Source organism: Limnohabitans sp. B9-3 (assembly GCF_002778325.1).
GTDB lineage: Bacteria > Pseudomonadota > Gammaproteobacteria > Burkholderiales > Burkholderiaceae_C > Limnohabitans > Limnohabitans kasalickyi.
This window is the reverse complement of sequence record NZ_NESI01000005.1, coordinates 57,672-114,775: the sequence shown is the minus strand read 5'-3', so window position 1 is coordinate 114,775 and position 57,104 is coordinate 57,672. Positions and strand designations below refer to the sequence as shown.

The window sequence follows — 57,104 nt, the reverse complement described above, 5'->3', positions numbered from 1 at the left end:
CCTGTCCGACAGCGTGGCTTGCTTCGAAGCCACCCACGGCACCGCGCCCAAATACGCTGGCAAAGACTACGTCAACCCAGGCTCCATGATCTTGTCAGCAGAGATGATGCTGCGCCATATGGGCTGGACCGAGGCGGCTGATCTGATCATCTCGTCGATGGAAGCCGCCATTGCCAGCCACCGTGTGACCTACGATTTTGCCCGCTTGATGGACGGCGCCACGCAAGTCAGTTGCTCGGGTTTTGGGCAGGTGGTGATCGATAGTATGTAACTGGCAACTCTGGTTTTTGTTTTTAAGCAAAGGGCTAACCAAAGCTAAACCTTTGCTTGGCTGGCCCGATAGAATCAAAAAATGGCCACTCAAAAACCCAACCCCAATGTCCAGATTCCCGACCGTGACGATGGCAACTCGGTCGTTTTAGAACGAAAAACGCTGCGCACCAAGCCGCCGCAGATGTTTCAGGTGCTCATGCTCAACGACGACTTCACGCCTATGGAGTTTGTCGTGATGGTGCTGCAAGAGTTTTTCAGCAAAGACCGTGAGGCCGCCACGCAAATCATGCTGAAAATTCATTTAGACGGCAAAGGCGTGTGCGGCGTGTACAGCAAAGATGTGGCTGCCACCAAGGTCGACCAAGTCATGGATGCCGCCCGCAAGGCTGGCCATCCGTTGCAGTCTGTGGCTGAGCCCATTGAGTAGGTTTTAGCCAAACAATATGTATCTTTTCTGCCAAACAAACAAACCCATTGAATAAACGGGTTTCGTTTCCATATACAGTTGAATCTCAGTTGCAAGCAAGAAGGAAAAACACATGATCGCCCAGGAACTAGAAGTCAGCTTGCACATGGCCTTTGTCGAGGCTCGTCAGCAACGTCACGAATTCATCACCGTTGAGCATCTGCTGCTCGCCTTGCTCGACAACCCCAGCGCTGCTGAAGTGTTGCGCGCTTGTTCGGCCAACATCGACGACTTACGCAAGTCTTTGTCCAACTTCATCGCTGACAACACGCCTCAGGTGTCTGGCACCGAAGAAGTAGACACACAGCCCACCTTGGGTTTTCAGCGCGTGATCCAGCGCGCCATCATGCATGTGCAGTCCACAGGCAATGGCAAAAAAGAAGTGACTGGCGCCAACGTGCTGGTCGCGATCTTTGGCGAAAAAGACTCGCACGCGGTGTACTACCTCCACCAACAAGGCGTGACCCGTTTGGACGTGGTGAACTTCATTGCCCACGGCATCAAAAAGAGCGACCCACCTGAAGCCGTGAAAGGCGCGGAACCTAGCCCTGCCGAGCAGGAAGAAGGCGGCTCATCTGAAAAGAACGAAAAAGCCTCACCCTTGGAGCAGTTCACCCAGAACCTGAACCAAATGGCCAAAGACGGCAAGATTGACCCGCTGATTGGTCGTGAGTACGAGGTAGAACGCACGATTCAAATTTTGTGTCGTCGCCGCAAAAACAACCCGCTGTTGGTGGGCGAAGCCGGTGTGGGTAAAACCGCGATTGCTGAGGGTTTGGCATGGCGCATCACGCAGAAAGACGTCCCCGAGATCTTGGCTGAAGCCGTGGTCTATTCGCTGGACATGGGTGCTTTGTTGGCCGGTACCAAGTACCGCGGCGACTTTGAGCAGCGCTTGAAGGGCGTGATCAAGAACCTGCAAAGCAAACCCAACGCGATTTTGTTCATCGACGAAATTCACACGCTGATTGGTGCGGGTGCAGCTTCGGGCGGTACGTTGGATGCGTCCAATTTGTTGAAGCCCGCGTTGTCGAGCGGTCAGCTCAAGTGCATTGGCGCCACGACTTTCACGGAATACCGTGGCATTTTCGAAAAAGACGCCGCCTTGAGCCGTCGTTTCCAAAAAGTGGATGTGGTCGAACCGACAGTTCAAGAGACGGTGGACATCCTCAAAGGTCTGAAATCGCGCTTTGAAGAGCACCACAACGTCAAGTACGCCGTGGCTGCGTTGCAAGCGGCTGCTGAGTTGAGCGCCAAGTACATCAACGACCGCCATTTGCCCGATAAGGCGATTGACGTGATTGACGAAGCCGGTGCGGCACAACGCATCATGGTGCCGTCCAAGCGCAAGAAAACCATTGGCAAGGCCGAGATTGAAGAGATCGTGGCCAAGATTGCGCGCATCCCCCCCGCCAACGTGTCCAACGACGACCGCAGCAAGCTGCAAACGCTGGAACGTGATTTGAAGAGCGTGGTGTTCGGTCAAGACAAAGCTCTCGAAGTGTTGGCGTCTTCGGTGAAGATGGCACGTTCGGGCTTGGGCAAGGGCGACAAGCCAATTGGTGCGTTCTTGTTCAGCGGCCCTACCGGCGTGGGCAAGACCGAAGCGGCCAAGCAGTTGGCCTACATCATGGGCATTGACCTGGTTCGATTTGACATGTCCGAGTACATGGAGCGCCATGCTGTGAGCCGCCTGATTGGCGCGCCTCCCGGCTATGTGGGCTTCGACCAAGGTGGCTTGCTGACCGAGGCCGTGACTAAGAAGCCGCATTGCGTGCTGTTGCTCGACGAAATCGAAAAAGCCCACCCCGACATCTTCAACGTGCTGTTGCAGGTGATGGACCACGGCACGCTGACCGACAACAACGGCCGCAAAGCTGACTTCCGCAACGTCATTCTCATCATGACGACGAATGCTGGCGCTGAGACCATGAACAAGGCCACCATTGGCTTTACCAACCCGCGCGCGGCGGGCGATGAAATGGGCGACATCAAGCGCTTGTTCACGCCAGAGTTCCGCAACCGTTTGGATGCCATCGTGGGCTTCAAGGCGTTGGACGAAAACATCATCATGCGTGTGGTCGACAAGTTCTTGCTGCAACTCGAAGGCCAGTTGGCTGAAAAGAAAGTCGACGTCACCTTCAGCGACGCATTGCGCAAGCATTTGGCCAAGAAAGGCTTCGACCCGCTCATGGGTGCGCGCCCCATGCAACGCCTCATTCAAGACACGATCCGTCGTGCCTTGGCCGACGAGTTGCTGTTCGGCCGCCTCATTGACGGTGGTCGCCTGAGCGTGGATATTGACGACAAAGACGAAGTGCAGCTCGACATCACGCCTCTGCCTAAGAAGGAAAAGGCTGCGAAGGGCGAGCAAGCGGCTTCTGAAGAGTCGGCTGCAAGTTAAGGCGGGCTGCGGGTTCCAACCCGCTCCGATCACGCCTGATAAGTCAAAACGCCGTCTGTGTTTACACAGGCGGCGTTTTTTATTGCACCTATCTTGAGCCTGGTTGAAGTGGCTTAACGCTTACGTCCACCCAAAATACTGCCCATTACCCCCCGCACAATTTCTCGGCCCACAGCTGAGCCGATGTTGCGTACGGCAGACTTCACCATCATTTGTGCCAAACCTTGGTGTTGGCCACCGCGTGGACCGGTGGAGCCAAAGAGGGCGTCGCCTAAGCCAGACAGTACTTGGTCTGTCATCGAGGGAGCGGCGGGTAGGCCGGCAGGGGTGTTCGCGACAGACGCACCTTGGCCTTGTGCATCTGAAGTTGCTGAACCACTTGTCGTGCTGTTTGTGCTGTTGGCTGGCCCAGCACCTTTGAGGCGCTCGTAGGCTGATTCGCGGTCGATCACTTGCTCGTACACCCCCGCCACCAGCGAGTTGGCCAGCAAGGCTTGGCGTTGTTCCGACGTGATGGGGCCGAGTTGGCTGCCGGGCAGCAGCACATAGACCTGTTCGGTCTCAGATGGGCGGCCTTTGGCGTCGAGCAAGCTGACCAAGGCTTCGCCTACGCCCAGCTCGGTGATGGCTTTTTCAATGTCGAGGCCTGCTTTGCCGCGCATGGTTTGCGCGGTGGCTTTGACGGCTTTTTGGTCACGCGGTGTAAAGGCACGTAGGGCGTGCTGCACGCGGTTGCCCAACTGGCCCAGCACGGTGTCGGGCACGTCCAGCGGGTTTTGCGTCACAAAATACACACCCACGCCTTTGGAGCGAATCAGGCGCACCAGCAGTTCGATGCGCTCAATCAGCACCTTGGGCGCTTCGTTGAACAACAAATGCGCCTCATCAAAGAAGAACACCATTTTGGGTTTTTCAGGGTCGCCAATCTCTGGCAGTTGCTCGAACAACTCCGACAGCATCCATAGCAAAAAGGTGCCGTACAGGCGCGGCGCGTTCATCAACTTGTCGGCAGACAAGAGGTTGATCACACCCATGCCTTTGGCGTCGGTTTGCATGAAGTCTTGGATGTTGAGCATGGGCTCGCCAAAAAAGGCGTCGCCACCCTGTGTTTCAATTTCAAGCAAGCCGCGTTGAATGGCGCCAATGCTGGCGGCGCTGACGTTGCCGTATTGGGTGGTGAAGTCGCGCGCATGTTCGCCCACATGTTGCAGCATGGCGCGCAGGTCTTTGAGGTCGAGCAGCAGCAAGCCTTGGTCGTCGGCGATTTTGAACACGAGGTTGAGCACACCAGCTTGTGTGTCGTTCAGGTTGAGCATGCGGCCCAAGAGCAGCGGCCCCATGTCGGTGATGGTGGCGCGCACGGGATGTCCGGTTTTGCCGAACACGTCCCACAGCGTGGTGGGGCAGGCGAGCGGTGTAGGCATGGGCACACCGCGCTCTTGCAGCGAGGCTGCTAATTTCGGAGGAATCGCCCCCGACTGGCTGATGCCAGCTAAGTCACCTTTCACGTCGGCCATGAACACCGGCACGCCCATTTTGGAGAAGCCTTCGGCCAGCGTTTGCAGGGTGACGGTTTTGCCTGTTCCGGTGGCACCGGTGATGAGACCGTGGCGGTTGGCGAGTGCTGGAAGCATGTGGCATTCCGTAGTCTTGTGCAGCGCAATCAGCATCGGTTCGGCCATCGAAAGTTCTCCATCACTTGAAAAGTAAAATAATGTCTTAAGGTTAATTCAACTCATGAGGATTTCTGATGGCCGGCCATAGCAAATGGGCAAATATTCAACACCGCAAGGGTCGACAAGACGACAAACGCGGGCGCATCTGGACGCGTCTGATCCGCGAAATCATGGTGGCTGCCCGTCTAGGCGGTGCCGAGTTGGACATCAACCCCCGCCTGCGTTTGGCGGTTGAAAAAGCCAAAGCGGCCAACATGCCCGCTGACAACATCAAGCGCAACATCGACAAGGCTACGGGCAACCTCGAAGGCGTGAGCTACGAAGAGATTCGTTACGAGGGCTACGGCATTGGTGGCGCGGCGATCATCGTCGACACCATGACCGACAACCGCGTGCGTACCGTGGCCGATGTGCGTTTTGCGTTCAGCAAGCACGGCGGCAACATGGGCACCGAAGGGTCGGTGGCTTTTCAGTTCAAGCATTGCGGCCAGATGATTTTTGCGCCGGGCAGCAACGAAGACCAAATCATGGAAATCGCGCTTGAAGCGGGTGCGGACGATGTGATCACCGATGACGATGGCGCCATTGAAGTGCTGACGCCGCCCACCAGCTTTGAAGCTGTCAAAAACGCTTTGGAAGCTGCGGGCCTCAAGCCTGAGGTGGCCGAGGTGACTTACCGTGCAGACAACACCATCGAGATCGAAGGTGATGACGCTGTGAAAATGCAAAAACTCCTGGACGCGCTGGAAGACCTTGACGATGTGCAAGAGGTCTATCACAACGCTGCACTATGAACGTCTTAGTCATTGGCGGCGGTGGCCGCGAGCACGCGTTGGCTTGGAAGATTGCCCAATCCAACAAGGTGCAAAAAGTGTTTGTGGCCCCCGGCAACGGCGGCACGGCACGCGACAAGCGCTTGCAAAATGTACCCATCACCGATGTCAAAGCCTTGCGCGAGTTTGCGCAAGCCGAGGGCGTTGAGTTGACCGTTGTTGGTCCCGAAACGCCTTTGGCTGCTGGCGTGGTCGACGAGTTTCGCGCCCACGGCATGCGCATATTTGGCCCGACCAAGGCCGCAGCGCAGCTGGAAAGCTCAAAGGCGTTCAGCAAAGCGTTCATGAAGCGTCACAACATCCCAACAGCTGAATACGACACCTTCACTGACGCGCAAGCCGCGCACGATTACGTCAACGCCAAGGGTGCACCGATTGTGGTGAAGGCCGATGGTTTGGCGGCCGGCAAGGGCGTGGTGGTAGCGATGACCGCCGCCGAGGCCCACGAAGCGATTGACTTCATGCTGCTCGACAACAAGCTGGGTGTGAGCCACAACGAAGGTGGCGCAAGGGTCGTCATCGAAGAGTTTTTGCAAGGTGAAGAAGCCAGTTTCATCGTCATGTGCGATGGCAAAACCGTGTTGCCTTTGGCCACCAGCCAAGACCACAAGCGCTTGCTTGACGCAGACCTTGGCCCCAATACCGGCGGCATGGGCGCGTATTCGCCAGCCCCCGTGGTCACACCCGAAGTACACGCCCGCGCCATGCGCGAAATCATTTTGCCTACCATCAAGGGCATGGAAAAAGACGGCATTCCGTTCACTGGCTTCTTGTACGCAGGCTTGATGATTGACCCACAAGGTCAAGTTAAAACGCTGGAGTTCAACTGCCGCATGGGCGACCCCGAAACGCAACCCATCATGATGCGCTTGAAGACCGATTTGGTCGATGTGTTGATGGCCGCCACAGCCAACAACACCGAAGATCGTTTTGACGACTTTGCGCTGGATTGGGACCGTCGCACCGCCGTCGGCGTGGTGATGGCGGCCTTCGGCTATCCCATGAACCCGCGCAAAGGCGATGTCATTGGTGGTTTGCCCCAAGACACCGACGACGCTGTGGTGTTCCACGCAGGCACCCAGATGGTGGATGGTTTGATCACCACCACCGGTGGACGCGTGTTGTGCGTGACCGCTTTGGGCGGCACCATCAAGCTAGCGCAGCAATTGGCGTATGACGCTGCCAAAGGCATTCATTTTGACGGTGTGCAGTACCGCACCGACATTGGCTACCGCGCCATTGCGCGTTGAGTGTTCGCGGATATGTCAGTTGATACCCGCGCAAAGTCGCCTGTTGACGCATCCATTGAGTTCAAAGGCAGCCGTTTAGCGCGCGCTTTTCTGAGGCTGATTGGCTGGCGTTATGTGTTCAACGGCTTACCGGCCGCGCAAGGTGTGCTCGTGGGTTACCCGCACACCAGCAACTGGGATTTCGTGGTGATGATGCCGGTCAAGTGGGCCATTGGCTTGCAGGTGCAGTTTTTCGCCAAAGACAGTTTGTTTCGCATCCCTGTCTTTGGACGGTGGCTGCGTTGGATTGGTGGCACACCCATCGACCGCTCGTCGCCCAAAGGGGTGGTGGGTGAGATGGTGAATGTGCTCAAACAATACAAACAAGACGGCCGCTATTTGTGGCTGGCACTGTCGCCTGAGGGCACACGCAAACTCACCCCAGGCTGGCGCAGTGGCTTTTACCAATTGGCGCTTGGTGCCGATGTACCTGTGTGTATGCTGCGCATTGATTACGCCAAAAAAGAGGCGCATTTTGACCAGTTCATGCACCTCACGGGAGATGTGCAGGCGGACTACGCGCACTTGGCCAAAGCCTATGCCGGCGTAGGCGGTTTTCATCCGTCGCAGGTCGCGCCCATACAGCCATTGCCCCCTCGATCTAACCCTTAACCACGCGCATCGTATGAGCACTTCTGACTCTTCCTCCCACACCCGTGTCGTTACAGCCGCCCGCGATTACTTGATGGGTTTGCAAAGCCGCATCACAAGCGCAATTGCGGCCAAAGACGGCGGTACTTTCTTGGTTGATCCGTGGGAAAAAGGCCCAGGCGAGCAGTTGCAAGGCAACGGGATCACCCAAATTTTAGAAAATGGCCCTGTGTTCGAGCGCGCAGGTTGCGGCTTCTCGCATGTGTCTGGCCCTAAGTTGCCACCCTCGGCCACGCAGCACCGCCCCGAGCTGGCCGGTGCGCCGTTTGAGGCCATGGGCATGTCGTTGGTGTTTCATCCGCGCAACCCATATGTGCCCACGGTTCACATGAACGTGCGCATGATTGCAGCGACCCCTGCCAATGGTAAGACCGTGGCTTGGTTTGGTGGTGGCATGGACCTGACGCCGTATTACGGCTTTGCTGAAGACGCGGTCCATTTCCACCAAACCTGTCGCGACGCGCTGGCGCCGTTTGGCGAGGGACTTTACCCACGCTTTAAAACTTGGTGTGACGACTATTTTTGCAACAAGCACCGCAACGAGCAGCGCGGCGTTGGCGGCATCTTCTTTGACGATTTTTCCGAGCTTGGCTTTGAACGCAGCTTTGACATGCTGCGCAGCGTCGGCGACGCTTTGATCCATGCCTACATGCCCATTGTGGAGCGTCGCGAGCACACGCCTTATGGTGAGCGCGAGCGCGCGCACCAGCTGTATCGCCGGGGCCGCTATGTGGAGTTCAACTTGGTGTGGGACCGCGGCACCCACTTTGGCTTGCAGTCGGGCGGGCGCACCGAGTCTATTTTGTTGTCCATGCCACCGTTGGTGAGCTGGTCGTACCAACACCAGCCCGAGCCCGGCTCGCCAGAACACGCCTTGCTGCATGAATTTTTAGTGCCACGCGACTGGTTGGGTTCGCATGCCTGACACCGACATCGTTCGGTTGGGGGTATTTGGCGGGGCGTTTGACCCGCCGCATTTGGCACATTTGGCGCTGGCGCGACGTGCGGTGGCGCAGTTTGCGCTGGATCGTTTGTTGATCATTCCCACGGGGCAAGCGTGGCATAAAACCCGCTCACTCACGGCCGCACCGCACCGATTGGCCATGACGCGTTTGGCCTTTGCCGAACTGCCTCAAGCCTGGGTGGACGCCCGTGAAATCGAACGCGATGGCCCAACCTTCACGGTGGACACTCTGAACGACTTGCAGCTTGAATACCCCAACGCCAAGTTGTTTTTGTTCATCGGTGCCGACCAAGCGCGTGCCTTCCAAACTTGGCACCGTTGGCAAGAAATTTTGCAGCTGGCCACCTTGGTGGTGGCCCAACGGCCGTTAGATGACGTGGGCGAAAATCGCAAGACCGACGCACAGTGGCACAATGCGGTATCCCCCGACGTACAAATCTTGGACATGCCGAGCTTGCCCATCAGCGCCACCGAAATTCGGTCGCACCTGGCTCACGGCTCGCAAACCCAAGTTGCACCTCTGCATGAGTGGTTGTCTGCCCCTGTGCAGCACTACGTAGATCAACACAGACTTTACCGATTAGACCGATGACCGAAACCGCTGGCAAAAAAGATGTTCAAAAACTGCAACGCATCGTTGTGGATGCTTTGGAGGATGTGAAGGCCCAAGACTTGGGGGTGTACGACACCGAGCAACTGTCCTCACTGTTTGAGCGCGTGATCATCGCCTCGGGTACCTCGAACCGTCAAACCAAAGCCTTGGCCGCCAGCGTGCGCGACAAGGTGCGCGATGCAGGCTTTTCTAAGCCACGCATCGAAGGCGAAGACAACGGCGAATGGATCATTGTGGATTGCGGCGCTGTGGTGGTTCACATCATGCAGCCGACCATCCGTGGCTACTACAACCTCGAAGAAATTTGGGGCAGCAAGCCTGTGCGTTTGAAGTTTGGCGCGCCCAAACCTGCCGCACCAGAACCCAAAGAGCCAGCGCCTAAGAAGGCTGCGGCCAAAAAAGCAGGTGCTAAATCAGCGGGTAAAACTGCTGACAAAGCCTTTGACAAAGCAGCTCCTAAAGCTGCTCGCGGTGCTGCTGCCAAAGCTGCTTCCGCCAAGTCGGCCGCTAAACCTGCAGCCAAGAGCGCTGCGCCCAAAGCTGCAGCCGCTAAAACAACGGCAACTCGCAAGCCGGCCGCCAAGACAGCCGACAAACCCGCAGCCAAGCTGCCCGTGAAAACGGTGGGTTTGAAGGGCGCTAAATCGGCCTCCAAAACTGCTGCACGTACCGCCTCGACCTCCGCAGGTAAGCCAGCAGGCAAGCCTGCTGGTAACCGTGTGGCTGCGAAGAAGACACCTGCCCGCAAAGCATGAAGCTGTGGGTGGTCGCCGTCGGCCAACGTGTGCCCGACTGGGCGCAAACCGCTTGGGACGATTACGCCAAGCGGTTTCCTTCGGAGATCAAAGTCGAGCTCAAGGCCGTTAAAACCGAGCCGCGCAGCTCTAAAACGCTAGAAACCATCTACGCCGCCGAGCGCGAGCGCATTGAGGCCGCTATTCCGCGTGGCTGCCGCATCGTGGCCTTAGACGAGCGTGGCACCAACCTCACCACCGTGGCCTTGGCTGCCAAGCTCAAACATTGGCAAATCGAAGCCGAAGATGTGGCCTTGGTGATTGGCGGACCCGATGGCTTAGACCCCGCGTTCAAACAAGCCGCACATGAGCGCATTCGCATTTCCGATTTGACCTTGCCACATGCCATGGTGCGCGTGTTGTTGGTGGAGCAGCTTTACCGCGCATGGTCGATCAACGCGAACCACCCGTATCACCGCGAGTGAACAGCGCCTGTTTGCCGAGATCACAGCGCTTTAGAAATCTGCTTCTTCCACAAACCTCGCCAAAAAAACTCACCATGCCTGCATCTCAATTCGTTTATTTGGCTTCTCAAAGCCCACGCCGCCGCCAGTTGCTGGAGCAATTGGGGGTGCGTTACGAGTTGCTGTTGGCCGACGACTCCGAAGACGCTGAAGCGCTTGAGGTGGTGTTGCCCGGGGAAGCCCCGCGTGCCTATGTGCAGCGCGTGACCCTGCTCAAACTCGACGCTGCGCTGAGCCGCATGGCGCGTCGTGGCTTGCCGCTTGCACCCGTGCTGTGCAGTGACACCACGGTGGCTTTGGGTAAAACCATTTTGGGCAAACCGGATGACGCCAAGCATGCCGCCCAAATTTTGGGTGCATTGAGCGGACAGACCCACCGCGTGCTGACATCGGTGGCGATGGGGTGTGCAACAAAAACGGCTTCTAAAACCGGTAAACCGCCAAAGATCGCGCAAGCTTTAAGCGTATCCAACGTGCGCTTTGCCACGCTCACACGCGCCCAAATCCAAGCTTATGTGGCCAGCGGCGAGCCCATGGGCAAAGCCGGCGCCTATGCGGTGCAGGGCAGGGCGGCGGCCTACATCGAGCACATCAGTGGCAGTTACTCTGGCATCATGGGTTTGCCGATGTTCGAGACTGCGCAGCTGTTGCGTGAGTTTGGTTTCAAGGCTTAACCGCGGTTCAACGCTCAGTCCATGTCCATGCAACAAGATATTTTGATCAACTGGTCGCCCCAAGAAACCCGCGTGGCGGTGGTCGAAACGGGCGCTGTGCAAGAGTTGCATGTAGAGCGCACCTTAGAGCGCGGTTTGGTGGGCAACGTCTATTTAGGCAAAGTGGCGCGTGTGCTGCCAGGCATGCAATCGGCCTTCATCGACATTGGCTTAGAGCGCGCCGCGTTCTTGCATGTGGCGGATTTAATGAGCAGCGTGTCTGCCCGTCATGCCGACACCGAAAAAGGTGAGCCAGCGCCTGTGGTGCCCATTGAGAAACAGGTGTTTGAAGGCCAGTCCATCTTGGTGCAAGTCATCAAAGACCCGATTGGCACCAAAGGCGCGCGTTTGTCGTCACAAATCAGCATCGCGGGGCGCTTGCTGGTGTTTTTGCCGCAAGACCAACACATTGGCGTATCTCAAAAAATTCCGCTCGAACAGCGCGAAGCCCTGCGTCGTCGCCTGCAAGCCCTGGCCGATGCGGGTGCTCCGAACGGACAAACCGGTGGCTTCATTTTGCGCACCAATGGTGAAGAGGCCGATGATGCGGCCTTGGGTGAAGACATTGCTTATCTGCGAAAGACGTGGGCACGCATCAAAGACGCTTCGACCCGTATGCCGCCAAAGTCGCTGCTGCACCAAGATCTGAGTTTGTTGCAGCGCGTGCTGCGCGACTTGGTGGGTGAAGCCACACAAACCATTCGCATTGACTCGGCCGAGCAATTTGCCAAGCTGCAAGCCTTTGGCGTGGAGTTCACGCCCTCATCGGTGCAAAAGCTGCAACTCTACAAAGGTGAGCGGCCGATTTTTGACCTCTTCAACATCGACGAAGAAGTGGCCAAAGCCTTGGGCCGACGCGTGGACCTCAAATCCGGCGGCTACCTCATCGTGGACCAAACCGAGGCGCTGACCACGGTGGATGTGAACACCGGTGGCTTTGTCGGTGCGCGCAATTTTGACGAAACCATTTTCAAAACCAACCTGGAAGCTGCAGGCGCGATTGCGCGTCAACTGCGCTTGCGCAATTTGGGTGGCATCGTCATTGCCGACTTCATCGACATGACCCGTGAAGACCACCGCGAGGCCGTGTTGGCCGAGTTCCGCAAACAACTCGCGCGTGACCGCGTCAAAACCATGGTCAGCGGGTTTTCAGCCTTGGGTTTGGTGGAGATGACGCGCAAGCGCACCCGCGAATCACTGGCCCACATGCTGTGTGAAGCCTGCCCCGTGTGCGAGGGCAAAGGCAGCGTCAAGACGGCCCGCACGGTGACTTACGACATCTTGCGCGAAATCTTGCGCGAAGCTCGTCAGTTCAACCCCCGCGAGTTCCGCGTAATTGCCTCGCCGGGCGTGATCGACGTGCTGTTGGATGAAGAAAGTCAGCACTTGGCTGGCTTGAGCGACTTCATCGGCAAACCCATTTCTCTGCAGCCGGAGGCGGCGATGGCGCAGGAGCAATACGATATTGTGCTGCTGTAAAGCGTTTACTGCGCTTGTGTTCATGCGCAGTTTGTTCTCACGCGACCAGTTTGAAGTGTTTGCGGCTGAAATCTAATCCGAACGCTTTTTCAAGCTTCATCAACCAGCGATGACGTTTTTCGCGCTTACTAAGCTGGTAAGCGGGGTCAATCGTGAAGCTTGTTTCTGCTGAGCTCTCTAGCCAAGGTTTGACCAGCTCTGGATGCGTTCCCGTGAATGGCTGCAAGACTTGCGCATCAAATTGACTGTAACGAACGACGGGTGCGCCGTGCGACCAAAACTTGCTGACTTGGTCGAGTTTCTTTTGCATCGCCTCGTTGCTACGCACCCAACCGTAGTGGTAGATATGCGCATTGGCCAAAGCAGCCTGAGGATTGCGCGGTTTTTTATGGTCACCCGTGATCAACCAATATTGGCCATCAGGTGCATAGGAGCGAATGGTGTTGCGAATCAAGCGGCATTCACGGCGATACCAAGCAGGGCTGTTGGCCACAAACTCGGGCGTTCCATAAAAGTGGAAGTAATCAAAGACCAATGCCTCGACTGCGGGGTTGCCATGGTGCTGCTCAACGCTGGTGCGAATCTTGGCTAACTCCGCTTCATGCACCAACTCGTCGCCTTCTAAATAAAACGCCCAATCGCCTGTGCACGCGTATTGGGCGATCATTTTTTGCTGGGCGTAAACAAAGCCACGGTCTGCCATGCGTTCGTTCCAGATGGTTTCGATGATGCGAATTTTGGGTGAGTCGATGGCTATCACACGCGCTAACGTGTCGTCGTTGCTGTGGCCAACGACCACCACAAACTCATCGACCAAAGGCAGCAAAGACCGAATGGACGCCTCAAATGGAAAACCGAGTTCTACGCCGTTGCGTATGAAGGTGAAACCGCTGATGGACGCTAGGCTCATACTGGCTCGCTATCTGAAATAAAAGGCGTGGAAGAGGAGGTGATCACATCGTTTGCCGTGTGGAGTGCTGCATAAGAACCCTGCCGGTTCATGAGCGCCTCATGCGTTCCCATCTCCACCACTTCCCCCGCTTGCATCACCACGATCACATCGGCATGCTCAATGGTGGACAAACGATGCGCAATGACCAGCGAGGTGCGGCCTTGCATCAAGGTCTTGAGTGCGTTTTTGACGGCTTGCTCTGAGGCCGTGTCCAGCGCTGAGGTGGCTTCGTCCAAGATCAACACAGGAGCGTCCTTGTAAAGGGCGCGGGCAATGGCCAAACGTTGACGCTGGCCGCCCGAGAGCTGCGTGGCGTTGTGGCCAACCAAGGTTTTTTCTTGCGAGGGAAGGGCGCGCACAAAGTCGGCCAAATTGGCGGCTTCTAGGGCGCGCCATAGGCGGTCTGTGTCCAACACTTCGCCAAGGGCAATGTTGTGCGCCACGGTGTCGTTGAACATCACCACATCTTGGCTGACATAGGCCACTTGGCTGCGCAGGCTGGCCAGCGACCAGTCTTGCAACTTCACGCCGTCCAAACTGACTTGGCCACGGGTGGGTTCTAAAAAGCGGGGCAGCAAGTTAGCCAAACTGGTTTTGCCTGAGCCGGAGGGGCCGACCAAAGCCACCGTTTGGCCAGGATAAATGGTCAAGCTGACGTTGTTCAGGGCCGGTTGCGTGGCACTGGGGTACTGCAAAGTGACGTTGTCAAACCTGATTTCGCCGCGCACTTGCGTGCTGGTATGCGTGCCTTGGCTTTCGTCTGCCACTTGTGTCAGCAGGTTGAGGCCACGTTCGAGTGAGGTGATGCCACGCGTCAAGCTGGCCACCACCTCGGACAAATGCTTGATGGGCGAAATGAGCATCAGCATGGCGGTGATGAACGCGGCAAAACTGCCCACCGTCACCGCGGGTTGACTGGGGCTATGCGTGCCTTGCCAAATGGCCATGGTGATCACAGCTGACAGCGCCAAGGCAGCCAGCATTTGGATCAACGGCGTCATGACCGAATTGGCCACGACCGACTTGAGCGCCAACTGGCGTAGCTTGTGGTTGACGTCAGAAAACTTGGCGGTTTGACTGGTTTGTGCGTTGTGCAACCGCACCATGCGGTAAGCCAGCACGTTTTCTTCCACCACATAAGCCAAAGCGTCGGTGGCGTCTTGGCCGGCACGCATGACGCGGTCTAGGCGACGCGTTAGCGTTTTAACCACCCAAGCGATAGGTGGAAAAATGGCGAACACAATCAGGGTCAGATGCCAATTGATATAAAGCAAGTAACCCAGCAGCGCCACCAAGGTGACCGAGTCTTTGGCCAAAGCCAGCATGGTGGAAACCAATTGCGATGCGCCAGCATTGACCTCATAGACGATGGAGTTCGTGAGCCCACTGGCGTGTTTGTTTTGAAACAAATGAGGGTCGGCACGCAACAGCTTTTCAAACAAGCGCTGACGAATGGTTTCGAGCGAGGCGTTGGTGATACGGGCCAAGCAATAACTGGCCACAAAACCCGCAAAACCGCGCACGCCAAAGAGCAGCAGCAAGACCACAGGGATTTTCCAGAGGTCTAAATCGCCTTGCTGGAAGCCTTTGTCCAACAAGGGTTTCATCAAGGCCGGAATGGCAGGCTCTGTCGCTGAACCAATCAAAATGCCCAATATGGCCAAAACCAAGGTGCCTGGGTGTCCCGAAAACCAAGGTGCAACACGTCGCAGTCTGATCCACAAAGAGTCGGTTGCAACGGTGTTTTCGGGATGAATCATGGAAGATTTGTCGTTCAGCGAGTTATGTCACATTATCGCCACTCGCTCACGCACTAAAATCAGGCGTTCACTCACTGACTGCTGAAAACCACATGACCTTGAAATGCTTGCGAACCGCTCTTAGCTTTTTGACGGCCTGCGTGTTGGCCGTGCCCGCATGGGCGCAGTTCCGCGTCGAAGTTTCTGGCGTGGGTATGACCCAAGTGCCCATTGCCTTTGCGCCTTTGCGTGGCGAAGACGCCTCACCCCAGAAGATGGCCGCCATCGTGCAAGCCGACTTGGAGCGTAGCGGTCAATTTCGTGGGTTAACGGCCGACCGTTCGTCCGACGAAACCGAACGTCCAGACCTCAGCGGTTTGCGTCAAAAAGGCGCAGATGCTTTGCTGACGGGCAGCGTGAGCCGCATGAACGACGGCCGTTTTGATGTGCGCATTCGCTTGTGGGACGCGGTGCGTAACCAAGACTTGGGCGCGATGAGCTACACCGTGCCCCCTGCCGATTTGCGTTTGGCCGCCCACCGCATTGCTGATTTTGTGTACGAAAAACTCACAGGTGACCGTGGCGTTTTTTCGACGCGGATTGCCTATGTGACCAAAGCCGCTGGCCGTTATAACTTGTGGGTTGCGGATGCCGATGGCGAAAACGCGCAATCGGCCTTGACCAGCCCCGAACCCATCATTTCGCCCAGCTGGTCGCCGCAAGGTGGGCAGCTGGCCTATGTGTCTTTTGAGTCACGCAAGCCTGTGGTGTATGTGCACGATGTGTCCAGCGGCAAGCGCCATGTGGCGGCAAATTTCCGCGGCTCAAACAGCTCGCCCAGTTGGTCGCCGGATGGTCGTAGCCTTGCGGTGACTTTGACCCGCGATGGAGGTTCACAACTTTTCGTGATCGACGCCAAAGGCGGTGAACCTCGCCGCTTGACGCAGTCCACGGGCATCGACACCGAGCCAGTTTTCTCTCCTGATGGCACCGCCATTTACTTTGTCAGCGACCGTGGCGGTTCACCTCAGATTTACCGCATGCCAGCGCAAGGTGGCCCAGCCAATCGCGTGACGTTCAATGGCTCTTACAACATTTCGCCAGCTGTCAGTCCTGACGGGCGTTGGCTGGCTTACGTGTCACGCATTGGTAGCGCCTATAAATTGCAAATCATGGACATTGCCAGCGGCAACGTGAGCGCCATCAGCGACACCTCCGCGGACGAGCGCCCCAGCTTCGCACCGAACAGCCGTTTGATTGCCTTTGCCACGCAACAAGAAGGGCGTGAAGCCTTGATGACCACCACTCTCGACGGCCGCATCAAAGCGCGTTTGTCGGGCAAGGGGGGCGATTTGCGTGAACCGCATTGGGGCCCTTTTATCAAAGCCCAGCCTTAATTTCTTCTTTTTTTGACCACTGACCTCTATGAAAAAATTCCTTTTGCTTCTTTCTTTGATCGCTGTTTTGTCAGGCTGTGCATCGGGCGTCAAGCTCGATGAGGTGCCTGTGGACGAGCGTTCTGGCTCACCTGCTAATTTGCCAGGCAGCGGTGCAGCAGGTGCTGCCCTCGACGCCCGGGGTCTGAATGGCTTGAACGCGAATGGCATGCGCCCAGGTCCTGCGGGCGTCGATAACGTGATCTTGTTTGATTACGACAGCTTCACCGTGCGTGCCGATTACCAAGCAACTTTGGCTGCCCACGCGCGTTACTTGCGCGGTGACAGCACCCTGCGCGCCAACATCGAGGGCCATACCGACGACCGTGGTGGCCGCGAGTACAACTTGGGCTTGGGCCAGAAGCGTTCCGAGGCCGTGCGCCGTGCGTTGAGCGTCTTGGGCGTGCCAGATAACCAAATGGAAGCGGTGAGTTACGGCAAAGAAAAGCCAGCCGCTCAGGGGGGCGATGAAGCTGCTTTTGCTAAAAACCGTCGTGCTGAGATCACTTACCGATGAAAACCCCTGTTGCTTTGACTTTGCGCGTTGCAGCCTTGGCCATGGGCCTTTGGCTCACGCCTATTGCCCATGCCGCCTTGTTTTCTGACGACGAAGCTCGCCGTGCCATCATTGATTTGCGTGAGCGGGTGGAGCGTCAAGGTGAAGAAATCAAACTTTTCCAACGCAGTTTGCTTGACCAGCAAGTCCAATTTGAGGCACTTCGCAAAGAGGCGGCCCAGTTGCGCGGTGAAAAAGAAGAACTGAAACAAGAGTTCAAACAAGAGCTGAAACAAGAAATCATCAAGCAACAAAATTTAGCTAAAGATTTGGCGCAAGGTGTGGACGAGCGTTTGCGTAAGTTCGAACCCGTCAAAGCCAAAGTGGATGGCGTCGAGTTTTTGGCCGAGCCCGCAGAGGTGCGTGCGTATGACGAGGCCGTGGCTGAGTTTCGCAAAGGCGACTTCACCTCCGCCAGCGCGAGTTTGGGTGATTTCATTCGCCGTTACCCCAAAAGCGGTTTTGCCAATACCTCGCTGTTTTGGCTAGGCAATGCGCAATATGCCAACCGTGAGTACAAAGAAGCCATTCGTAACTTCTCGGTCCTGTTGGTTGGCTCGCCCAACCATCTGCGCGCGCCTGAAGCCATGCTGTCGGTCGCGAACTGCCAATTGGAGTTGAAAGACATCAAGGCTGCTCGCAAAACTTTCGAAGACGTCATCAAGATGTACCCCCAATCCGAGGCCGCCAACGCTGCCCGTGAACGCTTGAGCAAACTCAAATGACCGACATTCAGTCACTCACCCAACAGGTCCTCGGGGCCTTTTTTTTGATGTCATTCGTGCTCGGCGTGATCAGCCAACGTACCCACTTTTGCACCATGGGTGCCGTTTCTGATGTCGTGAACCTAGGGGACTGGACCCGTGCGCGCCAATGGATGGCCGCCGTGGGCGTGGCCATGATTGGCTTTGCAGCGCTGTCCGGATCTGGCCAAATCGACGTCAGCAAAACTTTGTATGCCGGTTCACGCTTTATTTGGTTGTCGACCCTTGTGGGCGGCTTCATGTTTGGTTATGGCATGGTCATTTCATCGGGTTGCGGCAACAAAACTTTGGTGCGTATTGGCGGCGGCAACCTCAAATCGGTGGTGGTGTTTGTGGTGATGGGGGTGAGTGGATTTGCCACGCTCAAGGGCATTACCGCTGTTTTGCGTGTGAATACGGTTGATGCCGTGGCTTTGGATATGCCGACTGGCGCCCATTTAGGGACGCTGCTTAGCGCTGTGGTGGGTTTGAATCCTGACGCTGCGGCCGTTTATGCCGGGTTCGTGTTGGGCGCCGTGTTTTTGGCGTTGGCTTTGCGTCACAAAGACTTTTGGAGATTGGACAACCTACTCGCTAGTTTTGGTGTGGGGACTGTGGTTGTGGTACTTTGGTGGATCAGTGGGCATTTCGGGTTTGTCGCGGAACACCCCGAAACTCTAGAGGCTGTTTATGTTGCGACCAATTCAGGACGCATTGAAGCGCTCACGTTCGTGGCGCCTGTTGCACACACCCTGGATTGGCTGATGTTTTTCAGCGACAAATCTAAAGTTTTGACTGCTGGCGTTGTGTCTGTGGTGGGCATCATTTTGGGTGCAGCGGCTTCGGCGTTGTTGAGCAAGACCTTTCGATGGGAAAGCTTTGCGAATCAACGAGATCTGGCCAACCATTTGATGGGCAGCGTGCTCATGGGCGTAGGCGGTGTCACCGCGATGGGTTGTACCTTTGGCCAAGGGTTGAGCGGTATTTCTACCCTCAGTCTCAACGCTTTTGTGGCAGTGGCCGCTATTTTGGTCGGTGCTGTGGTGGCCTTGCGTCAGCAAGCGGCACGCATGGAAGCCAGTTACTGTGCTTGATGCGGCTTTGCAGCAGCGTCGTTTTGGTGGCCTTGAAAGACTCTACGGTGTTGATGGTGCGCATCGCATTCGCGCCGCGCATGTGGTGGTGGTTGGTATTGGGGGTGTAGGCTCTTGGACCGTTGAAGCCCTGGCCAGAAGTGGTGTGGGACGCTTGACCTTGATTGACCTCGACCATGTGTCTGAATCCAACATCAACCGACAAATTCACGCGCTCGACACCACGGTAGGACTGGCCAAAGTTGAGGCCATGCGCGAGCGTATCACTCACATCAACCCCGATTGCGTGGTGACTTGCATTGACGACTTCGTAGAACCTGCCAATTGGCCGGGCCTGTTGGGACAAGCACTCGACACGGTAGACGCGGTGATTGATGCGTGCGACCAAGTCAAAGCTAAAACGGCGATGGCCGCCTGGGCTTTGCGTACCAAACCCCTGTTCATCAGCGTGGGTGCCGCCGGTGGCAAACGTTTGGCACACAAAGTGGACATTGACGACTTGTCACTCACCACGCACGACCCTTTGTTGGCCCAACTGCGTTACCGTTTGCGCAAAGAACACGGTGCGGCCCGCGAAGGAAAAAAAATTGGGGTGGCTTGCGTGTTCAGTCGGGAGGCCGTGGCCCCACCCGACGCCAGCTGCGCCGTTGAGGGCGATGGGAGCTTGAACTGCCAAGGTTACGGCTCTGTGGTCAGCGTGACAGCCACGTTTGGCCAATGCGCAGCGGGTTGGATAATTGATGAAATTTCTTCGCGGCCATTGGCAAAGCAGTCAAAATAGCAGTATACTTTGAGGCTTCGCAGGGTACACAGTTAACACTGTTTACTAAGCGTGATGGGACCATAGCTCAGTTGGTAGAGCAGCGGACTTTTAATCCGTTTGTCGTGGGTTCGACCCCCGCTGGTCCCACCAAAATAAAACTGAAAACACCTCATACGTCTGTATGGGGTGTTTTTTTTCGTCCGTGCTGTACAAACAAAACACTCAGTCAGCACTTTAAGTTCCACGCTGTTCATCGTCGTTGCTAAATGTCAGCCCAGCAACGAACACCCAAAAACACACGACAGCCCCACACGACAAAACAAACGTCACACGCACTTGCTTCGCTTGCCACAGCAAACGCACAGCACATCCATTTGCGTGATGGTGAAGTGGTGCTGTACAGACGAAGCCGCAGCCTCTTGTATCAATGCCGCTACAAACTTGCTGATGGCACTTGGTATCGCCAAAGCACACGTAAAGCCAGCATAGAACACGCCGTTGCCGTTGCTTGTGACTTGTACGACGAAGCACGGTACAGACAACGGTTAGGTTTAGCACACCAAACACACACGTTCGCACAGATTGCGGCGGTGACGCTGGCAGAACTGAGAGTGAAGATTGACGCAAGCACTGGAAGAACTGCTTACAGCGACTACGTGGGATGTATTGAGAAGTATTTTTTGCCCTACTTCAAAGACAAGCGGCTGGAAGAACTCTCGCACACAGACATCGTTGAGTTTGAGTTGTGGCGGGACAGGCAGATGCGTCGCAAACCCAAAGCAAGTACGTTGATGAACTTCGCCAGTGCTTGGAACAAGTTGTTGTCTGTTGCTGTGTCGCGTGGCTACATCAGCGAGCGTGTGCCTGTGCCAAAACTAACCACAAAGGGCGAGAAGGGCACAACACGCCCAGCGTTCAGCGAAGAAGAAATCACGCAGTTGTTGGCGTTTATGGAAACGTGGCAACACAAGGGCTTGCGAGATGTTGAAAAGGAAATACGCCCCTTGTTGCGTGACTACATTGAGATGCTGTTGCTAACGGGAATGCGACACGGCACAGAAGCAATGGGTATTTGTTGGCGGCACATTGAGTGGCACACGGACAAGGGCGTTAGGTACTTGCGGATTTGGGTTGATGGCAAGACTGGCGGGCGTTGGTTGATAGCAAAACACAGGGCAGTTGATGTGCTGAAACGGCTACACGCACGACAAACGGATATTGGGCACATAAGTTTTGACGACTTGTTTGCTGAACGTGTGCCGCACTTGCTGTTCCGTTTTACTGACGGTTATCAGCCGCCTAGTATGAACGGCACGTTTAGACGGCTGATGCGTGACACAGGCTTGTTGAAGAACACGGAAGGGCAGACAAGGACGCTGTACTCTTTACGTCATACCTACGCCACGTTTGAACTGCTACGCAACAGCACGGACATCCACACCTTGTCAAAACAGATGGGCAACTCTGCCGCAATGATAGAAAAGCACTACAGCAAACTAACGGCGACGATGGCGGCAGATAAGTTGGCGTAGGGTGCTTGCTTATTGTTTTGAGTTGGGTATGATTGAAAAAAAATGACTATTAAAGGATGGCTTTATGTTTTCTGGTTTTTTTGAAAAAAAAGATATGGAGCGGGTGGTGTGGCACATTTTGAGTTCGTACAAGAATTTGTTTTGCGATCCTGCGTACAACACAGATGAAAGAGAACCAGAAAACGTTTTGATGGAATCTGCTATTTTTGGTGCTTTGCTTTACGCAAATGAAAAGAAATTAAATGAAAGCGATTTCTACACCTTTTATATACAAGGTGTTGCTGAACATATTGAGGAAACTGGAAGCATAAGTTTAGAAGCAATGTGTTTTATTGCGGCCTCACTAAGGGGTGATTTCTCTAAAAATATACGAAACATAGGTACATTTTTTGGGGAAAGCGTAAGAATGTTGAATTTAGGTGTTGGGGCTTTTGAAAAGTATCCAATGTCAAATTCAGTAGGTTTGAAGTTGATTGGTAAAACTACATTACTTAGATTTTTATCGGCTAAAAATAAACGCTAACAAAGGAGAAACTGAAATGAGTACAAGCCAACGATTGAGTGAAATTGAAGCACAAGAAAAAGCACTTGCTGATGAAAAGAAGAAGTTGCTTGAAGCGTCAAAAGATGCTGACTTGGAAATGGTAAAGAAGTTGTGTAAGCAACACGGTTTCACTGCGACGCAACTGCGTGGATGCTTGAAAGTTAAAGGAAAACCTAAAGCAACTGGTGACAAAGCGGCGGCAAAAAAGACAGCCGCTAAAAAAGCACCAGCAAAGAAGTGACTGATGAATGGATAAAGAATCAATCAATATTGAAGAAGAAAAATCTTTCAAAAGTAAGTTGAAAGATGAATTCAACGCTGATAAAAAATTCTTTGTAAGAGTGCTGTTTATTTCAGTTCTACTTGTAATGGGGTATTACTTGTTCTCTCCATATCAAAATTGTTTGAGATTTGAAGATAACGAGTGGTGGTGTATTTCCAATACAAGATGGTAAAACCTAAATACAAAGGACAGCGTGACGTAAAAAATCACGCTGTTTTCATTTATGCCAAAACTTGATGGAACACACTTGCCAGAACGGCTGGCACAAAGACTTGCTGACTTGAAGGCAGATAAAGAAGTTGCCGCACGAGATGTAAAGGCTTTGCTGAGTGATGAACAGATTGCGGCAATGGATGCGGCTTGGACTGAACAACAAGCGTTGAGAAAAGTAAAACGAGCACGTACAAAAGAAGAAGAGCGAGAACTTGGTTGGAAGACGAAGCGTGAGATTTATATTGAGGCTTATGAAAAGGCTTTAAGTGAAGCAAATGAAGATATTGGTGATGCACTTGATGAGCGACTTGAAAGAGCAGAAGTAAGAGCGGCACGGATTTACTTGGATGCATACTTTGCCGCAAGAGATGAGGGAAAAGAAGCGTATCAAGCACACTTAGCCGCAAACAATGAATTGAAACGAGCACACTTGGCAAAAGTGGATGTGGCACAAACTGATGCGATGACAAGAAGGCGTGATGAACTGGATGCTATGGAAGATGTAATACGAGCGGAGATTCGAAAAAAAATGACACCTGAAGAGTTAGAGCAACTTGAGATGCTTGAAGAGCACGAGCGAGAACTGGCTAAAGGCAGGGGTAAAGCAGGGGGTAGGGCTGGGAAGCCTTAAAAATAGGGGCTTGGCAGGGGTTGGTCGGCTTGGTCTTGTTGGTCTGATGGTCAGGTAGGACACGGTTTATTAAAAAGCACGGTTTTTGCCAATGCTGTTTGGTTGCGTGAAAAACCGTGCTTTTTGTTAAACCTACACCTTTAAGTTAGACAAGTTCAACAGCCTTGCGTTTCACGTCATCGTTTGTGGTGATATAGCGTTGGGTGGTTGTGATGGATTTATGTCCTGCCAAACTTGCGAGAACGAATACGCTGACACCTTGTGATGCTAGTGATGTCAAAAACGTCTTGCGGCAAGAGTGACTGCTGGCACCTTTTACACCTGCGTTTTTAAACAACCAATAAAAGTGCTGGGCAAGTGTGTTTGGGCTGAACGAGCAACGAACGCCACGATGTGTCGAGAACAAAGGTAAGTGTTCGTCTCGTAATATTTTGGTTGCGATGAACTTGGTCAGTTCTTGCTGAATGCGTGTGTTCAAAAAGATAGTGCGAGCATTTCCGTGTTTGACGCGGTGACTTGCCAAATAAATCTCACTACGTACCTTGCCATCTGCGTCAAGTACGTCACCAAGTGTCAAACCTGAAATCTCGCCAACACGCAGACCTGCCATTACACCAATCATCAGCATCAGTCGATTGCGTTCTGCGTTTGGGTGTTGTGCGATGTGTGACAAAACTTTCTCAAGTTCTGCTGGGGTAAGTGATTTTGCTGTTGCCATAATGTTCTCCAAATAAGTTGTGTGCTTTAAGTATGTTTTCTTTGTTGGTGTTTGGACAAGTGAAACCCGATAAGTTGGCGGGTTGATGCTGATTTGTTCAAAATCAACAACTTAAAACGCAGACCAAGTAGTTTGCGTATTCTGTTATCTCGTAGTATTTAAGGTGATGCGTGGCATAACGGACACAAAACGGAAAGAACGCTTAAAACGCCCTACACGCTATCTTTTTGTTGCTCGTGTTCGTAGCGGACAACGACATTAAAACGATTGCTTAAAACAGCGTTTTGATGCGTTGCTGTGCGTTTAGCCGTGAAATCCCATTTGTACATACAGAATTTTTGGGCTGTAGTTTTTGCGTGATACAGAAAATAATGATGCTGGTGATTTAATCTAACACCAGTACTAAACGTTTAAGAGCGTACTGCGTACGCTTGTGCTGTCACAAAACACTTTCGCTGTCGCTCTGTGTTTTGTTCAGCACATTTTTTAACAAGTTGATGTTTGAAGTTCGATGATTGTTTGGAGCATACGACGGCTATGCGACTTGAAAAAGTCACATCAGTCCGTCGCATAGTGTTGATAGCGATTGCCCATCGACACGACTATGGATAAGTTTTATGAGAGACGATCGTATTGAAACTCTCAACACACTTCAGCATTGACTTGATTGGTGTGAAACTTTGCGGCATTCACTTATACGTCGCACGCCTCCATAGTGTTGTGCGACAAGTCCAGTCTCATTAGCCGTCATATTACAAACTGGGTTTTTACACTTTGATGTAGCAGTTGTTTATCTGCTGTCGTTGCCTAAGTTGTTTAGATGTTGGTTGCCGTAATGTTTGGTTTGTTTAGTTTTCGGTGCTGTTTGAATAGTTTGCGATTGATGTTGGTGTTGATGTTCATAACGCAATGACAGAAAGCATCCGTAATGCGTTGGCGTTCTCGTTTGTTGCCGCAAGCCTGTTCAAACGCTGTAAGCGAATGGAGTTGGCTGTTGGACAACAGAGCACGATGTTGCGTGAGTAATGTGTGTGCCATTGTTTGTGCCCTAACAACGTTGAGTTTGGCTGTGTTGAAAGTTTTGTCGTTCAAACCAATGTCACGTAGCCAATCCGCTGTCAGTGCGTCGTCTTTGTAGTTCTTGTATGCGTTCATACATCTATTTAGCAACGACATAAGAACAGGCGACTAAAAGTGGCTTTTTGTTTGGTTGCCAAAGTGTTTGCCAAATAGAGGTTGTCCAAACCAGAAGACCGAAAATAAAGTTAGTTCATTGCTACTAACGAAAGGGAAACGCAATGACAACGATGAGCACTTTGAAACTGACAGCCGCACAGAAACCAACCCAAATGTCGCCAGTACAGCAACGACGCAACAAGTTGGCAAAACGGCTGTGGGAACAGATGGAACTGGCGAAGGCACAGCAAGCAGGGACGCAATACACAGCAACCAAGTTCCGCACTATTGCAGACAACGAAACGGGCTTACGCAAGCAAGTAGAAACGAACAAGCGTGTAAAGGCTTGGTGGTTTGTTGCTGATAACGGCAAGTTGTCGCTGTCAGTGCGTTATGGAACGAAGGTGTTGGAACTGGCGAAGGGCAAACACGCTGTTGAGGTGGGGGCTGAAAAGGACTTGGTGGGGGTGTTGGAGGTGATTAAAGCGGCTGTGTTGGCAGGTGAGTTGGACACAGCGATTGAGAACGCCGCTAACAAACTGCGTGATGGGTTTGGTGGGTAAAAGTAGGGGGTAAGGGTAGGGTTTATTAAAAAGCACGGTTTTTGCCACGCAAGTTGGTGGGGGTGAAAAACCGTGCTTATGGATAAACAGGGGGTTGGGTGATGCGTTGGCAGGGGGTACTAAATATTTGTATGAACAAATACTTGGCTACCGTGCGTGTTGGTGGGCAGTTGGTTAAAACGATTGTGTTTGCTGACAGCACCATTCACGCAAAACTACTTCTTCAATACAAGTACGGGATGAATAGCGTTGCTACATCACCAGTACAAACTAACGAGGGAGATGATGACAACACGTTGCTTGACAGCACCATTAAACCCAAGCCGCCGTTATCGCCTGAACAGGCAAGAATACAAGGGCTGAAGAACAATGTTGAACGTGATAGACAACAACTACAGGCAGAACGTGACAGGCAACGCAGACAGCGTGACGCTGAACGCTTACGTAAGCAACAACAGCAACGCTTCTAAGGTGCGTTGTGTTGGGGGTGACAGCGTGTTGCTACGCACACCACGTTTTGTAAATGCCGCAAATCACGCTGAAAACGCACGGTTTGTGGTGAAAAACATAGTGTTTGCGAAAATGATGGTGGAGGGGATGAGAGGCATAGTTAAAATACCTTCACGCAAAGTTTTTTGTTTTAGCACGGTGGGTACAATGCTAAAACTCGCACACCACTTTTTATCCACGCTGAAAAACGTTGATAATGTACAGAATAGTGGTACAGAGTTCAACACTTTTAATCCGTTTGTCGTGGGTTCGACCCCCGCTGGTCCCACCAAGTATTCAAGGGTTAGCAAAGTAATTTGCTAACCCTTTTTGCTTTTTATTTTCAAAATTTTTCAGCCCGTTTATCGCGTCAAATGGGCATCAGATTATTTATATCTGAGTTCGCACATGACAGAACTTTTATTTGTCTTTTATTTCTTGGTGCTGCTGGCCACGCTGCTGCTCAAGGGTCCTGTGGTCAAGGGGCCATGGCTGTTTTTGATGCGAGCGTTTTTTCCGAATTGGAAGTTCTTTCATGCAGTTGGATATGTGCCGCATTTGTATGCGCGATCCGCTGCGCAGCAAGGCCCGGGAGAGTTGCTTTGGGCGGAGTGGGTGCTGATTTATCCACGTTGCCATCGCCGTTTGCACCATCTCTTTCACAACGCTGATACCAATTTAGGACTGGGGCAACAAAATTTGGTTGATCACTTTTGGGCCGATTTGTATGACTTGCCTGAAGGTGCTGATCCTCGTGAGTTGGTGACTTACGCCATGATTGCCCGGCTCGCCGAACAAGTGTTACGCGCGCGCGATGCCAACTTTACCCACAGCCAGTTTGAGCTGCGCATGGTGCTAGATAGGCCAACTGGGAAATCAGATACACAGGTGATGATGACCTCGCCGGTGGTGCCATGCTGATCCGTCCTTCCCTTGACGCACTGATCAACGCACCAACGCTGATGGCCATTCGCGGCACTGAAATTTTGTTCGCTTGCAGCTTGCTCATTCAGACCCTAGAGTATTTGCGCATGGGGAAGGTGACTGCAGACGATGGCCTTTGGTCTTGGCAGTTACAACGGGCCGACATTCCGAGCGCCACAGTGCGTGCTTTTTTGGATGTGCTGTTCAAAGCCCGCATGCATCAACTGCACTTGATCCTGCGTTTGCTGGCCGCTCTGTGGCTGGCGGTGCAAGGCGCATCAATAAGCCTCATTGGTTTTTTGTTTGTAGGCAACCTGCTTATTCTCATTCGTTGGCGCGGCGCGTTTAACGGCGGCAGTGATTTCATGACGCTGGTGGTGCTCACAGGTTTGCTCATTGCGCAAGTGGTCAGCATCTTTGCAAACCCACAGCTGGGCTGGCAAGCTGGCTTTTGGTACATCGCCATTCAATCCATCACGTCTTACTTCATGTCGGGTGCGGTGAAGCTGCTGCGGCCTGAGTGGCGCAACGGCTCGGCCCTGACCATCTTCTTGAATGGTGCGATTTACGGCCCGTTGTCGCCCACACACCCGCTGCGTAACAAGTGGCTCGCCATGTTGAGCTCGTGGTGCTTCATTGGGTGGGAAATTATGTTTCCCCTCAGTTTGCTAGACCCACGATTGGCCGCCGTGTTTTGCGCCGTGGCGGCGTTCTTTCACTTCTTGGTGTTTTGGTTCTTTGGCTTGAACCGATTCTTCTGGGCATGGCTATGTTCGTTCCCAGCCATCATTTGGTGCAGCGCGGAGTTCAGTGCACGCGTGTTGAGTCTGTAACCTCCGCTTCAAGCGCAGCTTATGAGATGCGCTTGAAGGTTAGGCCATCGCGCTTTCAATCGCATCCATGGCTTCGGTCAGTTCTAGCCACCGCAGTTCTAGCGCCGCCAACTCATCTTCGACTGCTTTGAGACGTTTGCCTGCTTCTGCAATATCCGCAGGGGGAAGCGGTGTGGCGAGTTTGTCGTGGAGCGCCGTCTTCTCAGACTCGAGGGTGGCCATGTTTTTTTCCACGCCATCCATCTCTTTTTTCAACGGACGTTTTTTCTCGTTGATGTCTTTTCGAACCTGACCGTTGTCTTTGGCCACCACCACAGGAGCGACCACCGCAGGCTTCGATGCAGCCGCATTTGCCGCCGCCACAGCTTCGGCACGCAGACGTTTGCCTTCGTCCAGCAGGTAGCGTTGGTAGTCGTCCAAGTCGCCGTCAAAGGGTTCGACACCACCGCGTGACACCATCCAGAACTCGTCACACACGGCACGCAACAAAGCACGGTCGTGGCTGACCAGCATCACGGTGCCTTCAAATTCATTGAGCGCCATGCTCAGCGCTTCGCGGGTGGCCAAGTCCAAGTGGTTGGTAGGCTCGTCCATCAGCAAGAGGTTGGGGCGTTGCCACACCAACATGCACAGCACCAAGCGGGCTTTTTCGCCACCGCTCATGCTGCCCACAGCTTGCTTGACCATGTCGCCGCCAAAGTTGAACTGGCCCAAGAAACTGCGCAAGTCTTGCTCGCGTGTGGCTTGGCCGGCCAGCTTTCCGTCGTTGGTGAGTTTTTTCGCCAATCCAATCATGTGGTCGAGCGGGTTGTCGGCGGGGTGCAGCACGTCGAGTTCTTGCTGCGCAAAGTAGCCGATGTTCAGGCCTTTGCCTTCGGTCATATCGCCGCCGATGGCTTGCAAATCGCGTGCGATGGTTTTCACCAGCGTGGATTTACCTTGGCCGTTGGCACCCAAGATGCCAATGCGTTGCCCAGCCAGCACCGAGCGGCTGACGTTTTGCACGATGACCGTGGGTGGCGTTCCCGCAGGCGCGTCGGCGGGGGCAGGGTAGCCCACGCTCACACCTTGCATGCTCAGCATGGGGTTGGGCAAGTTGGCAGGTTCTTTGAACTCGAAGCTGAAGTCGGCCTCGGCCAACAACGGCGCAATCTTTTCCATGCGGTCCAAAGCCTTGACACGGCTTTGCGCTTGCTTGGCTTTGCTGGCCTTGGCCTTGAAGCGTGCAATGAACTTTTGCAAATGCGCAATCTTGTCTTGCTGCTTAGCAAACGCGTTTTGTTGCAGCTCCATTTGCTCGGCGCGCATGTCCTCAAATTTGCTGTAGTTGCCGCCGTAGCGCACCAGCTTGCCGGCATCGATGTGCAGGGTGACGTTGGTCACCGCATCCAAGAATTCGCGGTCATGGCTGATGACGACCATCGTGCCCTCATAGCGCTTGAGCCAAGCTTCCAACCACACCAACGCGTCCAAGTCCAAGTGGTTGGTCGGTTCGTCAAGTAGTAGCAAATCAGACGGGCACATCAGCGCACGCGCCAATTGCAAACGCATGCGCCAACCGCCAGAGAAGCTGTTCACAGGGTTGTCGAGCTCGGTGGTTTTAAAGCCCAATCCCAAGATGAGCGCTTGTGCGCGTGACTGCGCATCATGCTCGCCTGCGTCGTACAGCGCCATGTAGGCGTTGCCCAAGCGTTCGCCGTCTTCGGTCGTTTCTGCGGCAGCCACTTCGGCGCGCGCGTCGTTCAAGACGGTGTCGCCTTCAATCACGAACTCGGTGGCACTTTGCTCGGTCTCGGGCATGTCTTGAGACACCTGGCCCATGCGCCATTGCGTGGGAATGTAGAACTCGCCCGTGTCTTCTTGCAAGTTGCCGTTGAGCAACGCAAACAGCGACGATTTACCTGCGCCGTTGCGGCCCACCAAGCCTACTTTTTCACCGGGGTTCAGGGTGACGGTGGCGCCTTCGAGCAACACCTTGGCACTGCGGCGCAAGGTGACATTTTTAATCGTGATCATTTTTTATTTGCGCCTTCGACAATCGCCTGGCGTGTGAGGAGTAAGACCTGGTCGTCACCAGCACTGGTCGATAGCCACACGACATCTAGATGAGGAAAGGCTGCTTCAAAGTAATCGCGTTCGTGGCCAATTTCTAAAACCAAAACCGCGTGTTCGCTCATGTGTGCTGGGGCGTCGCGCAGCATTTGGCGAATAAAGTCCATGCCGTCTGTGCCGCCAGCCAACGCGAGCGCGGGCTCAGCTTTGAATTCGGCGGGCAGCTCGGTCATGCTGTGTGCGTTCACGTAGGGTGGGTTGCACAAGATCAGGTCAAACGCACCATCGGCTTGTGCCAAACCATCCGATTCGGCCAGCGTCATGCGGGCTTCAAGGCCGTGGCGTTCGATGTTGATTTGCGCCACAGCCAAAGCGTCATTGGACAAGTCCAAGCCTTGCACCGTGATGTCTGGGAAAGCGAGTGCCGCCAAGATGCCCAGGCTGCCGTTGCCTGTGCACAGGTCAAGCACGCGGTTAGTGTTGGGGTCAAGCCAAGGGTCGATGCTGCCTTCGGCCAAGACTTCGGCAATGAGCGAGCGCGGCACGATGGCGCGCTCGTCGATGTAGAACGACACACCTTGCAACCATGCCTCTTGTGTGAGGTAAGCCGCAGGCTTGCGGCTGGCGATGCGGTGCGCAATGAAGGCTTGCACGCTGGCCACTTGGGTGGCGGGCAGCTCGATGTTGTGCACTTCGTCCGACACATCGGTGTCGAGTGGCAAACCCAGCTTCCACAGCACCAGCCAAGCGGCTTCGTCGGCGGCGTTGGTGGTGCCGTGACCGAAGCTCAAATTGCCTGCAGTGTGGGCAGCATCAAGCTGCTGCGCGCTCTGAGCAATGAGCGCGCTGAGTGTCAAAGATAGGTTCATTGGGGGGACGTGTTGGCCTGTGAGGCCAAGCCGTGCAGCTGTTCCAGCACACGGCGATAGATATTTTTCAGGGGATCCAAATCAGCCACAGCCACAAACTCGTTGATTTTGTGGATGGTGGCATTGGGTGGGCCCAGCTCAATGACTTGTGGGCAAACTTGCGCAATAAAACGACCGTCGCTGGTGCCCCCGGTGGTGGACAGCTCTGTGTCAATGCCAGTTTCGTCATGGATAGCGCGTTGCACGGCACCGACCAAGTCACCGGGTGTGGTGAGAAAGGGCAATCCGCCGATGGTCCATTTGAGATCGAACTCTAAATTGTGTTTGTTCAGCACAGCCGTGAGGCGCTGTTGCAATTGCTCAGGCGTTGATTCGGTGCAGAAGCGGAAGTTAAAGTCCACCACGCATTCACCTGGAATCACGTTGCTCGCACCCGTGCCAGCGTGGATGTTGCTCACTTGCCAGCTGGTGGGTTGGAAAAAGTCGTTGCCTTTGTCCCACTCAATCGCCACTAACTCTGCCAATGCAGGGCTTAGCAAATGGATGGGATTTTTAGCGAGTTGCGGGTAGGCGATGTGGCCTTGCACGCCTTTGACGGTGAGCTTGCCACTCATCGTGCCGCGTCTGCCGTTTTTGATCATGTCGCCGGTGCGCTCTACCGAGGTGGGTTCGCCAACGATGCACCAGTCGAGTTTTTCGCCGCGTGCTGTGAGGGCTTCGCAAACCTTCACCGTGCCATCTAGGGCTGGGCCTTCTTCGTCGCTGGTGAGCAAGAAGGCGATGTTGATGGCTGGGTCTTTGCCCGTTTGAGCAAACTCTTCACACGCCACCACCATCGCCGCCAACGACGCTTTCATGTCGCTTGCACCACGGCCAAACAATTTGCCGTCGCGGTGAGTAGGGGTGAAGGGGTCGCTGGTCCACTTGTCCACGGGTCCAGTGGGCACCACATCGGTGTGGCCTGCAAACACCAGTGTTTTGGCGTTGGCGTGCGTGCTGCGTTTGATCGCCCACAGGTTGCTCACGCGAAAGGTGTCTGGCCCGCTGTCGATGCGCTCACACTCAAAACCGAGCGGCGAAAGCCGCGCGGCAATGACGTCCAAACAGCCCGCGTCCTCGGGGGTGACCGAAGGGCGCGAGATGAGTTGCTCGGTGAGCTGGAGGGTGCGAGACATCGAAAAGACTTCTAATTTTGGCTTTGAAACGAATTAATCGCGCAACAAGTCGTTGATGCTGGTCTTCGATCGGGTTTGTGCATCTACACGCTTGACGATGATGGCAGCGTACATGCTGTAAGGCGCGCCGTTGGCCGCCACTTTAGGAATGTTGCCGCTGACCACCACCGAGCCACTCGGCACGCGACCGTAGCTGATTTCGCCTGTGGCACGGTCGAACAAAGGCGTGCTCTGGCCGATGTACACGCCCATGCCCAACACCGAGTTTTCTTCGACGATGACGCCTTCGACCACTTCAGAACGTGCGCCGATGAAGCAGTTGTCTTCAATGATGGTGGGGTTGGCTTGCAAAGGCTCCAACACACCGCCCAAGCCCACGCCCCCAGACAAGTGCACGTTCTTGCCCACTTGTGCGCATGAACCCACGGTAGCCCATGTGTCGACCATGGTGCCTGAGTCGACATAAGCGCCGATGTTCACGTACGAGGGCATCAAAATCGCACCGGGTGCGATATAGCTGCCGCGACGGGCCACAGCAGGAGGCACCACGCGCACGCCGCTTTCTTTCATTTCTTCTTCGCTCAAATGGGCAAATTTGGTTTCCACTTTGTCGTAGAAGCCCAAGTCACCAGCTTTGATGATTTGGTTGTCTTTCAAACGGAATGACAACAACACGGCCTTCTTCAGCCATTGGTGCACGGTCCATTGGCCCACGGATTCACGGGTTGCCACGCGTACCCGACCGGCATTGAGTTCGGCGATCACATGGTCGACGGCATCGCGCACTTCGGCGGAGGCATTGGCGGGATTGATGTTGGCGCGGTTGTCCCAAGCGTTGTCAATGACGTGTTGGAGTTGGTGCTGAGTCATGGTTGTCTTCTCTACGTTGTAATTAAGGGTTGAGTTGTTTGACGAACGCCACAATGCGTTGCGCCGCTTCTAAGCATTCGGCGGTTTCGGCTACCAAGGCCATGCGAATACGACCTGCCCCCGGGTTGAACCCTTGGGCTTCACCTAAACCGTGACCTTCACGCGCTAGGTAGCTGCCTGGCAAAACCGTCACATTGTATTGAGCCAGCAAGTCGCGTGCGAATGCGACGTCGTCCCCACCTGGGACTGCAGCCCACAGGTAAAAACCGGCGTCGGGCAAGCGTACATCCATCACCTCGGCCAACAGGGGGGTCACAGCCGCAAACTTTTGGCGGTATTGCTCACGATTGGCCACCACATGCGCCTCATCGTTCCAAGCCGCGATGCTGGCTTCTTGCACCATGCCGCTCATGGCGCTGCCATGGTAGGTGCGGTAGAGCAAGAACTGTTTGAGGATGTTGGCGTCACCCGCTACAAAACCGCTGCGCATGCCCGGCACGTTGCTGCGCTTGGACAAGCTGGTGAAGGCCACCAAGTTTTTGAAGTCGGTGCGGCCCAATTTGGCGGCGGCTTCTAGGCCACCCAACGGCGCTTCTTCGCGGAAATAAATCTCGCTGTAGCACTCGTCGCTGGCAATGACGAAGCCGTATTGGTCGCTCAAGGCAAAGAGTTTTTCCCAGTCGCTGAGCGGCATCACGGCACCCGTCGGGTTGCCCGGTGAGCACACAAACAGCAATTGGGTCTTGGCCCACACGTAGTCAGGTACTTGGGCCCAATCGACGTTGAAGTTCAATGCGGGGTCGCTGGGGGCGTAATAGGGTTTGGCTCCGGCCAAAATCGCGGCACCCTCATAAATTTGATAAAAGGGGTTGGGGCAGACCACCACCGCTTCAAGGGGGCTTCCATGCGCGTCGGTCTTGGAGGGGTCAATCACGGTTTGAGCGAAAGCAAATAAGGCCTCACGTGAACCGTTAACGGGCAGCACTTGGGTGGCGGCATCCAGCTTTAACCCGTAGCGGCGCTGCACCCATGCTGCGCAAGAGGCGCGCAGGGCAGGCAAGCCGGCTGTGGCTGGGTAGGCGGCCAACTGACCTGTGGCCTTGGACAAAGCCTCCAGCACCAAGGCTGGCGTGGCGTGGCGCGGCTCGCCAATACCCAGACTGATTGGCGCAAAGGCTGGGTTCGGAGTGACAGGGGCAAAAAGTTGTTTCAGCCGCTCGAAAGGATAGGGCTGTAGACTCAAAAGCAAGGGGTTCATGACTGCTATTATCCCCGCGCTTGATGCAAGTCCCACCGCCTATTCCTTGACCCCCTATTTTTGCCATGCTCCTCAATTTAAACAGTGCCAAAGAGTTTGCGTTTGACCCAGACCAGCTCCGAGAGTTGATGGTGACGTTTGAACAAAGTTTGGGTCAAGAAATGGCCATCATTGAGGCTGCGCTTACAGCGCAAGACGCGTTGAAGGTTGAGCACGCCTTGCATGCTTTGAAAGGGTTCATGCCCTTGTTTACGACCGAGACTTTGGCGCAAGCCATGACCGACCTGTACCAAACCAGCCGCCAAGAGCCGCTGGCAGTGACCCGTGCCGCTTACATGAACCTCGTTCCTGACTTGTTGAGCTTGTTGACCGAGGTTCGCGCTTGGCTCGCCGCTTTATGATGGACCCTCTCCAACAAGAGGTTTTTCGGTGCGTCTGAATTCAATCAAGTTATCGGGTTTCAAGTCCTTCGCGGAACCCACTAATTTTCTGCTGCCCGGCCAATTGGTCGGCGTAGTGGGGCCCAATGGCTGCGGCAAATCCAACATCATGGATGCCGTGCGCTGGGTGCTGGGCGAGAGCAAAGCCAGCGAGCTGCGTGGCGAGTCCATGCAAGACGTGATTTTCAACGGCACCAACACCCGTAAACCGGCCAGCCGCTCCAGCGTCGAGTTGGTGTTTGACAACGCGGATCACCGCGCCGGCGGTCAGTGGAGCCAGTTCCCCGAGATTGCGGTCAAGCGTGTGCTGACCCGAGATGGTGGCTCCAGCTACTTCATCAACAACCAACCCGTGCGTCGCCGCGACGTGCAAGATGTGTTCTTGGGCACGGGTTTGGGCCCACGCGCTTACGCCATCATTGGCCAGGGCACCATCAGCCGCATCATCGAATCGCGCCCTGAAGAGCTGCGTTTGTTCTTGGAAGAGGCGGCTGGCGTTTCTAAATACAAAGAGCGCCGTCGCGAAACCGAAAACCGCCTGAGTGACACTCGCGAGAACTTGACCCGCGTCGAAGACATCTTGCGCGAGTTGAACGCCAACCTTGAAAAGCTGGAAAAGCAGGCCGAAGTGGCCCAGCGTTACCACGCCCTGCAAGGCGATGTCACGCTCAAACAGCACCAGCTGTGGTTCTTGCGCCGTGCCGAGGCCGAGGTCGACCAATCGGGTTTGAAAACCCAAGCCGACAAAGCCGTGAACGACTTGGAGTCGCGCATTGCCGACTTGCGCCACATCGAAGCCGATCTTGAAACCGTTCGCCAAGCCCACTACGCGGCAGGCGATCAGGTGAACCAAGCCCAAGGCGCGCTGTACGAGGCAAGCGCCGAAGTGGGGCGCTTGGAGGCCGAAATTCGTTTTGTGGTGGAAGGCCGCCAAAGGGCCGAAGCCCGTTTGGTGCAAATCAAAGAACAAACCGCGCATTGGGCGTCACAGTCCGAAACAGCGCTGGAAGAAATCGAAAACTTGGCCTCGGCTGCCATGGATGGCGAAGAACGCGCCGTCATGCTCGCCGCCCAGGTGGAAGAGCAAGCCATGCAGCTGCCCGACTTGGAAGATGCCGTGCGCAACGCCCAACAACGCAGCAACGAACAACGTGCTTCCGTGTCGCAGGTGCAGCAGCAAATTCAGGTCTTGGCCGCTGACCAGCGCAACATTGAAGAGCAAAGCCGCACCCTCAACGCCCGCCACGAGCGCTTGAGCGCCGACCGCAACGCCTTGGCATCGCCCGATGAAGTGCGCTTGACCCACCTGCAAGAGCAGTTGCAAGACGCGCAAGCCACCGCCGAAATCACGGCCGCGCAGCTCGAAGAGTTGCAAGCCAACGTGCCGCAACTCGACGAAGCCCGTCGCACCGCGCAGCAAAACGTCAACACCGAGCAAGCCAAGCAAGCCGACATTTCTGCTCGCTTGGAAGCCCTCAAAGCCCTGCAAGAAAAGGTCCAAACCGACGACAAGCTCAAGCCTTGGTTGACCAAGCACGGCTTGGACGGGTTGCAAGCTTTGTGGAGCCGCATCCACATCGACGCCGGTTGGGAAAACGCGCTTGAAGCCGCCTTGCGGGAGCGCATGGCTTCGCTCGAAGTCAGCCGTTTGGACATCGTGCGCGCTTTTCAAACCGACGCGCCACCCGCCAAACTGGCGTTTTACACACCACCGATCGCCTCAGCGCCAAGCACCTCCAGCGCCATGCCGCGCTTGTCTGACTTGCTGCGTTTGAATGATGCGGGCCTGCAAGGCTTGCTCACCGAATGGCTGAGTGGCTGCTTCACCGCGCCCAACTTGGACGAGGCCTTGGCCAAACGCGCCAGTTTGCAGCCTGGGCAAGTGATGTATGTGCCCAGTGGCCACGCCATCAGCGCCCACAGCGTCACGTTTTACGCCCAAGACAGCGCCCAATCGGGCTTGCTGGCCCGTGCCCAAGAAATCGAAAACCTCGACAAAAGCACCAAAGCGCAAGCTTTCATCAGCGATGAAGCGCGCCACAACTTGGTGCGTGCTGAGGCTGCGTATAGCGAGTCGTCGCAGCGTTTGGTCAGCATCCGTGCCGAAGCCACGGCTGCCCAAGCGCGCGCCCATGAGTTGCAAGTCGAAACCTTGCGCCTCACACAATTGGCCGAACAAACCCGCGCTCGTAGTGCTCAGCTGAGTGGCGATTTGGCAGAAGTTGAGGCCCAATTGGCTGACTTGCAAGAGCGCCGCGTGAACGCGGAAGGTCGCTTTGAAGAACTCGACATGCAATTGGCCGACAGCCAAGAGCGCCACGCCCAGCTCGACGACGCCGTCATCAACGCCGAGCGTCGCTTGAACGACAGCCGCGAACAACAACGCAGCTTGGAGCGTCAAGCCCAAGAAGCGCAGTTCTCGCAACGCAGCTTGGCCAACCGTGAGGCCGAACTCAAACGCATCATCGACACCGCCACCCAGCAAGCCGCCTCGGTGGCTGCCGAAGAAACGCGCGTGCAAGAAGACCTCACCCGTTTGACCGACGCCGCTGCGCAAGCCGGCCTGCAAAACGCCTTGAACATCAAGATGGCGCGCGAAGCTGCCTTGAGTGCCAAGCGCAGCGAGTACGACGACCTCACCACCAAACTGCGTGCCAGCGACGAGCGCCGCTTGCAGTTGGAGCGCGAGTTGGAGCCTTTGCGCCAACGCATCACCGATTTCCAACTGAAAGAACAAGCCGCGCGTTTGGGGCTGGAGCAATACACCCAATTGCTGGCCGATGCCCAAGCCGACCTCGAGGCCGTGGGCGCCTCCATCCAAGTCAACAACGTGCGCTTAGGCGGTTTGCAAGGCGAGATTGACCGCTTGAACCGCGACATCACGGCTTTGGGAGCCGTCAACTTGGCCGCCTTGGACGAGTTGGCCATTGCCAGCGAACGCAAGGTATTTTTGGACTCACAAACCAAAGATTTGACCGACGCCATGAACACGCTGGAAGACGCCATTCGCAAGATCGACGGCGAAACCCGCGAGCTCTTGGGCGGCACTTTCAAGATCGTCAACGAGCACTTTGGCCGCATGTTCCCCGAACTGTTCGGTGGCGGCAATGCCAAACTGGTGATGACGGGCGACGAGATTTTGGATGCGGGCGTGCAAGTGCTGGCCCAGCCACCTGGCAAGAAAAACCAAACCATTCACTTGCTGTCCGGTGGCGAAAAAGCGTTGACCGCGATTGCCTTGGTGTTTGCCATTTTTCAGCTCAACCCCGCCCCGTTTTGTTTGCTCGACGAGGTGGACGCGCCGCTGGACGACGCCAACACCGAGCGTTACGCCAAACTGGTGTCGAGCATGTCCAAAGAGACGCAATTCCTCTTTATTTCTCACAATAAGATTGCCATGGAAATGGCAGAACAACTCATCGGCGTGACCATGCAGGAACAAGGCGTTTCTCGCATCGTGGCTGTTGACATGGAGTCGGCCGTCTCGATGGTCGAGTCCGTTTGAACCTTTAAACATCAGCATGAGCACACTTCAAATTGGTTTAGCAATCGCAGGCGGCGTGGTGCTGGTCGGCGTGGTCGCGCACAGCGCTTGGACTTCGCGCAAAAACAAACCGCGCCAAGCACAGCCGCTGCCGCAGGACCCCATCAGCAGCACATTCACAGCGGCCGATCAAGATCGTACGCAAGAGAGATCGCAAGAGCCCTCCTTTGATACTCCTTTGGCCAACAACGCCTACATTTCCCCCGTCACCGAGCGCCAAACTGACACACACAGCGCTCAAACAGGCCAAAGTGCTCAATTTACTGAGCCCACTTTGGACCCCGTCAGCGACATGGCACGCACCATGATGCAAGAGGCCACCTTGCATGCCCAGCGGGTTCCCGACGAGGCGGAACTTGCTCGGTTAGCCAAGGTTCAAGCCAGTGCGCAAGCCAGAGCTGCATCACTGCCACCTGCCCAACCCACCCGACCCAACTTGGCCCCCATGATCGACAAAGTCATGGAAGGCGGCGCTGCCCCTGCGATGCTTCAGCCCGAAAAGCGCCCCAATTTGGATGGCCTGATCGACCTGATCGCCGCGGTTGAAGTGGATCACCCTGTCTCCGGCGAAGCAGCCATGGCCGCTTTGCCCACCACCCGCCGCGTGGGCAGCAAATTGTTCGGCGTGGAAGGCTTGAACGCCGAGACCGGTACTTGGGAAGTGCCTCGCAGCGGTCAGCGTTACAGCACGTTCCAAACCGGCGTGCAATTGGCCAACCGCACAGGTTCGTTGAACGAAATCGAGTTCTCCGAATTTGTGCTGAAAACACAAACCTTTGCCGATGGCATCAACGGTGCACCTGAATTTCCCGACATGCTTGACGTCGTGGCCCGTGCCCGCGAGCTTGATGGCTTTGCCAGCGCCCACGACGCGCAACTGAGCTTCACCTTGAAAGCCGTCAAAGCCGCGTGGAGCCCTGGTTACGTTCATCAAAACGCCGCGCGCTTAGGGTTTGTGCCCGGCGTCATCCCCGGTCGCATGGTGGTGCCCGCCGCCACCGCAGGTCTGCCGCCGATTTTGGGACTCACGTTTGACACCCAAGCGGCCATGTCTGAAGACCCCGCCCAATCGGCCATTCGCGAAGTGACCTTGTCCTTGGACGTGCCTCAAGTGGATCGCGCCGAAGAGCCGTTTGCCCGCATGATTCAAACCGCCCTCGAACTCGCCCGCGAGATGGACGGTGCCGTGACGGACGACAACGGCCAGCCCTTGTCCGAGCCCGCCGTGGGCGCGATTGCCCGCGACTTGATGGCGCTCTACAACACGCTGGATGCGCGTGATTTGTCGGCCGGTTCGCCACAAGCGCGCCGTTTGTTCAGCTAAATCGGCTTTTCAGCATGACGACCGCTGACTTGTTTGGCAGCGACTTGGCTGCTCACCCCCTCACAGACGGTACCGCCGACCCCGCCAAAGACTTGGCCGCGCAAGCTGCCGATCTGCGTGCTCAACTGCACCACCACGGCCACCTGTACTACGTGCTGGATGCGCCCACGTTGCCTGACGCCGAATACGACCGTTTGTTCCGTGAACTGCAAGCCCTCGAGGCGTCGCACCCCGAGCTGCTCACGCCTGACTCGCCCACGCAGCGGGTGGGTGCCAAGCCATTGGACGCCTTTGTCAGCGTGCGCCATGCCGTGCCGATGCTGAGCATCCGTACCGAAACCGACACAGAAGCCAGCGGCGCAGAAGCCTTTGACACCCGTATTCGCAAAGAGCTGGGTCTGACCGATGCAGACACCTTGGTCGATTACGTGGCCGAGTTGAAGTTCGACGGCTTGGCTATGAACCTGCGCTACGAGCACGGTGTGCTGGTGCAAGCCGCCACGCGTGGTGATGGTGAGATGGGCGAAGACGTCACGCAAAACATCCGCACGATGGGGCAAATTCCGCTCAAGTTGCAGACGACACATGGCTCTGATGGGGCGTTTTTGTCGCCAGCACTTGCCTTGGGTGAGGTGGCCTCTGTGGCGAAGGTGCCCGCCGTGCTGGAAGTACGCGGCGAGGTTTACATGGCGCGTGGCGATTTTGAGGCGCTGAACGAACGTCAACGCGCCCGCATCGCCGCTGGCGAAAAGGGCGAAAAAACCTTTGTCAACCCACGCAACGCCGCCGCCGGTGCCGTGCGCCAACTCGACCCGGCCATTGCTGCCCAGCGCCCTTTGAGCTTTTTTGCTTATGGTTTGGGAGCCATTGCTTTCAGCCAAGACGACGGCGTATCCCCGACCGATCAGTCAGATTTACCCTTCGCCACGCATTACGACTTGCTGATGCAACTCAAAGCCTGGGGCTTTCCTGTGGCCGAGCAAACCGCGTGCGTGCAAGGCGCGGCAGGCCTGGTGGACTTTCACCAGCGCATGGGCCAAGCGCGTGATGCGCTGCCGTACGACATTGACGGCGTGGTCTACAAGGTCAACAGCTTGGCCGCACAACGCCAACTGGGCTTCGTCACCCGCGAACCCCGCTGGGCCGTGGCCCACAAATACCCTGCGCAAGAACAACTCACCACTGTGCAAGCCATCGAGGTGCAGGTGGGCCGTACAGGCAAACTCACCCCCGTGGCCAAACTCGCGCCCGTGTTTGTGGGTGGCGTGACCGTAACCAACGCCACGCTGCATAACGAAGACGAAGCCCGCCGCAAAGACGTGCGTGTGGGTGACACCGTGGTGGTACGACGTGCAGGCGATGTGATTCCAGAAGTGGTGTCGGTCGTTTTAGAAAAACGCTTGCAAGACGCACAAATTTTCACCATGCAGCACGTTTGCCCCGTGTGCGGCAGCCCAGCCGTTCGTGAAGAAGGCGAGGCCGATTACCGCTGCACAGGCGGCCTGTTTTGCAGCGCGCAACGCAAGCAGGCCATCCTGCACTTCGCACATCGCCGCGCCGTTGAGATTGAAGACTTGGGCGACAAGCTGGTCGAGCAACTGGTGGACGCCGGTGTGGTCAAAACCTTGCCAGACCTTTACCGCATGGGCTTCACCGCCTTGGTGACGCTGGACCGCATGGCCGAAAAGTCGGCCAACAACGTGTTGGCCAGCATCGAAAAATCCAAAAACACGACTTTGCCACGTTTCGTTTTTGGTCTAGGCATTCGCCATGTGGGCGAGGCCACAGCCAAGGCCTTGGCACGTCACTTTGGCAAGATGGACGCCATCATGGACGCCACCTTGGACCAGCTGCTGCAAGTGGCCGATGTCGGCCCCATCGTGGCGCTGAGCCTGCGCACCTTCTTTGACCAAGCACATAACCGTGAAGTGGTGGAGCAGCTGCGCGCTTGCGGCGTCACATGGACAGAGGGCGAGCCCACAGCGGGGGCAAGCTTGCCGCTGGCTGGCCAAACCTTTGTGCTGACTGGCACCTTGCCCACCCTCAGCCGCGACGAGGCCAAAGATATGCTCGAAGCCTTAGGCGCCAAAGTGGCAGGCAGCGTGAGCAAGAAAACCCATGGCCTAGTGGCCGGCGCAGAGGCGGGCAGCAAGCTGGAAAAAGCGCAAACCTTGGGTATTCCGGTGATGGACGAGGCGGCATTATTAGCTTTGGTGGCGTCGCACAAGCCGGTCGACGATGCGCCTGACTTACCTGAATCGACGAGTACCTCGCCATGACCGTTCGTGAGATTTTAAAAATGGGCGATCCGCGCTTGTTGCGTGTAGCCCAAGCTGTGACCACTTTCAAGACGGCAGAGCTTCAAGCCCTGCTGAAAGACTTAGACGACACCATGATCGCCGCCAACGGCGCGGGCTTAGCCGCCCCACAAATTGGCGTCGATTTGCAAGTGGTCGTGTTCGGTTCAGGCGAATTCAACCCACGCTACCCCGATGCGCCCGTTGTCCCACGCACGGTGTTGATCAACCCCGTGCTCACGCCTGTTGGTGACGAGGAAGAAGAGGGCTGGGAGGGCTGTTTGTCCGTGCCTGGCTTGCGTGGCACGGTGCCGCGTTTCAAGCGTTTGCGCTATCAGGGTTTTGATGAAAATGGCGCACCCATTGATCGCACGGTCGAAGGATTTCATGCGCGGGTGGTGCAACACGAGTGCGACCACTTAGTGGGCTTGCTGTACCCCATGCGCGTGCGCGATTTCTCGCGTTTTGGGTACACCGGTGTGTTGTTTCCGGGGTTGGATGACGCGGAGGATTAAGCCCCCAACGCCGTCAACAACTCCGTCTCAATCGCCAACTGCGCTTTGTTTTGTTGCAACTCGGCGCCGTCGATCAAAAAAGTGTCCTCCACGCGCTCGCCCAAGGTGCTGATTTTGGCCAGCAACAAGTTCACGTTGTGATTGGCTAGAACGCGGGCCACGCTGTACAGCAGGCCCACATGGTCGCTGGCCGAGATGCTGAGCACCCACTTTTGGGCACGCTCATCAGGTTGCAAGGACACACGCGGCGCGATTGGGAAACTTTTCACACGGCGCGACACGCGACCACGTCCCACTGAGGGCAACGGTTTGGCCGCTTGAAGCGCTTCCGTCAAACCGCTCTCCACCATGTTGATGAGATCACGGTAATGCTCATGGGTCAGCGAGGTCACCACTTGAAAGGTGTCAAGCGCGAAGCCATTGGAGGCAGTGTGCACTTTGGCATCCAAGATGTTGAAGCTGGCTTGGTCAAAGTAGCCGCAAATGCGCGCAAACAGGTCGGCCTGATCAGGCGAGTACACCATCACCTGCAAACCTTCGCCGACGGGTGACAAACGGGCACGCACGGTTACCCCCATGGATCGGTCTTCTTTCTTGGCGTTGAACAAGCCTCGTGACAGTTGGCGGGTGTGCCAAGCAATGTCGGAGGCATCGTGACGCATGAAGTAGCCTACGTCCAAGGTGTTCCACAAGTCTTTGTGTGCCTCAAAGGGCAGGGCGTAAAGCGCCAACATGGTCAGGGCTTCGCGCTTGCGGGCTTCCACTTCAGCGTCAGCATCAGGGGCGCGGCCACCCAAAGCGCGCAGGGTGTAGCGGTACAAGTCTTCGAGCAACTTACCTTTCCACGCGTTCCATACTTTGGGACTGGTACCGCGAATGTCGGCGACGGTCAGCAGATACAGCGCGGTCAAGTTGCGCTCGTTGCCCACACGTTGGGCAAAGGCTTGGATGATGTCGGGGTCGCTCAAATCTTGCTTTTGCGCGATGTGACTCATGGTCAAGTGTTCTGCCACCAAAAACTCAATGAGCTGGGCGTCGGCTTTGTCAATACCATGGTCTCGGCAAAACTTGCGCACCTCGCCGCGTCCGAGCTGTGAATGGTCACCGCCACGGCCTTTGGCAATGTCGTGGAACAAAGCAGCAGCAAACAAAATCCAAGGCTTATCCCAACCCGCTGCCAGTTGCGAGCAAAACGGATACTCGTGGGCATGCTCGGCCAAGAAGAAGCGGCGTGCGTTGCGCAGCACCATCAAAATGTGTTGGTCCACGGTGTAAACGTGGAACAAGTCGTGCTGCATTTGACCCACGATACGCCGGAATGCCCACAAATAGCGACCAAGTACAGAAGTTTGGTTCATCAGCCGCATGGCATGTGTCATGCCGCTGGGTGCTTGCAAAATACGCATGAACATGGCGCGGTTGAAGGGGTCGGCTCGGAATTTGGCGTCCATCACGCTGCGTGCGTTGTACAAAGCGCGCAAGGTGCGGGCCGATAAACCGTTGATGCCGACCGTGGACTCGAACAACCAGAAGGTTTCCAAAATGGCATGGGGATCGCGCTGGTACAAGTCGTCGCTGGTGACTTCGAGCATGCCCGCTTTGTCGGCAAATCGTTCGTTGATACGCCGTGGTTCATGGCCTGACGGATGAATGCGTTCTTCGATGTTGAGCAGCAAGATTTGATTCAGCTGCGTGACCGCTTTGGCCGCCCAGTAATAGCGCTTCATCAACGCTTCGCTGGCCACTCGGGCATTTAAGCTGCCGTCCTCTTGCACGCCCAGTCCCAAGCTTTGCGCGACGGCGTGTTGCAGGTCAAACACAAGGCGGTCTTCGCGGCGCTTGGCCGCCAAGTGCAAACGGGTGCGAATGAGGGCCAATGTGGCTTCGTTGCGCTTGAGTTGGCGTGCTTCAAACGGCGTGGCCAAGCCTTTGCTGGCCAACTCGTCCCAACTGCTGCCCAGCCCAGCTGCTTTGGCCACCCACAAAATGACCTGCAAATCGCGCAACCCACCGGGTGACTCTTTGGCATTGGGTTCTAGCGAGTAGGGCGTGTTTTCAAACTTGGTGTGGCGCTGTCGCAGCTCTAAGGTCTTGGCCACAAAGAAGGCCTGCGGGTCCATGGCCTGATCAAAACGTGTTTGAAACGTGTTGAAAAGCGTTGCGCTGCCCACGATCAAACGAGCTTCCAACAGGGAAGTTTGCACGGTGATGTCGGCCGACGACTCATGGATGCAGTCGTCCACGTTGCGCACGCTGGAGCCAATTTCTAAGCCCGTGTCCCAACAACTGCCGATGAAGGCTTCAATCTTGGCTTTGAGCACCTCGTCTTGCTCCGGTGACACACCTTCGGGCAGCAACAGCAGCACATCGACATCTGAATAGGGGTACAACTCGCCACGACCATAGCCGCCTACGGCAGCCAAACACAGCGAATTGTCAAAGCCTGCGTCTTGCCAAAGTTTCCGTAGGGTGTCGTCGGTCAAGCCACATAGCTTGTGCAGCAAACTGCGAACGCTGCGGGTAGCGGTGGAGCGGTTGGACGCGTCAAGCAGCAAAGCAGCCTTGTCCTTCCTGTAGAGGTTAGCCAAGGCGTTCATAGCGATTTTTTAGCAGCAGGTGGTGGTGACGAAGTCGGGCAGTGCGGGGCTGCCTTCAGAGAGAGTCAACACTTCGTAGCCCGTGGGTGTGACGAGAATGGTGTGTTCCCACTGGGCTGACAAGGAGTGGTCGCGCGTGACGATGGTCCAGCCATCGCCCAACTCTTTGATGTCTTTCTTACCTGCGTTGATCATGGGTTCGATGGTGAAGGTCATGCCTTCTAGGAGCGTTTCGCCAGTGCCAGCTTTGCCGTAATGCAGCACTTGCGGCTCTTCGTGGAAAACTTGGCCTATGCCGTGGCCACAAAATTCGCGCACCACCGAGAAGCCGTGACCTTCGGCAAAACGTTGAATCGCAAAGCCGATGTCACCCAATCGTGCACCTGGCTTGACTTTGACGATGCCGTGCCACATGGCTTCATAGGTCAACTTTGACAAACGCTTGGCCGCGATGGATACATCGCCCACCGAGAACATGCGGCTGGTGTCGCCATGCCAGCCGTTTTTGATGACAGTGATGTCGATGTTCACCACATCACCTTTTTTCAGCGGCTTGTCATTGGGAATGCCGTGACAAACCTGATGATTAATTGAGGTGCAGATGGATTTGGGGTAGGGGTTCTTGCCCGACGGGTCGTAGTTCAACGGTGCTGGAATAGCCTGTTGAACTTGGGTGATGTAGTCGTGTGCCAGCTGGTCGAGTTGGTTGGTGGTCACGCCTGGCACCACGTGCGGGGTGAGGAAGTCGAGAACTTCAGAGGCCAGTTTGCCCGCGATACGCATGCCTTGTGCGCCTTGGGCGTCTTTGATGGAGATGGTCATGGTTGTGATTATCCCATTCACGCTGAAACACCTTTTTGCGGGTAGATTTTGTGTACAGATGAACCGTCCTAGCCACGTAAAATCCAATAATCGTCGATCAGCCCCAGTCAGCGGCCCGACTCAATTCGATTTCTGTCTTTTTCTCAAGGCTCCCTCGTGTCCCTGCACCTCAGCATTTTCGAAGGCGGCAACGCCCTCAGCGATTTCCGTGTTCAACAGCTTTTGCCCCGTTTGGCGGCGATTTCTCCGCAAATCAAAGGCTTGAGCGCGCGTTTTGTGCATTTGGCTGCGACCGAGGCCGCGTTGGACGCCCCACAGCAGCAAACTTTGGCTGCCTTGCTCACTTATGGCGAGCCCGCTCTCAAATCACCTGCAGGCACCTTGCTCGTGGTCACGCCACGTTTTGGCACGGTGTCGCCTTGGGCATCAAAGGCCACCGACATTGCGCACAACTGCGGCTTGCAGCTCAAGCGCATTGAGCGCATCACCGAGTTTCACATTCAACTCAAAGACGGCTTGCTGAGCAAAGCCACGCTCACGCCCGAACAACTTGCTGCCGTTGCCGATGTGCTGCACGACCGCATGACCGAGTCCGTGATGCGCACACGCGACGAAGCTCTGGGCTTGTTCACCGAACTGCACGCTGCACCGATGGAGCAAGTGGATGTGCTCCAAGGCGGCGAGGCCGCATTGCAAGACGCCAACAAGCGTTGGGGCTTGGCTTTGGCTGAGGACGAGATTGCGTATTTGGTGAATGCCTTCACCCAACTTAAGCGCAACCCCACCGATGTGGAGCTGATGATGTTCGCGCAAGCCAATAGCGAACACTGCCGCCACAAGATTTTCAATGCTGAGTTCACCATTGACGGCGAAGCGCAATCGCACAGCCTGTTTGGCATGATTCGCCACACCGAAAAAACCAGTCCGCAATACACGGTGGTGGCGTATTCGGACAATGCCTCCATCATGGAAGGCCACACCGTCGAACGTTTTTTGGCCACCAACAATGGCAAAGACTTGCCTCAGTACGGCAAAGTGTCGGCCACCAACCATGTTTTGATGAAGGTCGAAACTCACAACCACCCAACCGCCATTTCGCCTTACCCCGGTGCTTCCACCGGCAATGGCGGCGAGATTCGCGACGAAGGCGCTACCGGCCGAGGCTCTAAGCCCAAGGCGGGTATGTCTGGCTTTACGGTGTCCAAGCTGTGGGGCAGCACGGATGGCAAAAGTTTGGGCCGCCCCTCACACATGGCCAGCCCTTTGCAAATCATGACCGAGGGCCCTTTGGGTGGCGCTGCGTTTAACAACGAGTTTGGCCGTCCCAACCTGACCGGCTACTTCCGAGAGTACGAGCAAGACGTGGCGGGCGTGACCCGCGGCTACCACAAGCCCATCATGATTGCGGGTGGCTTGGGCGTCATTGACAGCGAACAAACCAAGAAGATTGAGTTCCCTGCAGGCAGCTTGTTGATTCAACTCGGAGGCCCCGGCATGCGCATCGGCATGGGTGGCAGCGCCGCCAGCTCGATGGCCAGCGGCACCAACGCGGCTGAACTGGACTTTGACTCTGTGCAACGCGGCAACCCCGAAATTGAGCGTCGTGCACAAGAGGTGATCAACCATTGCTGGGCGCAAGGCAAGAACAACCCCATCCTCGCCATTCACGACGTGGGCGCGGGAGGTTTGTCCAACGCGTTTCCTGAGCTGACCAACGACGCAGGCCGTGGCGCACGTTTTGATTTGCGCGCTGTACCCCTCGAAGAATCTGGCTTGGCCCCCAAAGAAATTTGGTCGAACGAAAGCCAAGAGCGCTACGTGATGGCCATTGCGCCCGAGTCGCTGGAACAATTCAAAGCCTTCTGCGAGCGTGAGCGTTGCCCGTTTGCGGTGGTGGGTGTGGCAACCGAAGAGCGTCATCTCACCGTTGCCAATGAAGATGCAACGTTGGCACACCATTTAAGCACCCCCTCGGGGGGCAGTGACCCACACGCAGTGGGGAGCGTGGGGGCTGCCGTCAACATGCCCATGAACGTGCTGCTAGGCAAACCACCCAAGATGCACCGCGACGTCACACGCGTTGAGCGCACCAGCGCCCCCATGGACTTGACAGGCGTGAGCTTGCAAGAGTCCGTCATCAACGTGCTGAGCCACCCCACCGTGGCCAGCAAACGATTCCTCATCACCATTGGCGACCGCGCCGTGGGTGGCCTGACGCACCGCGACCAAATGGTGGGCCCGTGGCAAGTTCCCGTGGCCGACGTGGCCGTGACCTTGGCCGACTACCAAAGCTTTGCCGGCGAAGCCATGAGCATGGGCGAGCGCACGCCGCTCGCGTCTCTCGACGCCCCCGCCTCAGGCCGCATGGCCGTGGCAGAGGCCATCACCAACTTGTTGGCTGCTCCGTTTGAGTTGCCGCGCGTCAAACTCAGCGCCAACTGGATGGCCGCTTGCGGCGAGCCCGGTGAAGACGCTGCGTTGTACGACACCGTGAAAGCCGTGGGCTTAGAGCTGTGCCCAACATTGGGCATTTCCATCCCCGTGGGCAAAGACAGTTTGTCGATGCGTACGCAATGGAGCGAGAACGGCGAGACCCAAAAAGTGACGTCGCCTGTGAGCCTGATCATCAGCGCGTTTGCGTCCATCCCCGATGTGCGCGGCACGCTCACGCCGCAGCTCAACAACACCGAAGACACCACCTTGGTGTTGGTGCAGTTGGGCGAGGGTAAGCGCCGCATGGCTGGCAGTATCTTGGGCCAAGTGCTCAACCAAGCTGGCGACCAAGTGCCAGACCTTGACGATGCACAAGACTTGGTCAACCTCGTCAATGCCGTGAACGCCTTGCGCGCGCAAGGCAAGATCTTGGCGTACCACGACCGCAGCGACGGTGGCTTGATGGCAGCCGTGTGCGAGATGGCTTTTGCTGGCCAAGTGGGTGTGGCGCTGAATGTGGACATGCTCATCACCGAAGGTGACGGCATCCACGACAGCCGCGCCGAATATGGAGACACCAAGAACTGGGTTTCACAGGTGAGCGCCCGTCGCGAAGAGCTGACGCTGCAAGCCTTGTTCAACGAAGAGTTGGGCGTGGTACTGCAGGTGCTTACCGCTGAACGCAACGAAGTGATGCAAACCCTTCGTGAGCATGGCCTGTCCAAGCACAGCCACTTTGTGGGCAAAACCCGTCCCGCATCAGCTCAGTTGGACCACGGCAAAGGCGCCATCAGCGTGTGGCGCGACACCAAAGAAGTCTTCACCGCCAAGCTGGCGGACTTGCACCAAGTGTGGGACAGCGTGAGCTGGAAGATTTGCCAACAGCGCGACAACCCCGCTTGCGCCGACGCCGAACACGCCGCCGCTGGCAACCCCAACGACCCCGGCATGCATGTGCATTTGCCCGAAGGCATCACCGACAACGTGGCCGCCCCGTTCATCAACGTGGCCGCCAAACCCAAAGTGGCCGTGCTGCGCGAGCAGGGCGTGAACTCTCACATCGAGATGGCCTACGCCTTTGCCGAAGCCGGCTTTGATGCCTACGACGTACACATGACCGATCTGCAAACAGGACGCGCCAAGCTGCAAGACTTCAAAGGCTTGGTGGCGTGTGGTGGCTTCAGCTACGGCGACACCTTGGGCGCAGGCATTGGCTGGGCGCGAAGCATCACGTTCAACCCCGTCTTGTCTGAGCAAATGCAGCAGTTCTTTGCACGCACCGACACCTTCGGTTTGGGCGTGTGCAACGGTTGCCAAATGTTTGCCGAGTTGGCCGACATCATTCCTGGCGCTGAACACTGGCCACGCTTCACCACCAACCAAAGCGAGCGCTTTGAAGCGCGTTTGAGCATGGTGGAAGTGTTGGAATCACCGTCTCTGTTCTTTGCAGGCATGGCCGGTGCACGTCTGCCCATCGCCGTGGCGCACGGCGAAGGCTTTGCAAATTTCAGCCAACGTGGCAACGCAACCAAAGCCTTGCCAGCCATGCGTTTTGTGGACAACCACGGCGCAGCGACCGAAGCCTACCCTTTCAACCCCAACGGCAGCGCCGGTGGTTTGACATCCGTCACCACAGCAGACGGTCGCTTCACAGCCATGATGCCGCACCCCGAGCGCGTGTTCCGTAACGTGCAGATGAGTTGGACAGACTTGGCCGCTTCTGGCGGCGTGGACGCGTTTAGCCCTTGGATGCGCATGTGGCGCAATGCGCGCAAGTGGGTGGGCTAATTAGGGGTTGATCAAGGGGGACCCATTGGGTAATAATTGCAGTATTACCCTAAAAGGAGCTTGTTATGACCACCACAGTCAAACTCACTTTTGATTTAGAAAATGCACTCCGCCAGCGCTGTGCCAAAGAAGGCCGCAGCCTGAGCGAGGTGATGCGCGATGCCTTGACTGCGTACTTGGCCCGTGAGCCACAAACACCGTCCGCGTGGCGACTTGGCAAAGACCAATTTGGCCTTTACCAAGGGCCTGTCAATTTGGCGCAAAACAGAAAAGCCGAATTGACTGACATTTGGAGCGGTAAGCGCCACTGACATGGCGAACAGTTCACTGCCCCTTGAAGAAGCGAGTGCGTCCTACATTGCTACATCCTCTGCCCGTGAAGCCCTGATAGACAGCGGACCCTTGCTAGCCCTGTTCAATGGCTCAGATAACTGGCACGCGCGCGTGGTGGCATGGCTGCAAGCGAACGAGCAGGTTTGCTTGGTTACCACTTGGCCTGTTTTGACGGAGGTCTGTGCACTTTTGGCAAGGCGTATTCACAACCGTGCTGCACTTGATTTTTTATCTTGGGTCGACAAAGGGGGTGTGGCAGTAGACGCACCCGACAGCTGGAGCCTTGCCAAAGTTCTTGAAATCAGCCAGCGCTTTGCGGATTTACCTTTAGATTTGGCCGATGCGTCTATCGCTGAAACAGCGGCGCGGCGTGGCATCAGCTATGTCGTGTCGATTGACAAAGACTTTGATATTTACCGTGATGCGCGGGGTAAATATTTGGTGAATTTATTGCTGTCCTCTTGACTTGATCTGAGTTTGCAACGTCGCTTTGATCAGCTGGAGATGGTCTGAGGACGCGTTTTGAAGAACGTCATCGGCGACTCAGTCATTTCTTTGACGCGCTGATTGAGCACCGATTTCTTCATCTTGCCCACCACATGCATTTCGCAGGGCTTGCAATCAAAACGCAGGGTGAGCTTTTCGCTGCCATTGATGAGCATGAGCGGCTCGGCCTTGACCGTACCTTGCACGCCCGTCACGCCTTTGGCTTGTTTGGGGCACAGGCTCAAGCTGAAGCGCACGCAGTGTTTGGTGATCATTAGGCTGGCCTCGCCCAATTCTTCGTGACTTTCGTACGCGGCTTCAATCACTTTCACGCCATGTTTGGCGTAAAAGTCATGCGCTTTTTGGTTGAACACGTTGGCCAAGTAGGTGAGTGAGTCTTCTGGGTAACTCACCGGCGGCTCAACGGCTGCGGCGCGCTGGGGGCGTGCATACGCTTTGAGGCGGGCAAGTTCCAACTTTTCCACCGCATCTCGGCGCAAGGCGTTGAGCGACGAAGCGGGCACAAACCAAGGCTGGCTGGCATTGACTTGCAGGTTGAGCACTTCAAAAGATGTCGCGCCAAATTTGCTCAAGTGCTCGCGCAGGCTGGCGTCGTTGCGCACCGCGTCTTTGGCGAGTTCTTTTTGGCAGGCGAGGGTGGCGTTGGACGTGTGGCCGTCTTCATCGGTCAGACTCAACACAAAGCCTTGGGGTGTTTCTGAAAACTCAACCCAGACACCGATACGTCGTTCGCTGGATGTTTTCTCTAAGCCACGCACCCAGTCCATGTCGCGGTTGCGGTTGATGACCATGCCGGCCCGTAAATCACGAAAACCTTCGATGGGGTCTTTAGGGAACAAGCGCCACACACCTTTTTTGGCAGTCGTTTCTGCGCGGTTGATGGCCACGCCCACCAGTTCTTTTTGCAGGTCGTAGTAGCACAAGCCGTCGCCGTTGTGCAGCACAGCGGTTTTGTCGTAGGGCTGTACTTCAAGCCAGTTTGGGCCTGTGCCCGTCACTTCGCCCAGCACGATGCCCGGGTTTTTGGGCGAGTCAAACGCGCCGATGTCCTCTTTGCGGCCCTGCACAAAGTAATCGGTGAATTCGCGGTTGAAGTTTTGTTCTGGGTTGGGCGTGAAGTACAGCGTGGTGTTGCCGCTCGATGCGCGGCTGAGGGGTGGACGCTCCGGGTCGGCCGAGTATTGACGAGCTTCGATCAGCTCGTCCATCAACACGCGGTAGTGGCCGGTGATGTTCTTCACATAGGCCATGTCTTTGTAGCGACCTTCGATTTTGAAGCTGCGCACGCCGGCATCGACCAAGGCAGCAAGGTTCTCGCTTTGGTTGTTGTCTTTCATCGACAGTACATGTTTGTCGTGCGCGATGAAGCGACCTTGGGCATCGGTGACGTGGTAGGGCAGTCGGCAGGCTTGGCTGCAGTCGCCACGGTTGGCGCTGCGGCCCGTGTGGGCGTGGCTGATGAAGCACTGGCCGCTGTAGGCCACGCACAAAGCGCCATGCACAAAGAACTCCAAGTTGCAGCGCTCGGCATCGAGCACATCGCTGATGGCTTTGATTTGGGGAAGCGTCAGCTCGCGCGCCAACACAATTTGCGAGAAGCCCACGTCTTGCATGAAGCGGGCTTTTTCAGGGGTGCGAATGTCGGTTTGCGTACTGGCGTGCAGCTGAATCGGCGGCAAGTCCAGCTCCAACAAGCCCATGTCTTGCACGATGAGCACGTCGGCACCCGCGTGGTAGACATCCCACGCCATTTTTTGGGCGGCCTCGAGCTCGTCGTCGCGCAAAATGGTGTTGAGGGTGATAAAGATTTTGCTGTTGAAGCGGTGCGCTTCCTTGCACAAGCGCTCAATGTCTTGCAGCGTGTTAGAGGCGCTGGCCCTTGCTCCAAATGCCGGAGCGCCGATGTACACCGCGTCTGCGCCGTGGTGAATGGCCGCAATGCCGATGTCGGCGTCCCGCGCAGGGGCTAGCAGCTCAATTTGGTGGTTCAACAAAGACATGGCGCAGCGCTTTCAAACATCTCTAAAAAAAAGCGGCCCGAAGGCCGCTGGTTGCGTGAAACCAAGAGGTTTATTCCACCTTGGCTTTGTCGCGCAATTGTTGCTGGAAGGCCGCCATGCGCTGCTGTGTCATTTGTTGCGTGATTTGAGGTTTCACGTCTTCCAACTTGGGCAACTGTGCGTCACGCACGTCGTCCAAACGGATGATATGGAAACCAAATTGGCTCTTCACCGCAGCAGGCGTGGTTTCACCTTTTTTCAAGGCCACCATCGCGTCTGAAAACTCTTTGACGAAGTTACCGGCAGCCGCCCAATCCAAATCGCCACCGTTGGCACCAGAGCCTGGGTCTTTGGACAATTTCTTAGCTTGGTCTTCAAATTTGGCGCCTTTTTTCAAGCTGGCGTAAATGGCCTTGGCTTGGTCCTCGGTTTCCACCAAGATATGACGTGCACGGTACTCTTTGCCGCCGTTGGCTGCGACAAATTTGTCGTATTCAGCTTGCACGTCCGCGTCGGTCACTGCGGCAGTTTTTTGGTACTCAGCAAACAACTCACGGATCAAAATGGTTTGGCGGGCCAACTCGATTTGGCTCTTGAAATCATCGGTGGCGTCTAAGCCACGTTTTTGCGCTTCTTGCATGAAGATTTCGCGAGCGATGACTTCTTCTTTGACCTGTGCTTCGACTTCTGGTGTGATGGGGCGGCCAGAGCGCGCCACTTGCTGCATCAAGGCTTCAACACGTGTTTTGGGCACCGCTTTGCCGTTCACGATGGCGATGTTTTGCGCCGAAGCGCTCAAGCTCAATGCGGTCAACGCAGTCGCGGCAACAGCGGTCCAAATCATTTGTTTTTTCATGTCAGGGGTCTCAATCCGGTTTGGTTTCTATGACTTCGATGGCCAAGGCATGTAAGCCTTGGTCTATGAATTCTTGCAATGCATCATACACAAGGCGGTGGCGCGAAACCCGCGATTTCCCTGTGAAAACGTCGCTTTGGATACGCACACGAAAGTGTGTGCCTTGACCCGTGCCATCGGAACCTGCGTGGCCGGCGTGATCGGCACTCTCGTCTAAAACTTCAAGCGAAATGGGCGCCAATCGTTCTTGTAAACGTTCGGTCAGTGCGCCAGGGGTGATGTTCATGGTTTGTCTTCCGGCTTTTCTTGAATGAAGCGGCTCATGTAAAGGCCCTGCGCGACGACAAACACCAGCATCAGGGCCAAGCCGCCAAACAGCTTGAAACTGACCCAAGTGTCGGTATCAAAGTGATTGGCCACCCAAATGTTGATGCAACCCATCACCGCAAAGAAGCACGCCCAGCTGTGCAGCAGCACCTGCCACGCGTGTTCGGGCAATTCAAGTTGCGCCCCCATCAGTTGGCGCAAGAAATTGCGCTTGAACAAGTAGTGACCTACCCACAACGCGCTGCCCATCAACCAATACAACACGGTGGGTTTCCACTTGATGAAGGTTTCGTCTTGCGTGAGTAACGTGGCGCCGCCGAACACCACGATGACAACCAGGCTGACCCATTGCATGGGCTCTACAAAACCATTTTTGCGCCACAGCCAGCCAATTTGGCCCAGTGTGGCGACGATGGCCACGGCGGTGGCCGCCATGATGCCAAAGGCCTTGAAGGTGGCAAAAAACAAAATGATCGGAAAGAAGTCGAGCAGTAATTTCATAGAAATAGTTCAGTCGTTGGGCACGAAGTCTAACGAGGCTGAGTTCATGCAATAGCGCAGGCCTGTAGGGGCAGGGCCATCGTTGAACACATGGCCGAGGTGCGCCTCGCATTGCGAACAGACGGTCTCAACACGGGTCATGCCGTGGCTGGTATCTCGGTGCTCTGTGATGGCGTCCGGCGCTGCCGCGGTGTGAAAGCTGGGCCAACCGCATCCGGCGTCGAATTTGGTATTCGCTTCAAATAGTTTGTTGCCGCAGCAAATGCAGTGGTAGGTGCCTGCAGCCCAATGGTCTTCGTATTTGCCGGTGAAGGGGCGCTCCGTAGCGGCTTTCCGGGTGACTTCATAGGCCACGGGTTCGGCGTTTTTAACGGCCAGTATGGCGCGCCATTCTTGTTCGGTTTTGTGTGTAGTCATGAGGAGCAACTGATTTCAATAGACGACGCCCATTCTGGCGCAAGACCGGCCCAAGTCTCGAAGGCCGGATGTTCATCAAACGGATGCTGCAGCACATCGCACAAGTCTTGCACCATCGAGAAGTCGCCTGTTTTGGCTTGGCGTATGGCCAATTCACCCAAATGGTTGCGCAAGATGAACTTGGGGTTCACCTTCAGCATCGACAGACTTCGGGCGCTGCGTGAATGGTGTGCGAGTTCTTGGCTCAGGCCTTGGGCTGTGTCGGCAGTCAACCGGTCGGCTTCAAGGCGGGATTGGTATTGCAACAGCCACGCATCGAACACTTCGCGATGTAAAAACAAATCGCGCACCGGCTCAAAAGCATGTGCCATCGTGGCCGACTCACCGACGGCCTGGCTCAGGCGACGCCAAAACACGGTGTAGTCCACACGGTCTTGGTGCATGACCTTGAGCAAGGACTCCACCAAAGCGCGGTCCCCCTCGGCGGCAGTTTGTAAACCCAGTTTGGCGCGCATGCGTGCGTCTAACGCATCGGGAAAAGCCTCTTTGTAACTTTCCAAAGCGGCCAAAGCCGGCGCTTGTTCGTCAATCAGCGGCATCAACGCTTGGCCCAAACAAAATAAATTCCAATACGCGACCTGCGGTTGACGCGCATACGCATAGCGGCCTTGGTGGTCCGAGTGGTTGCAAATGTGGCTGGGGTCGAAGGCATCTAAAAACTGGAAGGGGCCGTAGTCCAGGGTGAGCCCCAGCACGCTCATGTTGTCGGTGTTCATCACGCCGTGACAAAAGCCGACGGCTTGCCATTGCGCCATCAAGGCAGCGGTGCTGTGGGTGATGGTTTGCAACAAACTGGTGTAACGCGCAGGCCCTTGCACGTCGTCCAAGTGGGGCATGTACTTCGCCACCACGAGGTCAGCCAGGGCTTTCAGTTCGTCGCTTTGGCCGTTGGAGGCGAAGTGCTCAAAGTGGCCGAAGCGGACAAAGCTAGGCGCCACGCGGGTCACCACGGCTGCCGTTTCCACCTCTTCGCGGCGCACAAAACCGGGGGAGCCCGTCACGCACAAAGCACGGGTGGTAGCAACGCCCAATCCATGCATCGCTTCGCTGGCCAAGTATTCGCGAATGCTCGAGCGCAGCACCGCGCGACCATCCCCGCGACGCGAATAAGGCGTGGGGCCAGCACCTTTGAGTTGGAGCGTTTGGGGTCCTAGCGGGGTGTCGAGATCGCCTAAATTTAAGGCGCGACCGTCACCCAATTGGCCGGCCCATTGCCCAAACTGATGTCCGCTGTACACACTCGCATAGGGCGTGCTGCCCGGTAAAACCAAGTTGCCGGCCAGTGCCTCTAAGGCATCGGGATGTGTCCAAAAACTGCAAGTCAAACCTAAGTCCATGCGTAACGGTTCGTTACGTGCAACCCAATGCGGAGCGGGCAGAGCCGTTGGCGCGGTGGGCGTGGCAAACAAGGGCCCGAGCTGGGGCAACACAGCGTCGTTGACGGGTCGCCATGGGAGGTTCAGCGGCGCCATGACAGAGGTAGTTTCGGCAGAGATCATGCGCAGATTGTCTAGGGTATTCCATAGGCTTGTTTTTCATAGGCCATCCCGAAAACGACAAAAACTCTGGGCACAATGCAGCAGCAAAAAGCACGATCGTGCGAAAAATTATTGTTTGACTGGAGTTTTCCCCATGCTGGGTTTGATGCAAGACCAACCGTTGTTGATTTCAAACATGATCGAGTACGCCGATCGCCACCACGGCGATGGCGAAATCGTGTCGCGCCGCATCGAAGGCGACATCCATCGCTACACCTGGTCTGACGTGGCGCGTCGTTCACGCCAAGTCGCCAACGCATTGGACGGCATGAACTTGGCCTTCAGCGACCGCATTGCCACCTTGGCTTGGAACGGCTATCGCCATTTGGAGTTGTACTTTGGTGTGAGTGGTACGGGCCGTGTGTTGCACACCATCAACCCGCGTTTGCACCCCGACCAAGTGGCTTGGATCGCCAACCATGCCGAAGACCAAGTGTTGTGTTTCGACATGACGTTCTTACCCATCATTCAAGCTGTCCACAGCAAATGCACCACCGTCAAACAGTGGATCGCCCTGTGTGATGCCGACAAATTGCCCGCCGACACCGGCATTCCCGGCTTGGTGAGTTACGAAGCTTGGATGGGCCAGCAATCGACCTCCTACACCTGGCCTGTGTTTGACGAAAACTCGGCCTCCAGCATGTGCTACACCAGCGGTACCACGGGCAACCCCAAAGCCGCCTTGTACAGTCACCGCTCGACCACCTTGCACGCTTACGCAGCCGCCATGCCTGATGTGATGTGCATTTCAGCTCGGGACTCAATTCTCCCCG

At 55.8% G+C, this 57,104-nt stretch carries 52 protein-coding genes and 1 tRNA gene (2 of these 53 cut by a window edge); 35 read left to right on the top strand and 18 right to left on the bottom strand.

The features are described from left to right. The 3 genes from icd to clpA form a co-directional block, all read left to right on the top strand. Positions 1 to 271: the 3' end of an NADP-dependent isocitrate dehydrogenase gene (gene icd, locus B9Z42_RS09650; RefSeq protein WP_100133169.1), read on the top strand. The gene continues 986 nt to the left of window position 1, outside the view; only the last 271 of its 1,257 coding nucleotides appear in the window; its start codon lies off the left edge, out of view; the stop codon is at positions 269 to 271. Between the two features lie 81 nt (positions 272 to 352). Further along, positions 353 to 700 (top strand): ATP-dependent Clp protease adapter ClpS, encoded by a 348-nt coding sequence (gene clpS, locus B9Z42_RS09645; RefSeq protein WP_100133168.1) that lies wholly within the window; start codon positions 353 to 355, stop codon positions 698 to 700. A gap of 112 nt (positions 701 to 812) precedes the next feature. Further along, complete coding sequence (clpA, locus tag B9Z42_RS09640; protein WP_100133167.1) at positions 813 to 3,143, top strand: ATP-dependent Clp protease ATP-binding subunit ClpA; 2,331 nt, start codon at positions 813 to 815, stop codon at positions 3,141 to 3,143. A 113-nt stretch (positions 3,144 to 3,256) separates the two neighbouring features. On the opposite strand, the gene B9Z42_RS09635 is transcribed toward clpA, so the two are convergent. Beyond that, positions 3,257 to 4,825: a helicase HerA-like domain-containing protein gene (locus tag B9Z42_RS09635; RefSeq protein WP_100133166.1), complete on the bottom strand. Its 1,569-nt coding sequence runs from the start codon at positions 4,823 to 4,825 to the stop codon at positions 3,257 to 3,259. Positions 4,826 to 4,893: 68 nt separating this feature from the next. Between B9Z42_RS09635 and B9Z42_RS09630 the strand changes: the two genes are divergently transcribed. The 9 genes from B9Z42_RS09630 (at position 4,894) to rng (ending at position 12,619) form a co-directional block, all read left to right on the top strand. After that, a complete protein-coding gene (locus tag B9Z42_RS09630; protein WP_100133165.1) occupies positions 4,894 to 5,613 on the top strand; it encodes a YebC/PmpR family DNA-binding transcriptional regulator in 720 nt (239 codons plus the stop codon). After that, a complete protein-coding gene (purD, locus tag B9Z42_RS09625; protein WP_100133164.1) occupies positions 5,610 to 6,902 on the top strand; it encodes a phosphoribosylamine--glycine ligase in 1,293 nt (430 codons plus the stop codon). Before B9Z42_RS09630 ends, purD begins: the two co-directional genes overlap by 4 nt. Before the next feature lie 12 nt (positions 6,903 to 6,914). Beyond that, positions 6,915 to 7,553 (top strand): 1-acyl-sn-glycerol-3-phosphate acyltransferase, encoded by a 639-nt coding sequence (locus tag B9Z42_RS09620; RefSeq protein ID WP_100133163.1) that lies wholly within the window; start codon positions 6,915 to 6,917, stop codon positions 7,551 to 7,553. 13 nt (positions 7,554 to 7,566) lie between these two features. Beyond that, entirely contained in the window at positions 7,567 to 8,517 is a 951-nt protein-coding gene (gene hemF / locus B9Z42_RS09615; RefSeq protein WP_100133162.1) for an oxygen-dependent coproporphyrinogen oxidase, read from the top strand. After that, positions 8,510 to 9,148, top strand: a complete 639-nt coding sequence (gene nadD, locus B9Z42_RS09610; RefSeq protein ID WP_100133161.1) for a nicotinate (nicotinamide) nucleotide adenylyltransferase — start codon at positions 8,510 to 8,512, stop codon at positions 9,146 to 9,148. The genes hemF and nadD overlap by 8 nt, the downstream gene beginning before the upstream one ends. After that, the gene (gene rsfS / locus B9Z42_RS09605; RefSeq protein ID WP_100133160.1) at positions 9,145 to 9,924 is read left to right on the top strand and encodes a ribosome silencing factor; all 780 of its coding nucleotides are present in this window, start codon (positions 9,145 to 9,147) and stop codon (positions 9,922 to 9,924) included. The genes nadD and rsfS overlap by 4 nt, the downstream gene beginning before the upstream one ends. After that, positions 9,921 to 10,388, top strand: coding sequence for a 23S rRNA (pseudouridine(1915)-N(3))-methyltransferase RlmH (gene rlmH, locus B9Z42_RS09600; RefSeq protein ID WP_100133159.1), 468 nt, complete (start codon positions 9,921 to 9,923; stop codon positions 10,386 to 10,388). Before rsfS ends, rlmH begins: the two co-directional genes overlap by 4 nt. A 74-nt stretch (positions 10,389 to 10,462) precedes the next feature. Further along, positions 10,463 to 11,101, top strand: a complete 639-nt coding sequence (locus B9Z42_RS09595; RefSeq protein WP_100133158.1) for a nucleoside triphosphate pyrophosphatase — start codon at positions 10,463 to 10,465, stop codon at positions 11,099 to 11,101. A 27-nt stretch (positions 11,102 to 11,128) separates the two neighbouring features. Then, complete coding sequence (gene rng / locus B9Z42_RS09590; RefSeq protein WP_100133285.1) at positions 11,129 to 12,619, top strand: ribonuclease G; 1,491 nt, start codon at positions 11,129 to 11,131, stop codon at positions 12,617 to 12,619. 37 nt (positions 12,620 to 12,656) lie between these two features. Here rng and B9Z42_RS09585 read toward each other — a convergent pair whose 3' ends face one another. Continuing rightward, a complete protein-coding gene (locus B9Z42_RS09585; RefSeq protein WP_100133157.1) occupies positions 12,657 to 13,529 on the bottom strand; it encodes a glycosyltransferase in 873 nt (290 codons plus the stop codon). Beyond that, entirely contained in the window at positions 13,526 to 15,331 is a 1,806-nt protein-coding gene (gene msbA, locus B9Z42_RS09580; RefSeq protein ID WP_100133156.1) for a lipid A export permease/ATP-binding protein MsbA, read from the bottom strand. The genes B9Z42_RS09585 and msbA overlap by 4 nt, the downstream gene beginning before the upstream one ends. A 92-nt stretch (positions 15,332 to 15,423) precedes the next feature. Between msbA and tolB the strand changes: the two genes are divergently transcribed. The 10 genes from tolB (at position 15,424) to B9Z42_RS09530 (ending at position 23,105) form a co-directional block, all read left to right on the top strand. Then, the gene (tolB, locus tag B9Z42_RS09575; RefSeq protein WP_100133155.1) at positions 15,424 to 16,707 is read left to right on the top strand and encodes a Tol-Pal system beta propeller repeat protein TolB; all 1,284 of its coding nucleotides are present in this window, start codon (positions 15,424 to 15,426) and stop codon (positions 16,705 to 16,707) included. A gap of 28 nt (positions 16,708 to 16,735) precedes the next feature. Then, a complete protein-coding gene (gene pal, locus B9Z42_RS09570) occupies positions 16,736 to 17,263 on the top strand; it encodes a peptidoglycan-associated lipoprotein Pal (protein ID WP_199172016.1) in 528 nt (175 codons plus the stop codon). Further along, the gene (gene ybgF / locus B9Z42_RS09565) at positions 17,260 to 18,027 is read left to right on the top strand and encodes a tol-pal system protein YbgF (RefSeq protein WP_100133153.1); all 768 of its coding nucleotides are present in this window, start codon (positions 17,260 to 17,262) and stop codon (positions 18,025 to 18,027) included. The genes pal and ybgF overlap by 4 nt, the downstream gene beginning before the upstream one ends. A 47-nt stretch (positions 18,028 to 18,074) precedes the next feature. Then, entirely contained in the window at positions 18,075 to 19,139 is a 1,065-nt protein-coding gene (locus tag B9Z42_RS09560) for a YeeE/YedE family protein (RefSeq protein ID WP_233203593.1), read from the top strand. Then, positions 19,132 to 19,920: a ThiF family adenylyltransferase gene (locus B9Z42_RS09555; RefSeq protein ID WP_233203592.1), complete on the top strand. Its 789-nt coding sequence runs from the start codon at positions 19,132 to 19,134 to the stop codon at positions 19,918 to 19,920. Before B9Z42_RS09560 ends, B9Z42_RS09555 begins: the two co-directional genes overlap by 8 nt. 56 nt (positions 19,921 to 19,976) lie before the next feature. Next, positions 19,977 to 20,052, top strand: a tRNA-Lys gene (locus B9Z42_RS09550). A gap of 116 nt (positions 20,053 to 20,168) precedes the next feature. Further along, on the top strand, positions 20,169 to 21,434 hold the full coding sequence (locus B9Z42_RS09545) for a tyrosine-type recombinase/integrase (RefSeq protein WP_233203591.1): 1,266 nt from the start codon (positions 20,169 to 20,171) through the stop codon (positions 21,432 to 21,434). Positions 21,435 to 21,498: 64 nt separating this feature from the next. Continuing rightward, a complete protein-coding gene (locus B9Z42_RS09540; RefSeq protein ID WP_143474069.1) occupies positions 21,499 to 21,957 on the top strand; it encodes a hypothetical protein in 459 nt (152 codons plus the stop codon). A gap of 16 nt (positions 21,958 to 21,973) precedes the next feature. Continuing rightward, positions 21,974 to 22,219: a hypothetical protein gene (locus B9Z42_RS09535; RefSeq protein ID WP_143474068.1), complete on the top strand. Its 246-nt coding sequence runs from the start codon at positions 21,974 to 21,976 to the stop codon at positions 22,217 to 22,219. A gap of 265 nt (positions 22,220 to 22,484) precedes the next feature. After that, a complete protein-coding gene (locus tag B9Z42_RS09530; RefSeq protein WP_100133148.1) occupies positions 22,485 to 23,105 on the top strand; it encodes a hypothetical protein in 621 nt (206 codons plus the stop codon). Positions 23,106 to 23,250: 145 nt separating this feature from the next. Here B9Z42_RS09530 and B9Z42_RS09525 read toward each other — a convergent pair whose 3' ends face one another. Both B9Z42_RS09525 and B9Z42_RS09520 read right to left on the bottom strand, forming a co-directional pair. Then, positions 23,251 to 23,823: a site-specific integrase gene (locus tag B9Z42_RS09525; RefSeq protein WP_100133147.1), complete on the bottom strand. Its 573-nt coding sequence runs from the start codon at positions 23,821 to 23,823 to the stop codon at positions 23,251 to 23,253. 816 nt (positions 23,824 to 24,639) lie between these two features. After that, positions 24,640 to 24,978: a hypothetical protein gene (locus B9Z42_RS09520; RefSeq protein WP_100133146.1), complete on the bottom strand. Its 339-nt coding sequence runs from the start codon at positions 24,976 to 24,978 to the stop codon at positions 24,640 to 24,642. A 143-nt stretch (positions 24,979 to 25,121) separates the two neighbouring features. On the opposite strand from B9Z42_RS09520, the gene B9Z42_RS09515 reads away from it, so the two are divergent. The 4 genes from B9Z42_RS09515 (at position 25,122) to B9Z42_RS09500 (ending at position 27,808) form a co-directional block, all read left to right on the top strand. Then, positions 25,122 to 25,562, top strand: coding sequence for a DUF6641 family protein (locus B9Z42_RS09515; RefSeq protein WP_100133145.1), 441 nt, complete (start codon positions 25,122 to 25,124; stop codon positions 25,560 to 25,562). 131 nt (positions 25,563 to 25,693) lie between these two features. Then, entirely contained in the window at positions 25,694 to 26,032 is a 339-nt protein-coding gene (locus B9Z42_RS09510) for a hypothetical protein (protein ID WP_233203590.1), read from the top strand. A 427-nt stretch (positions 26,033 to 26,459) separates the two neighbouring features. Beyond that, positions 26,460 to 26,972: a hypothetical protein gene (locus tag B9Z42_RS09505; RefSeq protein WP_100133143.1), complete on the top strand. Its 513-nt coding sequence runs from the start codon at positions 26,460 to 26,462 to the stop codon at positions 26,970 to 26,972. Beyond that, on the top strand, positions 26,966 to 27,808 hold the full coding sequence (locus B9Z42_RS09500) for a hypothetical protein (protein ID WP_233203589.1): 843 nt from the start codon (positions 26,966 to 26,968) through the stop codon (positions 27,806 to 27,808). The genes B9Z42_RS09505 and B9Z42_RS09500 overlap by 7 nt, the downstream gene beginning before the upstream one ends. Positions 27,809 to 27,847: 39 nt before the next feature. Here B9Z42_RS09500 and B9Z42_RS09495 read toward each other — a convergent pair whose 3' ends face one another. From B9Z42_RS09495 to dapC, 5 genes are read right to left on the bottom strand one after another with little or no spacing between them, the layout of a single operon-like run. After that, complete coding sequence (locus tag B9Z42_RS09495; RefSeq protein WP_100133141.1) at positions 27,848 to 29,824, bottom strand: ABC-F family ATP-binding cassette domain-containing protein; 1,977 nt, start codon at positions 29,822 to 29,824, stop codon at positions 27,848 to 27,850. Continuing rightward, positions 29,821 to 30,729: a 50S ribosomal protein L3 N(5)-glutamine methyltransferase gene (gene prmB / locus B9Z42_RS09490; protein WP_100133140.1), complete on the bottom strand. Its 909-nt coding sequence runs from the start codon at positions 30,727 to 30,729 to the stop codon at positions 29,821 to 29,823. Before prmB ends, B9Z42_RS09495 begins: the two co-directional genes overlap by 4 nt. Then, positions 30,726 to 31,904, bottom strand: a complete 1,179-nt coding sequence (gene dapE / locus B9Z42_RS09485; RefSeq protein ID WP_100133139.1) for a succinyl-diaminopimelate desuccinylase — start codon at positions 31,902 to 31,904, stop codon at positions 30,726 to 30,728. The genes prmB and dapE overlap by 4 nt, the downstream gene beginning before the upstream one ends. 33 nt (positions 31,905 to 31,937) lie before the next feature. After that, positions 31,938 to 32,774 carry a 2,3,4,5-tetrahydropyridine-2,6-dicarboxylate N-succinyltransferase gene (gene dapD, locus B9Z42_RS09480; RefSeq protein ID WP_100133138.1) on the bottom strand — a complete coding sequence of 279 codons (837 nt, stop codon included), beginning with the start codon at positions 32,772 to 32,774 and terminating at the stop codon, positions 31,938 to 31,940. 22 nt (positions 32,775 to 32,796) lie between these two features. After that, a complete protein-coding gene (gene dapC / locus B9Z42_RS09475) occupies positions 32,797 to 34,032 on the bottom strand; it encodes a succinyldiaminopimelate transaminase (protein WP_100133137.1) in 1,236 nt (411 codons plus the stop codon). Between the two features lie 65 nt (positions 34,033 to 34,097). Here dapC and B9Z42_RS09470 point away from each other — a divergent pair, with 65 nt between their 5' ends. The 5 genes from B9Z42_RS09470 to def are packed head-to-tail and all read left to right on the top strand — an operon-like array spanning position 34,098 to position 42,152. Further along, positions 34,098 to 34,433 (top strand): Hpt domain-containing protein, encoded by a 336-nt coding sequence (locus B9Z42_RS09470; protein WP_100133136.1) that lies wholly within the window; start codon positions 34,098 to 34,100, stop codon positions 34,431 to 34,433. 28 nt (positions 34,434 to 34,461) lie between these two features. Next, a complete protein-coding gene (gene smc, locus B9Z42_RS09465) occupies positions 34,462 to 37,977 on the top strand; it encodes a chromosome segregation protein SMC (RefSeq protein WP_100133135.1) in 3,516 nt (1,171 codons plus the stop codon). A gap of 16 nt (positions 37,978 to 37,993) precedes the next feature. After that, on the top strand, positions 37,994 to 39,340 hold the full coding sequence (locus B9Z42_RS09460) for a cell division protein ZipA C-terminal FtsZ-binding domain-containing protein (RefSeq protein ID WP_233203588.1): 1,347 nt from the start codon (positions 37,994 to 37,996) through the stop codon (positions 39,338 to 39,340). A gap of 14 nt (positions 39,341 to 39,354) precedes the next feature. Then, complete coding sequence (gene ligA, locus B9Z42_RS09455; protein WP_100133134.1) at positions 39,355 to 41,619, top strand: NAD-dependent DNA ligase LigA; 2,265 nt, start codon at positions 39,355 to 39,357, stop codon at positions 41,617 to 41,619. Continuing rightward, entirely contained in the window at positions 41,616 to 42,152 is a 537-nt protein-coding gene (def, locus tag B9Z42_RS09450) for a peptide deformylase (protein WP_100133133.1), read from the top strand. Before ligA ends, def begins: the two co-directional genes overlap by 4 nt. Here the strand turns inward: def and B9Z42_RS09445 are convergent. Together B9Z42_RS09445 and map are read right to left on the bottom strand one after the other, a co-directional pair. Further along, positions 42,149 to 44,749, bottom strand: a complete 2,601-nt coding sequence (locus tag B9Z42_RS09445; RefSeq protein ID WP_100133132.1) for a [protein-PII] uridylyltransferase — start codon at positions 44,747 to 44,749, stop codon at positions 42,149 to 42,151. The two genes, def and B9Z42_RS09445, sit on opposite strands and share 4 nt — an antisense overlap. A gap of 9 nt (positions 44,750 to 44,758) precedes the next feature. Beyond that, positions 44,759 to 45,571 carry a type I methionyl aminopeptidase gene (map, locus tag B9Z42_RS09440; protein ID WP_100133131.1) on the bottom strand — a complete coding sequence of 271 codons (813 nt, stop codon included), beginning with the start codon at positions 45,569 to 45,571 and terminating at the stop codon, positions 44,759 to 44,761. Positions 45,572 to 45,727: 156 nt separating this feature from the next. On the opposite strand from map, the gene purL reads away from it, so the two are divergent. The 3 genes from purL (at position 45,728) to B9Z42_RS09425 (ending at position 50,590) form a co-directional block, all read left to right on the top strand. Then, positions 45,728 to 49,792, top strand: coding sequence for a phosphoribosylformylglycinamidine synthase (gene purL, locus B9Z42_RS09435; RefSeq protein ID WP_100133130.1), 4,065 nt, complete (start codon positions 45,728 to 45,730; stop codon positions 49,790 to 49,792). Between the two features lie 65 nt (positions 49,793 to 49,857). Next, the gene (locus B9Z42_RS09430) at positions 49,858 to 50,103 is read left to right on the top strand and encodes a CopG family transcriptional regulator (protein ID WP_100133129.1); all 246 of its coding nucleotides are present in this window, start codon (positions 49,858 to 49,860) and stop codon (positions 50,101 to 50,103) included. A 1-nt stretch (position 50,104) separates the two neighbouring features. Further along, positions 50,105 to 50,590, top strand: a complete 486-nt coding sequence (locus B9Z42_RS09425) for a type II toxin-antitoxin system VapC family toxin (RefSeq protein WP_100133128.1) — start codon at positions 50,105 to 50,107, stop codon at positions 50,588 to 50,590. Between the two features lie 29 nt (positions 50,591 to 50,619). Here B9Z42_RS09425 and B9Z42_RS09420 read toward each other — a convergent pair whose 3' ends face one another. From B9Z42_RS09420 to B9Z42_RS09395, 6 genes are all read right to left on the bottom strand, one after another. Then, a complete protein-coding gene (locus B9Z42_RS09420) occupies positions 50,620 to 52,632 on the bottom strand; it encodes a U32 family peptidase (RefSeq protein WP_100133127.1) in 2,013 nt (670 codons plus the stop codon). Positions 52,633 to 52,702: 70 nt separating this feature from the next. Further along, a complete protein-coding gene (locus B9Z42_RS09415; protein WP_100133126.1) occupies positions 52,703 to 53,488 on the bottom strand; it encodes a peptidylprolyl isomerase in 786 nt (261 codons plus the stop codon). Positions 53,489 to 53,498: 10 nt separating this feature from the next. Beyond that, positions 53,499 to 53,774 (bottom strand): BolA family transcriptional regulator, encoded by a 276-nt coding sequence (locus B9Z42_RS09410; RefSeq protein WP_100133125.1) that lies wholly within the window; start codon positions 53,772 to 53,774, stop codon positions 53,499 to 53,501. Continuing rightward, on the bottom strand, positions 53,771 to 54,316 hold the full coding sequence (locus B9Z42_RS09405; protein ID WP_100133124.1) for a septation protein A: 546 nt from the start codon (positions 54,314 to 54,316) through the stop codon (positions 53,771 to 53,773). Before B9Z42_RS09405 ends, B9Z42_RS09410 begins: the two co-directional genes overlap by 4 nt. 9 nt (positions 54,317 to 54,325) lie before the next feature. Beyond that, positions 54,326 to 54,733, bottom strand: coding sequence for a peptide-methionine (R)-S-oxide reductase MsrB (gene msrB, locus B9Z42_RS09400; RefSeq protein ID WP_100133123.1), 408 nt, complete (start codon positions 54,731 to 54,733; stop codon positions 54,326 to 54,328). Further along, positions 54,730 to 56,292, bottom strand: coding sequence for a YdiU family protein (locus tag B9Z42_RS09395; protein WP_100133122.1), 1,563 nt, complete (start codon positions 56,290 to 56,292; stop codon positions 54,730 to 54,732). The genes msrB and B9Z42_RS09395 overlap by 4 nt, the downstream gene beginning before the upstream one ends. A 133-nt stretch (positions 56,293 to 56,425) precedes the next feature. Between B9Z42_RS09395 and B9Z42_RS09390 the strand changes: the two genes are divergently transcribed. Further along, on the top strand, positions 56,426 to 57,104 hold the start of the coding sequence (locus tag B9Z42_RS09390) for a 3-(methylthio)propionyl-CoA ligase (protein WP_100133121.1). Its footprint extends 965 nt past the window's final position; the window shows 679 of its 1,644 coding nt (coding positions 1-679); its start codon is at positions 56,426 to 56,428; the stop codon falls past the right edge of the window.

Excerpts from the sequence above, each read along its gene's own strand:
- clpS (WP_100133168.1), top strand. The coding sequence starts at position 353 with ATGGCCACTCAAAAACCCAACCCCAATGTCCAGATTCCCGACCGTGAC.
- clpA (WP_100133167.1), top strand. The coding sequence starts at position 813 with ATGATCGCCCAGGAACTAGAAGTCAGCTTGCACATGGCCTTTGTCGAG.
- B9Z42_RS09635 (WP_100133166.1), bottom strand. The coding sequence starts at position 4,825 with ATGGCCGAACCGATGCTGATTGCGCTGCACAAGACTACGGAATGCCAC.
- B9Z42_RS09630 (WP_100133165.1), top strand. The coding sequence starts at position 4,894 with ATGGCCGGCCATAGCAAATGGGCAAATATTCAACACCGCAAGGGTCGA.
- purD (WP_100133164.1), top strand. The coding sequence starts at position 5,610 with ATGAACGTCTTAGTCATTGGCGGCGGTGGCCGCGAGCACGCGTTGGCT.
- B9Z42_RS09620 (WP_100133163.1), top strand. The coding sequence starts at position 6,915 with ATGTCAGTTGATACCCGCGCAAAGTCGCCTGTTGACGCATCCATTGAG.
- hemF (WP_100133162.1), top strand. The coding sequence starts at position 7,567 with ATGAGCACTTCTGACTCTTCCTCCCACACCCGTGTCGTTACAGCCGCC.
- nadD (WP_100133161.1), top strand. The coding sequence starts at position 8,510 with ATGCCTGACACCGACATCGTTCGGTTGGGGGTATTTGGCGGGGCGTTT.
- rsfS (WP_100133160.1), top strand. The coding sequence starts at position 9,145 with ATGACCGAAACCGCTGGCAAAAAAGATGTTCAAAAACTGCAACGCATC.
- rlmH (WP_100133159.1), top strand. The coding sequence starts at position 9,921 with ATGAAGCTGTGGGTGGTCGCCGTCGGCCAACGTGTGCCCGACTGGGCG.
- B9Z42_RS09595 (WP_100133158.1), top strand. The coding sequence starts at position 10,463 with ATGCCTGCATCTCAATTCGTTTATTTGGCTTCTCAAAGCCCACGCCGC.
- rng (WP_100133285.1), top strand. The coding sequence starts at position 11,129 with ATGCAACAAGATATTTTGATCAACTGGTCGCCCCAAGAAACCCGCGTG.
- B9Z42_RS09585 (WP_100133157.1), bottom strand. The coding sequence starts at position 13,529 with ATGAGCCTAGCGTCCATCAGCGGTTTCACCTTCATACGCAACGGCGTA.
- msbA (WP_100133156.1), bottom strand. The coding sequence starts at position 15,331 with ATGATTCATCCCGAAAACACCGTTGCAACCGACTCTTTGTGGATCAGA.
- tolB (WP_100133155.1), top strand. The coding sequence starts at position 15,424 with ATGACCTTGAAATGCTTGCGAACCGCTCTTAGCTTTTTGACGGCCTGC.
- pal (WP_199172016.1), top strand. The coding sequence starts at position 16,736 with ATGAAAAAATTCCTTTTGCTTCTTTCTTTGATCGCTGTTTTGTCAGGC.
- ybgF (WP_100133153.1), top strand. The coding sequence starts at position 17,260 with ATGAAAACCCCTGTTGCTTTGACTTTGCGCGTTGCAGCCTTGGCCATG.
- B9Z42_RS09560 (WP_233203593.1), top strand. The coding sequence starts at position 18,075 with ATGTCATTCGTGCTCGGCGTGATCAGCCAACGTACCCACTTTTGCACC.
- B9Z42_RS09545 (WP_233203591.1), top strand. The coding sequence starts at position 20,169 with ATGTCAGCCCAGCAACGAACACCCAAAAACACACGACAGCCCCACACG.
- B9Z42_RS09540 (WP_143474069.1), top strand. The coding sequence starts at position 21,499 with ATGTTTTCTGGTTTTTTTGAAAAAAAAGATATGGAGCGGGTGGTGTGG.
- B9Z42_RS09535 (WP_143474068.1), top strand. The coding sequence starts at position 21,974 with ATGAGTACAAGCCAACGATTGAGTGAAATTGAAGCACAAGAAAAAGCA.
- B9Z42_RS09530 (WP_100133148.1), top strand. The coding sequence starts at position 22,485 with ATGCCAAAACTTGATGGAACACACTTGCCAGAACGGCTGGCACAAAGA.
- B9Z42_RS09525 (WP_100133147.1), bottom strand. The coding sequence starts at position 23,823 with ATGGCAACAGCAAAATCACTTACCCCAGCAGAACTTGAGAAAGTTTTG.
- B9Z42_RS09520 (WP_100133146.1), bottom strand. The coding sequence starts at position 24,978 with ATGAACGCATACAAGAACTACAAAGACGACGCACTGACAGCGGATTGG.
- B9Z42_RS09515 (WP_100133145.1), top strand. The coding sequence starts at position 25,122 with ATGACAACGATGAGCACTTTGAAACTGACAGCCGCACAGAAACCAACC.
- B9Z42_RS09510 (WP_233203590.1), top strand. The coding sequence starts at position 25,694 with ATGAACAAATACTTGGCTACCGTGCGTGTTGGTGGGCAGTTGGTTAAA.
- B9Z42_RS09505 (WP_100133143.1), top strand. The coding sequence starts at position 26,460 with ATGACAGAACTTTTATTTGTCTTTTATTTCTTGGTGCTGCTGGCCACG.
- B9Z42_RS09500 (WP_233203589.1), top strand. The coding sequence starts at position 26,966 with ATGCTGATCCGTCCTTCCCTTGACGCACTGATCAACGCACCAACGCTG.
- B9Z42_RS09495 (WP_100133141.1), bottom strand. The coding sequence starts at position 29,824 with ATGATCACGATTAAAAATGTCACCTTGCGCCGCAGTGCCAAGGTGTTG.
- prmB (WP_100133140.1), bottom strand. The coding sequence starts at position 30,729 with ATGAACCTATCTTTGACACTCAGCGCGCTCATTGCTCAGAGCGCGCAG.
- dapE (WP_100133139.1), bottom strand. The coding sequence starts at position 31,904 with ATGTCTCGCACCCTCCAGCTCACCGAGCAACTCATCTCGCGCCCTTCG.
- dapD (WP_100133138.1), bottom strand. The coding sequence starts at position 32,774 with ATGACTCAGCACCAACTCCAACACGTCATTGACAACGCTTGGGACAAC.
- dapC (WP_100133137.1), bottom strand. The coding sequence starts at position 34,032 with ATGAACCCCTTGCTTTTGAGTCTACAGCCCTATCCTTTCGAGCGGCTG.
- B9Z42_RS09470 (WP_100133136.1), top strand. The coding sequence starts at position 34,098 with ATGCTCCTCAATTTAAACAGTGCCAAAGAGTTTGCGTTTGACCCAGAC.
- B9Z42_RS09460 (WP_233203588.1), top strand. The coding sequence starts at position 37,994 with ATGAGCACACTTCAAATTGGTTTAGCAATCGCAGGCGGCGTGGTGCTG.
- ligA (WP_100133134.1), top strand. The coding sequence starts at position 39,355 with ATGACGACCGCTGACTTGTTTGGCAGCGACTTGGCTGCTCACCCCCTC.
- def (WP_100133133.1), top strand. The coding sequence starts at position 41,616 with ATGACCGTTCGTGAGATTTTAAAAATGGGCGATCCGCGCTTGTTGCGT.
- B9Z42_RS09445 (WP_100133132.1), bottom strand. The coding sequence starts at position 44,749 with ATGAACGCCTTGGCTAACCTCTACAGGAAGGACAAGGCTGCTTTGCTG.
- map (WP_100133131.1), bottom strand. The coding sequence starts at position 45,571 with ATGACCATCTCCATCAAAGACGCCCAAGGCGCACAAGGCATGCGTATC.
- B9Z42_RS09430 (WP_100133129.1), top strand. The coding sequence starts at position 49,858 with ATGACCACCACAGTCAAACTCACTTTTGATTTAGAAAATGCACTCCGC.
- B9Z42_RS09425 (WP_100133128.1), top strand. The coding sequence starts at position 50,105 with ATGGCGAACAGTTCACTGCCCCTTGAAGAAGCGAGTGCGTCCTACATT.
- B9Z42_RS09420 (WP_100133127.1), bottom strand. The coding sequence starts at position 52,632 with ATGTCTTTGTTGAACCACCAAATTGAGCTGCTAGCCCCTGCGCGGGAC.
- B9Z42_RS09415 (WP_100133126.1), bottom strand. The coding sequence starts at position 53,488 with ATGAAAAAACAAATGATTTGGACCGCTGTTGCCGCGACTGCGTTGACC.
- B9Z42_RS09410 (WP_100133125.1), bottom strand. The coding sequence starts at position 53,774 with ATGAACATCACCCCTGGCGCACTGACCGAACGTTTACAAGAACGATTG.
- B9Z42_RS09405 (WP_100133124.1), bottom strand. The coding sequence starts at position 54,316 with ATGAAATTACTGCTCGACTTCTTTCCGATCATTTTGTTTTTTGCCACC.
- msrB (WP_100133123.1), bottom strand. The coding sequence starts at position 54,733 with ATGACTACACACAAAACCGAACAAGAATGGCGCGCCATACTGGCCGTT.
- B9Z42_RS09395 (WP_100133122.1), bottom strand. The coding sequence starts at position 56,292 with ATGATCTCTGCCGAAACTACCTCTGTCATGGCGCCGCTGAACCTCCCA.